The organism is Pseudoalteromonas sp. OF7H-1, assembly GCF_022347825.1.
GTDB lineage: Bacteria > Pseudomonadota > Gammaproteobacteria > Enterobacterales > Alteromonadaceae > Pseudoalteromonas > Pseudoalteromonas maricaloris.
This window is the reverse complement of the sequence record NZ_JAKRFX010000005.1, coordinates 1-57,671: the sequence shown is the minus strand read 5'-3', so window position 1 is coordinate 57,671 and position 57,671 is coordinate 1. Positions and strand designations below refer to the sequence as shown.

Sequence of the window (57,671 nt, the reverse complement as noted above, 5' to 3'; positions counted from 1 at the left end):
GATCGCACAAATCATCGAGTTCTACTAAATCGTGTGAACTCAAAATAAAGGTCGTTTCAGATTGAAGCCTTTTTACTAAGTTTCTGATCTCACGAGCATTCACGGGATCTAATCCTGCCGTGGCTTCGTCAAGCAGTACAATTTCAGGCTTTGAAAGTAGTGTTTGGGCAATACAGATACGTTTTCGCATGCCATGAGATAACTCATGAGGTTTGGCGTGATAACAGTCTTTGAGGTCGACAAGCTCAAGCACTCTGTGTGTTTCACTCTCGGCCGCTTTCGCATCTAAACCTTGAAGTTGTCCGTATAAACGTAGCTGATTACTGACAGAAAACCTTGGATCAAGCTGAGCATCCTGTGGAAGTGCCGCAAGTCGGCCAAAAAGCGCAGCGCTACCAGGCTTGCAGCCCAAAATTTGAACACTGCCAGCATCGGCATTTAGATATCCGCAAAGAGAGCTAAAAAGGGTGGTTTTACCCGCGCCATTTGGGCCGACAAGTGCAATGGGTGAACCTGCGTTTAGGGTAAACGATACGTTATCTAGTGCGCGCTTTCGTCCATATGCTTTCACTAAATTATTAACTTCAATAATGCAACTCATAGCGCGCGCCTTCTTAATAGTTCACAACTAATTGCAATTAACACGAGGCTATGCAGCACCGGTGTGGCAAAGCGAGTGAGGTTGATATTCTGTGCGATGGTTTCTGAGCCTTGGAATCCAGGAAAAAGATAAAAAAGGTACTCTGCGTAAGCGCTGTACTCAAGTGCAAAAGCGACTAAAGTGGCAAGCGTTAAGTAGGTTAAAATTGCGTAAATCATGCTCATTTTGCTCGAGTTAGCAAAGTGATTTGCAACAGACATCAGGGCAATAAATGGCGCAGTAATAAGCGTTAGCTCTAAAACAATTAATGTTGCTCGAGTAAGGCCTGTGAGCCATAAGCTTGGGTCGCGCACCACCATTAATATCCAAGCACCTACAGCAGAAATTGCTATGAGCAGCAACGTATTGAATACCTGCCCAACAAAGCGACCAACAACAATTTCCGCGCGAGATGTGCGCAGGGTTAGAAATCTCAGTGTGCCGCGAGTTCTATCTTCTACGGTTTGATCTGCACTTGAAAAGATCACAAAAAGAGGAAACAAGAAGATTGACCAAACTAAGTACAGTGCAAGTTCCATTTCAGGCCACTGGGCAATGCGATGCATACCAACGACGCCGGAAAAACTCTGGATCATATTTTTGAAGTTGGGGTCGCTGACAATGGATACCGCTTCTGCAATGGCGTAGCGCAAAATGGCATACCAAACCAAAACAAATGCGGCGATGGCTATCCATCCACGTTTCGTTGCAAACAAGCGTTGCAATTCAAAGATGGCTATTAGGCCAATTCTTTTTATATTCATAAGGATCCTTGCAAGTGACAACACAGACTTTCACTACTAGAGCGGTAGGTCTGACTTTGATTTGAGCGTATATGATCGGCGCTAAAAAAGGAAGTTACTGAACTGTAACAAAATTAAACCAATAAAAAACGGGCACAATTGAGTGTGCCCGTTTCTGAATCTCTATTTGCTAGCAATTACCAGCCGCAATTACGGCCTTTATTTTGCTCATCTAGGTATTTTTGCAATGGTGCAAAGTAGTCAAGTACTGCTGTTGCATCCATTTCATCTTTACCCGTTAGCGTTTTCAGTGCTTGTTGCCAAGGTTTGCTGCTGCCCATTTCAAGCATGGCATTTAAACGCTCACCAGCTGCTTTCGAGTTGTAAACAGAACAGCGGTGAATGGCTTCTTTGCTGCCAGCAATTTCACAAAGTGATTTGTGGAATTGGAACTGCAAAATATGCGCTAGGAAGTAACGTGTGTAAGGTACATTACCTGGTACGTGGTATTTTGCGCCTGGATCAAAGTCATTTTCTGTACGTGAAATTGGTGCTTTAACACCTTGATATTTCTCTCTTAATTCCCACCAAGCTTGGTTGTACTCTGCTGGAGAAATCTCACCAGAGAATACTTTCCAGCGCCATTGGTCGACAAGTAGACCAAATGGAATAAATGCAACTTTGTCGAGTGCCATCTTCATCAATAGACCGATATCTTTTGACTCATCCGGTACGTTATCCAACAAACCAATTTGCTTTAAGTAGCCAGGTGTTACAGATAGCGCGATGGTGTCGCCGATAGCTTCGTGGAAGCCATCGTTGGCACTTTCTTGGTAATACACAGGCTGTTGATTGTAAGCGCGCTGATAGAAGTTATGGCCTAGTTCATGGTGGATAACTGAGAACTCTTCACCGGTGCGTTGGATACACATTTTGATGCGTAGGTCGTCTTTGGCATCTAAGTTCCATGCTGATGCATGACATTGTACGTCGCGGTCTTGTGGTTTAATAAATAAAGAACGTTCGTAGAAAGTCTCAGGTAATGGGGCAAAACCCATAGAGGTGAAGAACTTTTCTGCACCTTTTACCATTTTGATTTCGTCGTAATTGTGTTTAGCCAGTAGCGCCGTTACATCATAACCCGGATCTGCGTTTTCTGGCGCGACTAGGTCATAGATATTGCCCCAGCTTTGTGCCCACATGTTGCCAAGCAAGTGTGCAGGAATAGGCTGGTCTTGAGGCACTTTATCTTCGCCGTATTTCTCGCCAAGCTTGGCTCTAACATGACAGTGCAGTGAATCATATAGCGGCTTTACTTGGTTCCAGGTGCGGTCAAGTTCTTTTGCAAAGTCGTCCGCTGGCATGTCGTATTTACTGCGCCACATTGCGCCTGTGTCTGCGTAGCCAAGCTCATTAGCACCTTCGTTGGTAAGTACCACTTGCTTTTCATAGAGTGGACGCATCGGCTTCGACACTTCTCGCCAACCTTGCCAGATGTCTAAAAGCTCTTCATAGTCGCGACTATTCGCCATCTTAGCCGTCATGTCGCCAAGGCTTAGGCAAGTGCCATCATCTTTACAGTATTTGCCCTTGCCGTACATACCATCAAGCTCTGCAGTGAGCTTTGCAAGTTCCGCTGTTTTGTCAGCATCTTTTGGTGCAGGTAATGTCAGGTTTAGCTTCAATTTATCAAGCTTACGGCGGGTATCTTCGCTTAACGCCAAGCCATCAAATTGTGCTGCTTGGTTAGCAAGCTCTACGAGCGCAGCGGTGTATTCCTCATTCACGTCCGCAGCAAGTGAAGCGGTGTCGTGAGTAATAAAGTTCGCATAAATCCAAGCTGAGCGGCTAGAGCGGAAGTTAAGGTCAACCAGCTGTTCTGACGCCTTGTCTAAAAATGCAACTGCATCGGCTTCTGATAACGCTTTATTTGTAGTTTCAGTGGATTTGCAGGCAGAGAGTGCAAAAGTACTGGCAACGATGAGTGCGCCAACACTTAACTTAAATCTTGGTTTCATAGGATTCACTTGTTGTTTTAATTAATACACGAGCCGACTTAACGCTAGCCGGCATTTTAGTATCTATAGCCAGCTACACTAATTGGGTTAATTGCTAAAAATCAGCAAGTAAATTAATCCAATTAGTATTAGTTGTATGAACAACTAATCGTAGTGAGCGCGGCTTTTTCGCGCAGCAAAGCATCATTTTTTGCTGTGGTGGCAAGAATAATAGCAGGACGACTTTAAAACGACAATTTTGCGATGGACAAACAATGAGATGCGAGCGCAGATAAAAGTTGAGTTAGTGTGATTATTAACCATAATTAAGGCAGTCAATTGTATCAAAAGGCCGTATTTGAAGCCTGCAAAAAGGAGTGCATATGACTTTAGTTTTATTGGTGATATTGGCAATTGTGGTGGTATTTTGTGTCCGTGATATCAGGGTTAAGTTGATCACTAAACCGCTCTTTAATTATTTCAAAACGTCATTACCTGAACTCTCCCAAACTGAGCGAGAAGCGATGGAAGCGGGGAGTATCTGGTGGGATGGCGCGTTGTTTTCAGGTAAACCGAATTGGCGAAAGTGGTTGAGCAATGATAAGCCAAAGCTGAGCGATGAAGAACAGGCATTTATAGACAACGAATTACATACGCTGCTAAAAATGCTTGATGAAGAAAAAATATCTGAGGCTCAAGACCTGCCTGAAGAGGTTTGGCAATTTTTAAAAGAAAAGGGCTTTTTTGCTTTTATTATTCCAAAGGCTTTTGGTGGTCGGGAATTTAGTGCTCAGGCGAACTCCACCATCGTTGCAAAAATAGCCAGCCGTAGTTTGTCTACGGCAGTGACCGTGATGGTGCCAAATAGTTTAGGCCCTGCGGAGCTGCTGCTTCATTACGGAACCAATGAACAGCAGAATACTTGGCTGCCAAAGCTTGCCTCGGGTGAGGCGCTACCTTGTTTTGCATTGACCTCGCCAGAGGCGGGATCGGATGCGGGTAGCATCCAAGACTTTGCGATTGTGTGTGAGCGTGAATTTGAGGGAGAAAAGCAAATTGGACTTGCGGTAACTTGGCAAAAACGATACATCACGCTGGCGCCCGTCGCTGATGTATTAGGACTTGCGTTTAAGGTTTACGACCCAGAGCAATTGCTTTCGAACAAAGTAGAGCTTGGGATCACTTGTGCACTTATTCCGACTGCACATGAAGGTGTGAAAACTGGAGATCGACATAACCCGCTGGGCCAAGCTTTTATGAATGGCACAACTAGTGGTGAAGATGTTTTTATTCCACTGGCTTGGGTGATAGGCGAACAGGCAGGTATCGGCAAAGGGTGGCGCATGCTGGTGTCGTGTTTAAGTGCTGGACGGGGGATATCTTTGCCTGCACTGAGCGCGGGAACCGCTCAATTAAGTGCCAGAACGACTTCGGCTTACGCTGGTGTCCGTCGTCAATTTGGTGTACCTATCTCTGCCTTTGAGGGAGTGCAAAGCGCGTTAGCCAGAATTTACGGCTATAGCTATCTTATTGAAGCGGTGAGACAAACCACTGCGTTGGCAATTGATTTAAAGCAAAGTCCTTCGGTAGTCACTGCGATTGCCAAGTATCACCTCACAGAGCATGCAAGGGTAGCATTAAATGATGCGATGGATATTCATGGCGGAAAAGCCATTCAAATGGGGGAAATGAATTATCTTGCTCACAATTATATGGGCATGCCGATTTCTATTACCGTTGAGGGCGCCAATATCTTAACGCGAAGCTTGATGATTTTTGGTCAAGGTGCGACGCGTTGCCATCCTTTCATATTGAAAGAAATGAGTATCGTACAGCAAGAAGATCAATTAATCGCATTGAAAGAGTTTGATGAAGTGCTTTGCAAACACTTGCAGCATACCTCTGTGAATGGGCTTAAGGCGTTTTTTAATGGCTTCACACTTGCACGTTTCGAACGGGCGCCAGTTAGTGGTGATGTGGCGGCGTATTACCGACGCCTAACATGGTTGAGCCAAGCGCTTTCTGTGTATAGTGATATCGCTATGTTAAAGCTAGGCGGTTCACTAAAACGTAGAGAAATGCTCTCTGCAAAATTAGGAGATGTCCTGAGCTTTCTTTATATCGCCTCGTGCGTATTAAAAAAATACGAAGATGATGGTCGTCAGCAAGGGGACTTACCGCTGGTAAAGTTTGCCTTAGATCACTGTCTTAACGAAGCAAGCAAGGCTATTTATGCATTTTGCGATAACTTTACCGCAGCACCTTTGGCATTTTTGTTAAAACGTTTGGTCTTTCCCCTTGGTAAGTGGCTCAAAGCGCCGAGCGATAAATTGGCGGTGCAGGTATGTAGCAACGTTTCTGATCACAACTCGACCCGTGAACGTATCTCGCATCTGTGCGCCGTGGTAAAACACTCTGCGATAGATACGGTTGAGCATGCTTATTTACTGGAAAAGGCACATGCTCCACTAATGGCAAAATATCGTAAGTGGTGTAAACAAAACAGCGTGAAACTGGTGGGTAAGACATTGAATGAAAAACTCAGTATCGCAATGGACGACAAGGTGATTGATGATAAGAGTTCTGAAACCATCTTTTGTATTGAAACGCTGGTTGCAAAAGCGATTGCTGTTGATGCAAAAGCGCCCAACTAGTTTGTAGTGACGGAGGATTTTGGCTAATTTGTTAAAAAAGCCCCGACAACGGGGCTTTCCTTTCTTACCCTTGAGTTAACGTGCAAAGGGGTCGGCTAGTACCTTGTCTACGTACCATTTGCCTTTTTTGCGCACCATACTGACACTACGCATGTCGTCTACTTGCTCACCGTGGAGCTGACCTGTAAAAATTAAATTAATTTTTGCGCTGTCGCCATACTGTTCGCGCAGACTTTGATTGGTCATATCAACTTCTATGGTGACTTCATCGTATTGCATATTCACTAAATTTCTGGCGAATTGCGACGCAGTACCGTAAGAGCGCATGATACGCGCGTGACGGGGAGTGGCGATTTTCATTGCAGCGTCTAGATCTTTTTTATTATAGAGTGCGTCAAAATACATTGTTGCGGCATATCCAGGAGTGTCCTTGTCACCACTGACATTATCCTCTGAGCCGCACGCTGAGAGTAAAATCATTGCGGCTAAGACAACGAAAGTTTGCTTAATAAGTGACTTTGTCATGCTAAAATACATCATATGCAGTCTAAAATTATTCACAATAAGTTAAGTTTGTCTGCTAACGGCCGATATGTAAAGCCAGTAAATGAAATAAATGTATTATGTGCTAAGGGTTTAAGATGTCTCGTTTAATATCACTAGCTTGGTTCGCTTTATTTTTAGTAGGGTGTGGATCGCAGCCTGAAATTAGTAAAGGGGTAACAAGCCAGTTGACGCAAAATGGCATAATACTTGGACACTTTTCTAAAGATGGAAAGTGGAGCGTAACATTAGACAGTAATGCTGAAATCCATATTTATGACAATGCCAATCAGTCTGTCATATTCTCAGTACCCAAAGACAAAATAAAAACACCAGTCAAAGAAGTTCTATTGTCAGATGATAAGGAAATGCTCATCGTGGCAGGTGAAAACCTTATCTCAATTTGGTCTGTTCCAAAGCAAAAGTTGATAACGAACGTACCTTTTGCAGGGGTGAGTCCACTTGCTTCAATCTCTGCTTTAGCGCTTTCCCATAACAACCAGCGTTTGCTTGTTGCGATGGATGATGGCTCACTCAATATGGCGGATCTATTCACTAAGTTAAACAATCGTTTTATGCCACATACTCGGCCGATAGAGCATTTGGCGTTTGACAATAGTGGCGACTATTTTGTTACAGGCGCGCAAGATGGGTTGGTTGCCCTTTGGCAATTTGCCTCACCAGAACCTTTATATGAGCATCAATTTAGTCATCGTGTTACCAGTTTAACAGTGAGTCATGATGGCAAGCACTTATTCGTCTCAGATGGGTTGAATGCGCAACATGTACTAGACTTTGAGTCTGGAAAACAGCTCAGTGAGCTAAAGTATATGGCCCGTTTTAAGATGTTTAGAAAGGCCAAATTTATTTCTGACTCAGGCTTACTTGCGACATCATCGTCAAAGTCTCACCTCTCCATCTGGCGCTATGAGAGCGGGGAAGAATTAGGTACTTGGTCTATTCATACTGAGAATGAGGGGGCAACGGTAGTCGATATGTATGTCCCAAACTCAGACACCTTAGTAACGCTAAATAGCGATGGTATGCTTGAGACGTGGGCGGTTAATGTACTTGCTAAAAAGTAAGGGAGTGAAATCACTCCCTTAAAACCTCAGATTAATTGCAGTTTGACAAGCAAAACTTGAAATTAGGCGCGTTGGAAGTCGTAAACGCTACCAAGATTGAGTAGTTGGGTGAGTTCATCTAGTGCAGCATAGGACTCTTGCAGTAGGCTCGGATCAGCTAAATCCTGCTCCGTGACTTTATCGCGATAATGTTTATTGACCCACGCGCTTAGTTGAATAAATTTGTCTTCGCTCATCATCACTTCTGGATTTACCGCTTTTAGCTCAGCTTCATTGAGTGCTACACGTAATCGCAAACATGCAGGTCCACCACCATTTTGCATACTTTGGCGTAAGTCAAAAAAGCGTACTTGCGAAATCGGATTTTTTGCACCGAGCATATATTCGATGTATGCGGCAACGTTATCATTCTTCGCACATTCCTCCGGTGCAACCAGCATCATCTCGCCTGATGGCAAGGTGATCAATTGTGAGTTAAATAGGTAACTTTTTACTGCGTCTTCAACACTCACTGCATGCGTCGGAACTTCTACAATATGTAAAGGCTTTTCGCCGATATACGCTTGTCTAATTTTGGTTAGACTGGAGGTTTGATCAATGAAGGCTTGATCATGGCAAAACAGCACATTCTCATTGCCCACCGCAATGACGTCATTATGGAACACGCCTTGATCAATCACATTTGGATTTTGCTGGATAAAAATTGCTTGCTTATCATCTAATTGATGTAGCCTTGCAATCGCTTGACTTGCTTCTAATGTTTGCCGAGCAGGATATTTAGTAGGACCCTTTATATCGCTGTTAAAGCCACTTGAACCGTACACAAATAATTGTAGACCTTTACTGCCATGGCTATCGGCGAGACGAGTGTGGTTTGCAGCACCTTCATCGCCAAAAAAAGGCTGCTCAGGCAAATGCTGGTGATGTGCAAAATATTGCGCATTAGCGAACATAGCACGAAGTAAATTCGTGGTGGTTTCTGGCTCTATTGAACGGTGAAATTTGCAGTTTAAATTGGCACTTGTGAAATGTACTTTGCCATCGCTGGAATCAATAGAAGGCGATACAGTCGCCGCATTTGCCGTCCACATTGCAGAGGCAGAGTAACAAGCTCGAAGCAATATCGGATCGTGTTTATATGCTTTTTCAAGTACTTGTGCATCAGTTCCCGAAAAGCCAACGCGACGCAGTGGGGCTAAACTCGGGCGTGCGTGAGGTGCGAATATTCCTTGTTTTAGGCCGATATCATGCATTGCTTTCATCTTTTCAAGACCTTGCAATGCCGCTTCTTTTGGATTAGAGACGCTGGTAGCGTTAGAAAGTGACGCGACATTACCATAAGATAATCCGGCATAATTATGTGTTGGCCCTACTAAGCCGTCGAAATTGACTTCATAAGTCATGAGTGCGGTTCCTGTTGCGAATAGTTATAGATAACTAGTATGAGGCGGTTTTGCTGGTTTTTAAAGTGACCTAGGTCAAATTATGTATGTAATTGAAAACAGTTCAATTGCTGTAATTTAAGCTAATATCCCTTAAACACATACCTTTAGGTTAAGACCAACATAAGGAGTTTGAAGAAATGGAAAAATATATTGTTAGTAAAGCTGAAATCGAAGCGTTAAAAGGGGAAAAAAGAGTTCATTTTCTGAACCCAAATGCGCAGAGGCTCAATAAATCACTCGGAGACTTAACTGGCATAACAGGGTTCGGTTTTCACATCGTAGAAATCCAGCCGGGGTTCGATTCGACTGAAACACATATGCATTATCACGAAGATGAATGTGTATATATTGCAAGGCACTGCTGAAGCGTACATTGGCGACGAGGTAATTGGTGTTGGTGAAGGCGATTTCATAGGATACAGAGCCTGCGGTAAGCCTCATAAGCTAGTAAACAATAGCGATGTTACATTACGTTGTATTGTAGTTGGTCAGCGCTTACCGCATGATGTTGGTGATTATACAAAGCAAGGTAAGCGGATCTACAGGCAAAAAGGTTTGCCGTGGAATGTGGTAGATATTAATGACATTATGGAACCGATGAAAAATAATCAGGATAATAATAATGAATAATCCAATAGAAAAGTTTACATCCTGGTGGCAGCAAGCTCTGAAAAACAATCCATTAAATCAGCCCAATGCGGTATGTGTCTCAACAATTGATGAGAATGGGTTTCCTACAGGTAGATTTGTTGATTTGAAAGCGGTTAATGAGGGTGGCTTTGTATTTTGTTCATATTTCGATTCTGCGAAAGGCAAGCATTTAGAAAATGTTCCTAACATCGCGATGACAGTTTGGTGGGATCATGTCGGGTATCAGGTCCGTATTGTTGGCATAGCAAAGAAGATTTCAGATAAAGATGCAGATACTTATTGGCAAGGGCGCTCTAGAGATGCTCAGCTAACCACAACGTCATTTAACCAAAGTGCAATTATACGAGATCAAAGCGATCTGACTGAAAAATTAAGAATTGCGGAATTAAGATATAGTACGAACCCAATTCCAAGGCCCGAAAATTGGGGTGGCTATTGCATCAACCCTATTTCCATAGAGTTCCTCACTTTTGCTGAGACTCGGCTACATCTTAGAGAGTCTTATGAGCGTAGTGGTGAACAGTGGAAAAAACAATTGCTGCAGCCTTAGTTAAACCTGCTTTCATTGCAAATTTATCCCTCGTTGCCCACAATAGGGTTAAATTCCTTTTTATATCAAGGCAAACCATGGAAGCTGAACATCAGGAAATTGCCAATTTTTTAGTAGCTTACCCGCCGTTTTCGGATTTGCCTCAAGAGGCACTACATAAACTCGCAAGTCAAGTCGAAGTAGGTTACTACCGAGCGGGCAGCGGCATTTTGGAATATGGAGAGCAGATCACTTACCTGTATGTGATCCGATCTGGTGCTGTCGAGCTCTATCGGCGCTCGGGTGAGTTATACAATCGTATTTCCACAGGTGGGATCTTTGGCCAGCGTGGTTTATTGATGAATCGCAAAGTTCGTTTTGGCGCTCAAAGCCTTGAAGATACGCTGGTGTACTGTATTCCTGTAGGCATTTTTGATGAGTATTGCGACGTTTATGAAGCGTTTGCTGATTATTTTGAAGCAGACGATAATGCTAGACTAAAAATCACGGTTTCTGAGCAAGCCGACAGCAACGATTTGACCACGGCTAAAGTGCGTAAACTATTGCTACGCGACGTGGTATACGTTGAACGCAGCGCCACGGTACAGCAGGCAGCTCAAGTGATGGCAAAAGAGCATGTATCATCACTACTTATCTATGACCCCGAGAAACCAGTTGTCGAAGATCCAGATGAAGATGATGGTCAGGTGGTTGGCCTTATTAGTGACAGAGATCTTCGCACAAAAGTAGTCGCTGAGGGGCTGAATTATCAAACTCCGGTCTCTGAGATTATGTCGACTGACCTTATTATTGTTGACTCCAATGCCTACGTCTTCGAAGCCATGATGCTGATGCTAAGAGACAATGTGCATCATTTGCCCGTTGTGCATAAGCGTAAACCGATAGGAGTGGTCGCGCTATCCGATATTTTGCGCTATGAGTCTCAAAGCAGCCTGTTGTTTGTTAGAGGGTTAATGGACCAGCAAAGTGTTGAAGACTTGAGTAGTTACGCCAAACAGCTTCCTGCAATTTTTACGCGTATGGTGAATGAAGACGCCAATTCACACATGATTGGTTCTGCGATGTCGATTATAGGCAAAACGTTTAAACACAAGTTACTCGAACTGGCGGAAGAAAAATTAGGTCCGCCACCAATCCCATACTGCTTTATTGCCCTTGGTTCAATGGCTCGGGACGAACAATTAATAGTGACCGATCAGGATAATGCACTGATCTTGGATGACAGTTATCAACCCGCTGAGCATGGCGCTTACTTCGAAAAGTTGGCGAAGTTTGTGTGTGATGGTCTAGCCAATTGCGGCTATAAATATTGCGATGGTGGGATCATGGCAAGCAACCCAGCTTGGCGTCTAACTTACAGTCAATGGTTAGCACAATTTGAAGACTGGATAGAAAACCCCAGTCCTGAGGCTTTACTTAATAGTTCGATTTTCTTTGATCTGGAAGGCGTATGGGGTGAAACAAAATGGGCTGAGAAACTCACTGCTTTTATCAGTAAAAAGGCCAAAAGCACCCCTAAATTTTTGGCTGCGATGGCACATAATGCGTTAAGAAGAACACCACCTTTGGGCTTTTTTAATGGTTTTGTCCTTGAGCAAGACGGTGAGCACAGGCGTTCGATGAACATTAAACGCCGTGGCACAGCACCACTTTCAGACTTGGTTCGAGTGCATGCCCTTGGTGTTGGTTCTAAAAAACAAAACTCCTTTGAACGATTAGAAGATATTGATGAGGCAAATATACTGCCAAAGGGCAAAGTGTTAGATCTGCAAGCTGCGCTTGAATACATTGCCATCATGCGTATTCGTCACCAAGCATGGCAAATTGAGCAGGGCGAAAAGCCTGATAACAGCTTGCCGCCTGAAACACTCTCTGATTTTGAACAGCGTAATCTTAAAGAAGCTTTTGGCGTGTTAGACAAAGCACAGAGCTTTTTAAAGTTTCGCTATCAAAACAAATCCATGATGAAGTAGCGGTGTAATATGCAAGGCGAGATTATGTCATGGCCAAATCGCTTTCAGCATTTGGTAGAAACGTCGAAAGACCCGAGAATTCAAGCATTTTATCAGCAAGGCGTGGTAGATCCGTACCAGCAATTGAGCCAGTGCGAGTTTGTTGCCCTTGATTTTGAAACTACAGGGCTCGACCCAAACACCGATGACATTGTGAGCGTTGGCGTCGTGCCATTTAATTTACGACGGATCCGTTTGGCTCAAGCGAAGCATTGGTTAGTGAAGCCAACCAGTCCGCTGGCTGAAGAGTCTGTGGTACTGCACCGGATCACACACTCACAAGTTGAAAGCGCGCCAGATCTGCAGGATATTCTTGAGGAAGTGTTTGCTTCACTACATGGTAAAGTCATTGTGGTGCACTATCAGTTTGTCGAAAAGTTATTTTTCAATTCTGCGCTAAAAGCGAGATTGGGGGAGGGTATTGAGTTTCCAGTGATTGATACGATGGAAATTGAAAAGTCAGCGATAAACAACGCCAGAAGTTGGCTTGATAAGCTCAAACGTAAACCTATTCCTTCGGTACGTTTAGCTGACTGCAGAAAGCGCTATGGGCTTCCCTATTATCAGCCACATCATGCCTTGTCCGATGCGTTAGCAACGGCGGAGCTATTCCAAGCTCAAGCTCAATATTGTTTAGACCCATCAGACATGGTGAAACGCTGGTGGAGCTAAACCCAAATAGCAAAAAGGCGGAGCATACAGCAAGCTCCGCCTGTAATGAGATTAACGACCGTTAGCTTTTAGGCTCAGTTCTAAGCCCGAGGATCAAACTTACACACATCAGTAGTAGTACAAAAGTAAACGGTAAACCTGTTGAAATAGCACCAGCTTGCAGTGCTTCAATTGCTTCTTTACCGCCGATCCACAGTAGTGCTGCCGCAATTGCACCTTCAATACTCGCCCAGAATATACGTTGTGGTACTGGGGCATCTATTTTACCACCAGCGGTAATACTATCGATAACCAAAGAACCAGAATCCGACGAGGTGATGAAGAAAACCAGTACAAGTACAATCGCCGTGAACGAGAGTAAATCGCTCATAGGTAGGTTTTCAAACATTTGGAACATAGCCAGTGGCACTTCATTCAAGCCATCAGTACCTAGAGCGCCAATGCCATTTTTTACCTGATCGATGGCAAGGCCACCATAGATTGACATCCAGATCACGGTTACCAATGTCGGGATTAATAATACTGCGGTGATAAACTCACGTATGGTGCGACCCTCAGAAACACGTGCGATAAACATACCGACAAACGGTGACCAAGAAATCCACCATGCCCAGTAAAATACGGTCCAACCTTGGAACCATGCTTCATCTTCACGACCATGCGGGTTACTCAGTGGAATGATGTTTTCAACATAGGCCATTAAAGTCGTCGGAATATTACCCATGGCAATCGCAAAACCTGCAATACCAACGAATACTAATAACACAAATGCAATTAACATATTAACGTTACTAAGTATCTTTACACCGCCATCAATACCGCGAACAACCGAAATAATCGCAAGGGCAGTAACGCCCACAATCACAGCAATTTCTAGACCGAGACCTGCCTCTATGCCAAATACATGTTGGATCCCAGCACCGGCTTGCTGTGCGCCCAGACCGAGTGATGTCGCAAGGCCAAACAAGGTAGCAAGAACGGCGAGAATATCGATGATATGGCCCGGCCAACCCCAAGCTCTGTCTCCTAAAATAGGATAAAAGATTGAGCGGATCGACAGTGGTAAGCCTTTATTGTAGGCAAAGAATGCTAAAGAAAGCGCGACAACGGCGTAAATAGCCCAAGGATGCAAACCCCAATGGTACATGGTCGCGCCCATTGCAAGTTCAGCCGCTTCAGGTGTGTTTGCAGCAACATTTAATGGTGTTTTATACCAGCCAGTGTAGTAGGCAACAGGCTCCGCTACACCCCAAAACATCAGACCAATACCCATACCTGCTGCAAATAGCATCGCCAGCCATGACGCCCGAGTATAGCTTGGTTTGGCGTTTTCACCACCTAAACGAATTTTACCGTAAGGCGATAAAACGAGCACCAAACAAAATAGCACAAAGAAATTACCAGACCACATAAATAGGGCATCAAAGTTACCTATGATATCCCACTTTATGCCGTCTAAAGTGGTTTTAGCTGTGTTTGCATCAACTAATAATACGGCGACTAAAAACGCCAGTATTAATCCAGCACTTACACCAAATACAGGGTTATGTACGTCAAATCCCCACTTTTGAACATTGTCTTGTCCAACGGTGTAGTCTGTATTATCGATGCTGTACTTATCGTGGTGATTGCCCATGATATCCTCTTGTTGTTCTCATCGTGATACGACACCAAGCTGATATACTGAATTAATCGCTAGACAATGGTTGATAACAATTCGACATAAACTAACTATGCAACAAAGCAAAATGTAATCTGGCTATTAATGCTAATCATTAGCGGCTTAGAATGACTTTATCTGCCATACAATATGCTAGCCATAAGCCACAAAAATTACTTAGTCTAGTTTAGATTATTTAGCGTATTCATTCGATTTATGCATTTCAATCACACCAGCCGAATGACTATCTAAATATATGATGGGTTTATGTTAGTTACAGCGACAGTATACTGCCTCAATACTTGTAATTAAGATAAACCAACCGAACCGTTATGCTACTAAGCTATGGTATCAATATATTGTGTCAACTTGATATTCAGTCGATGCTTCAAAGCAGCAACTTTTTAGTTTTAAGTTGTACTGGCAGGTGAAAATTCAATGCCAACCAAAACTATCTTTACTAGTTTAGGGGGTGAGATTGAAAAGTAAATGGCTACTGAATTTTTTATTTAAAAATCATCACATTCATCAACTAGACATAAAGAGTGATGTAGAGTAAAGAGTTTTCCTTTGATGGTGAAAAAAAACCCCTCTTGCGAGGGGTTTTGGGTAACTCAGCGCCTTTGGCACTGGGAATGAGGTCGGTACATTTGTAAGTTAGGGTGTGTCTTACGACGCCTCAAACTGCATTTCGGGGATCTCACCGTCGACGATAAGCTTGCCTGCAGTTTTGCTGATTATTTCATCAACACTAACACCCGGTGCGCGTTCTAGCAAATGGAATGCGCCGTCTTTTACTTCTAACACAGCTAAATCTGTTACGATTTTCTTTACACAATTTACGCCGGTCAGTGGCAATGTGCATGATTCAAGCAATTTAGAATCGCCGTGTTTGCTAGCATGGGTCATGGTCACTATGATGTTGCGTGCACCAGCAACTAAGTCCATTGCACCACCCATGCCTTTGATTAATTTTTTCGGGATCATCCAAGACGCGATATTGCCTTGTTGATCAACTTCAAAAGCACCTAGTACCGTCAAGTCTACATGACCACCACGGATCATGGCAAAGCTTTCCGCACTATTAAAAATTGCTGCACCTGTCGCTGCTGTCACGGTTTCTTTACCCGCGTTGATCATATCGGCATCAACTTGGTCTTCAGTTGGGTAGGGACCCATACCCAACAAGCCATTTTCCGATTGCAGCATCACTTCAATGCCTTGTGGTACGTAGTTAGCCACTAAGGTTGGAATACCTATGCCTAAGTTAACGTAGTAACCGTCTTCAAGCTCTTGCGCCACGCGCATCGCAATTTGTTCACGATTTAAACCCATGATTGCCTCCTATTTGCGCGTTGTGACACGTTCAATACGTTTTTCAAAGTCACCTTTGATCACGCGATTGACATAAATACCAGGGGTGTGGATTTGACTCGGCTCAAGTTCACCCGGTTCTACGATTTCTTCAACTTCCGCGACGGTGATTTTTCCGGCTGTCGCTGCCATTGGGTTAAAGTTCATTGCTGTGTGGCGGAACACCAAGTTGCCGTAGCGATCTGCTTTCCAAGCCTTAACAATAGCAAACTCACCGGTAATTGATTCTTCCAAAATATATGGTCGGCCATCAAATTCTTTTACTTCTTTACCTTCAGCAATGGGAGTACCGTACCCTGTTGCCGTGTAAAAAGCTGGGATCCCAGCGCCACCAGCGCGCATCTTCTCTGCAAGCGTACCTTGTGGTGTTAATTCAACGTCAATAATGCCATCGAGTAGTTGCTGTTCAAACAGCGCATTTTCACCAACATAAGAGGCAATGATCTTCTTAATTTGACGATCTTTAAGCAAAATACCTAAACCAAAGTCGTCGACCCCACAGTTGTTTGAAACCACGGTAAGTTCTTTTGTTTGCAGGCGCTTAATTTCTGCAATTAAGCCTTCTGGAATACCACACAAACCAAAGCCACCTGCGATGATGGTATCGCCGTCTTTAAGACCCGCCATCGCTTCGCTGTAGCTTGATACGACTTTATCGAAACCGGCCATAAGCCCACTCCTAATAATGTTATTGTTTTAAGATTGACAAGTTTGTTTGAGTGCTAACGACACTTTACTGCTTGGTGTCTTGCCTAGCGCATCACAAATTGTCCATCCTGCTTTTGCTAGCCTTTCTAAATCAATTCCACACTCAATGCCAAGTCCTTGCAGCAAGTAAACTACATCCTCAGTGGCAACATTTCCTGACGCGCCTTTGGCGTAAGGGCAACCACCAAGACCTGCAACGGCGCTATCAACAGTTGCGATCCCCATTTGCAGGGCCGTGTGAATATTCGTTAATGCTTGTCCGTAGGTATCATGGAAATGCACCGCAAGCTTGTCAGCAGGGATATGTTGCAGTAACAAGGTGAGCAGCTGCTGGACCTTTTTAGGCGTACCAACACCTATGGTGTCGCCTAGGCTGATTTCATAACAACCAAGTGACAACAATTGTTTACATACCGCTAAAACTTGCTCTGGTTGTACTTCACCTTGATATGGGCAACCAACCACGCAGCTAACATAACCTCTTACTTTTATGTTGTTTTTTTGTGCAAGTTCAACAACGGGACGAAAGCGTTCAATACTTTGTTCAATCGTGCAGTTGATGTTTTTTTGCGTAAATGCCTCACTGGCGGCAGTAAAAATGGCAAATTCGTCGACCTGATTTTCTAGTGCAAGCTCTGCGCCTTTAAGGTTTGGCGTTAGGGCGCTTATTTCAACGCCTTCACTACGCTCAAAGCCTTGGATCACCGCAGCAGAATCGGCCATTTGTGGCACCCATTTGGGCGACACAAACGCGCCTGCTTCTATGTGCTTGAGACCAGCGTCTTTTAATGCGTTAACCAGCGAGATTTTAGCTTCTGTGGCAACACTTACCTCATTTTGTAAGCCGTCACGTGCGCCGACTTCTACAATTTTAACGTTAGCCGGATACTGAGACATTAGTCTTGCTCCTCAACAATCGCCAGCATATCGCCATGACTGACCAACTCGCCTTCTGCAAAGCAGTATGAAGTCAGCGTGCCATCAAATGGTGCATTGAGCGTATATTCCATCTTCATGGCTTCGATTATCACGACTGCATCGCCTTTATTAACTTGGGTACCGACGGCTAACAAATGCTTAACCACGGTGCCGTTCAATGGCGCTGCCAGCGGTGCGGCTTCGTGCTCATGATCGCTAATGTAGTGCTTTGACTTGAGTTCAACGGTATGTTGATACGGGCCATACATAATAGTGATCGCGGTTTCGGTCACAATGGCACTGGCATGTACCCGTGCACCATCAATCACCACTGTCAGCTGGTGTCCATTTAATTCAGATTCAATTTGGTGGATTTGCTCGTTAAACGAGACCTTCCAAGCCCCCTGAGATTGATAAGCACAGGCGGCATGATCTGCAAATGGTAAATCCACTTTCGCGGTTTGGTTAAGCCTAAAGCCTAAGTTTCCCCACACCGTGTTTTTACATGGTTGTTGGTGGCTAAGATAGGCCGCACTTGCTAATAACACCATTTTATCCAGCGGCGTATTCGATAGAGTTAATACCTCAGTTTGCGTGTCAATAAAGTGGGTATCAGGCGCACCAGCTGTGAAAGTAGGGTGGCCTGCTAAGTGATGTAAAAATGCAATATTGGATTTTAAACCACACAGATGTACTTGCTCTAAACTCGATTTTAGCTTTAGTAACGCTTGTTCACGATTTTTGCCATGAACAATAAGCTTGGCGATCATAGGATCGTAAAATGGGCTGATCTCATCGCCTTGCTGCACGCCTGTGTCAATTCTTACGCCATCTTTGGCTTCTGGAAAGCTAAGGTGTGAAAGTACACCTGAAAACGGCATGAAGTTTTCTTCAGGGTCTTCTGCGTAAATACGTGCTTCAAAGCTATGACCAGATAACGAAATCTGCTGTTGAGTCAGCGGTAGCTGTTCACCCGCAGCAACCATCAGTTGCCACTCGACTAAATCGAGATCAGTTACCATTTCTGTCACTGGGTGCTCTACTTGCAGGCGGGTATTCATCTCCATAAAGAAGAACTCATCGCCACATAATAAGAACTCTACTGTACCTGCGCCGCGATAGTTAATCGCTTGCGCACAGCGTACTGCTGCTTCACCCATAGCTTTGCGCATCGCATCACTCAAATCTGGGGCGGGCGCTTCTTCAATCACCTTTTGGTGACGACGCTGTAGTGAACAGTCTCTATCACCGAGGTAAACACAGTTACCGTGACTATCGGCAAAAACTTGTACTTCTACGTGACGAGGCTTATCAACAAAACGCTCAAGCAGTACTAAGTCATTGCCAAAACTCGCTGCAGCTTCACGTTTAGCACCATGTAGTGCCGACAAAAACTCGCTGCTTTCTCGTACCACGCGCATCCCTTTACCACCACCGCCGTAAGCGGCTTTGATAAGTACCGGAAAGCCGATTTTTTCTGCTTCTGCTTGCAAGAAATCATCTTCTTGTTTGTCGCCATAATACCCCGGGACTAAGGGCACATTAGCGTCATGCATGATTTCCTTGGCACGGGTCTTAGAACCCATCGCTTCAATAGAGCTTGCCAGCGGACCAATAAACGCAATGTTTGCCGCTTCACATGCTTTAGCGAATACTTCATTTTCAGACAAAAAACCATAACCAGGGTGGATGCAATCGACGCCCGCCGCCTTGGCGACTTCAAGAATTCGGTCCGCAACCAAATAAGACTCTTTACTTGGTGCCGGACCGATATGATAGGCTTCGTCAGCTGTTTTCACATGCATCGCATTGGCATCTGCATCAGAATAAACTGCCACTGTGGTTAGGCCCAATTTCTTTGCGGTGCGCATCACGCGGCAGGCAATTTCACCACGGTTCGCGACTAGAATTTTAGTTAGCATGTTGACTCCTATTCGCTTGCGGCGGTTTGCCAGCGTGGTGCTCGTTTATCGAAAAAGGCGCTAAGACCTTCTTGGCCTTCGTCACTTACTCTAATTTCAGCGATACGCTTTGCGGTATGGGCGACCAACGCTTCATTTATCTCTTTACCAGCAACTTCGCTGATCAGTGCTTTGGCACTTTTCACAGCAGCAGGGCCATTGTTAAGCAAGGTATCGAGAAAGTCCGCTTCGCTTTTTGCTAAATCATCGCTCAATTCGTGAATTAAACCCATTTCTAGCGCCTTTTCACCATCGAAGACTTCGGCTGTTAAAAAATAGCGTCGCGCTTGGCGCTCCCCAATGGCTTTAATGACATAAGGACTAATCACAGCCGGAATAAGACCAAGCTTGACTTCACTTAAACAAAATTTAGAGTTGTGCTCTGCAATGGCGATATCACAACAGGCGATTAACCCAAGCGCACCGCCAAAAGCAGCACCTTGCACCAAACACAGCGTTGGGTGAGGGCAAGTGGCCAGCACTTGCATTAATTTAGCAAGTTCTAAAGAATCAGCGACGTTTTCGTCATAGTCGTTGTCTGCCATGGATTTCATCCACGCCAGATCAGCCCCCGCTGAAAAGTGTTTACCTTCGGTTTTTAATACCAGCGCTCTGACATCGAGATCGCTGGCATATTCGATATTCTTAATGAGTTCGGCAATCACCTCCGCATTGAAGGCATTATGTTTTTCTGGGCGACTTAGCTCTAAAATCGCCACTTTGCTTTTTGTTATATTTAAAGTGACAGGCATAAGTGCTCCTTACATTCTGAAGACGCCAAATTTAGACTCTTTTTGCGGCGCATTGCTCGCAGCCTCTAAGGCAAGACCAAGTACTGTGCGCGTATCCGCAGGGTCGATAACGCCATCGTCCCAAAGCCTTGCGCTGGCATAGAATGGGTGTCCTTGCTTTTCGTATTGCTCGATAATTGGCTTTTTAAATTCGCTCACTTCGGCATCGCTCATGCTAAGGCCTTTGCGCGCTAAACCATCTTGTTTAACCTGCGTTAATACGCCAGCAGCTTGTTCACCACCCATTACGGAGATCCGTGCGTTTGGCCACATCCACATCATGGTTGGCTCGTAGGCTCTACCACACATGCCATAGTTACCAGCACCATATGAGCCGCCAATCAATACTGTAAACTTAGGCACATCAGCACAGGAAACGGCTGTTACCATTTTTGCACCGTGCTTAGCGATACCTTCCGCTTCGTATTTTTGGCCAACCATAAATCCAGTAATATTCTGCAAAAATAGCAGCGGAATATTGCGCTGTGCACAGAGTTGAATAAAGTGTGCGCCTTTTTGCGCTGATTCAGAGAAGAGAATACCGTTGTTTGCTACGATCCCCACAGGGTGACCATAAATCTCAGCAAAACCAGTCACGAGCGTTTCGCCGAAGTAGCGTTTAAATTCATCAAACTGAGAATCGTCCACGATACGGGCAATGACTTCGCGTACATCAAATGGCTTTTTCAGATCCGTACCGACAATGCCATACACCTCACTGATGTCATAACGTGGTGGTTTGGCATCTTGAAGGAGTGGGCGAATAGGGCGCTGATGGTTAAGGCGTGACACGCACTGCCTTGCGATAGAAAGCGCATGCTCGTCATTTTCTGCATAGTGATCGGCTACACCTGAGACTTTACAGTGAACATCTGCGCCGCCTAAGTCTTCTGCACTCACTTCTTCACCCGTGGCCGCTTTAACAAGTGGTGGCCCTGCCAAGAAAATGGTGCCTTGTTCTTTGACGATAATACTTTCATCGGCCATTGCTGGTACATATGCGCCGCCAGCGGTACATAACCCCATGACCACTGCGATTTGTGGGATCCCCTTTGCAGACATACGGGCTTGATTGTAGAAAATCCGACCAAAATGCAATTTATCTGGGAATACTTCATCTTGTTCTGGCAAGTTCGCACCGCCAGAATCCACTAAATAAATACAAGGAAGATGGCAGCGCTCAGCGATTTCTTGCGCTCGTAGGTGTTTTTTTACAGTAATAGGGAAATAGGTTCCCCCTTTTACCGTCGCATCATTTGCCACAATCATGCATTCAACGCCTTTGACGCGTCCGATCCCGGCGACCACACCAGCACAAGGAATATCTTGCTCGTAAACGCCAAACGCGGCGAATTGGCCAATTTCTAAAAACGGCGAGCCCTCGTCAAGCAAGGTTTCAATTCGGTCACGGACAAATAATTTACCACGACTTTGGTGACGGGCAATAAGCGCTTCACCACCACCTTGGCTGAGTGTGGCGACTTTATCTTTAAGATCAGCAACCAGCGATGCCATTGCATCGCTGTTTGCCTTAAACTGGGGATCATGCGGATTAACCGCAGAGTTTAGTACCGTCATGTAGCACTCCTAGCGACTTTCGTTGAATAGCTCACGTCCGATAAGCATACGGCGGATCTCAGACGTACCAGCGCCAATTTCATACAGCTTGGCATCGCGAAGTAGTCGACCTGTAGGATATTCATTGATATAACCGTTTCCACCTAGTAGCTGAATGGCATCAAGTGCAAGTTTGGTTGCAAGTTCTGCGGCATATAAAATTGCACCAGCAGCATCTTTACGAGTGGTTTCGCCACGGTCACAGGCTTTCGCCACGGTATAAACGTATGAGCGTGCGGCGTTCATTTGCGTGTACATGTCAGCAACTTTGCCCTGCACCAGCTGGAATTCACCGATGGATTGGTTAAATTGTTTACGCTCGTGAATATAAGGTACTACCACATCCATACAAGCCTGCATAATACCAAGCGGGCCGCCTGCCAATACCACACGCTCGTAGTCTAGGCCACTCATGAGTACCTTAACGCCTTCGTTGTATTCGCCAAGGATGTTTTCTGCAGGTACTTCGCAGTTTTCGAATACCAGCTCACAGGTGTTTGAACCACGCATTCCAAGTTTGTCTAACTTTTGTGCCGTTGAAAAACCAGGGAAGCTTTTTTCGACGATAAAGGCCGTGATCCCGCGAGGGCCTGCATTGGTATCCGTTTTTGCGTAAATCACAAAAACGTCGGCATCTGGACCATTGGTGATCCACATTTTATTACCGTTTAGGATGAACTTGTCACCTTGCTTTTCAGCACGTAGTTTCATTGAAACCACGTCAGAGCCAGCATTGGGCTCACTCATTGCTAGTGCACCGATGTGTTCACCGCTGATAAGTTTTGGTAGATACTTTTCTTTTTGGGCTTGGTTACCGTTACGGTTAATTTGGTTTACACATAGGTTTGAGTGTGCGCCGTAGCTTAAGCCAATTGATGCACTCGCACGGCTTATCTCTTCCATTGCGATAACGTGTTCAAGATAACCCATGTTTGAGCCGCCAAATTCTTCAGCGACGGTGATCCCAAGTAGGCCCATTTCGCCAAACTTTGGCCACATTTCGTTCGGAAATGCATTTTCTTGATCTGTTTTTTCAGCAAGTGGGGCAATTTCACTGGTCGCAAAGCTATTCACATGATCACGGATCATGTCTGCTGTTTCGCCTAGTCCAAAGTTTAATTCTTTATATAAAGATACTGTGCTCATCGGTATTCATCCTGTTGTGAGAGTTTATTTTTCGAGCTCGTGTAGGGTGTCGCGACAACGGCGCTCAGCCGTCACCAGTTCCATTAAGACAACTTTAATGTCGTCCATCTGTTGGCTTAAGTCGGCTTTTTTCTCTTCAATGAGTTGCAACATGGTTTTAAGTTGCTTTTCGCTCGATTTGTCGGCGTCGTAAAGCTCAAATAGTCGGCCAGTTTCAGCAAGTGTAAAACCAAGACGTTTTCCGCGAAGGATCAGTTTTAATCGAACTTTGTCACGTTTTGAGTAAATACGCGTTTGTCCTTGGCGCCTAGGAGAAAGGAGTCCTTGGTCTTCGTAAAAACGAATACTGCGAGTAGTAATATCAAATTCTTTAGCTAACTCGCTGATTGAATAGGTAGGTTCATTAATTTCTTGCATTTTTATTTACACTTACAACGTCACTGATTAGACCAATATAAGTGAAGTTTACGTAAAGGTAAAGTAAGAATAGCAGATCCTTCTTTAGTCTTATAAAAGGAATAATCTGTCCGTTCGAATTGTCATCAAATCTTCATTACAGCTAGAGAAAATAAGCCTTGGAAACAAATTTGTGCAAGTTAGCTTTACACTTTCACTGATCTCGTTTGGCTTGATTTTAGATTTACGTTGGCGTAAACGTAAATATTATGTATGCTCGAATACAGAGTTAATTTTTAACAAGCCAAGATTGGCTTGTAAACAGGAGTTTTGCAATGAGTAACGAAGCTGTTGTCATCGTCGCTGCTAAGCGTACACCAATGGGTGGCTTTATGGGAAGCCTATCTGACGCAACCGCGACAGACTTAGGTGCGACTGCAATTAAAGCAGTAATGAATGAAACAGGTCTTAGTGATGCGAGTATAGACGAAGTGATCATGGGCTGTGTCTTACCCGCAGGCCTTGGTCAAGCGCCAGCGCGTCAAGCGATGCTACACGCGGGGCTTGCACGCTCGACGGGAGCGACGACAATTAACAAGGTGTGTGGCTCGGGTCTAAAAGCGGCGATGTTCGCGCATGATCTCATCCGCTCAGGTAGCATTAATTCTGCTATCGCTGGTGGCATGGAAAGCATGACTAACTCACCTTACTTTATTCCAAAAGCCCGTGGCGGAATGCGCATGGGTCATGGCGAAATCAAAGACCATATGATGGCTGATGGCTTAGAAGATGCTTATGACAATAAAGCGATGGGTTGTTTCGCACAAGCTACTGCTGATGAATATGGCATTACCCGTGAGCACATGGATGAATTTGCACTTGGCTCACTAAGTAAAGCAAACGCCGCAATCGAAAATGGCAGCTTTGGCAATGAAATTGCCCCTCATGTTATGAGTACGCGTAAGGGGGATGTTGAGGTTAATACTGACGAGCAACCTGGTAACGCGCGTCCAAACAAAATTCCATCACTTCGCCCAGCATTTAAAAAAGACGGCACTATCACTGCTGCTAACTCTTCGTCTATTTCTGACGGTGCAGCAGCGCTGATTTTAATGAGTGAATCAGAAGCGAAAAAGCACGGTTTGACACCACTTTGTAAGATTGTTGCCCATGCAACTCACTCACAAGCGCCTGCTGAATTTACCGTGGCACCAGTCGGTGCGATGAATAAGCTGCTTGAAAAAGCAGGTTGGTCGACAGCAGACGTTGACCTTTGGGAAATCAACGAAGCGTTTGCCATGGTGACTATGTTAGCTATCAACGAAATGCAGTTAGATAGCAACAAAGTCAACGTCAACGGTGGTGCTTGTGCACTAGGTCACCCAATCGGTGCAAGCGGTGCACGCATCTTAGTTACACTTATCCATGCACTAAAAAACCGCGGCTTATCAAAAGGCATAGCGTCACTATGTATCGGTGGTGGTGAAGCTGTAGCGCTCGCGGTAGAAGTGTAAGTTACTGCAATTTATTTCGTTCAAGGGGCGCTGCGTTTTCCATAATTCTAATCATTCACGCAGCGCATAAACTCGTTTTATGGGGAGGAGTGCTTCATGCACCAAGTACCTTTATACATCAACGGTGAATTTTCACAGTCTCAGTCTGACAAATGGTTAGACGTTGTTAATCCGGCTAATCAAGAAGTGTTAGCAAAAGTACCTTGTGCTACTAACGAAGAAGTACAAGCTGCAATTCATTCAGCTCAAGAAGCATTTAAAACGTGGCGTAATGTTCCGGTAACTGAGCGTGCGCGAATTATGATGCGTTATGCAGCGCTTCTTAAAGAGCATCAAGAAGAAATCGCAACCATCATTTGCCATGAACTAGGCAAAACGTTTGAAGATGCGAAAGGTGATGTATGGCGTGGTATTGAAGTGGTTGAGCAAGCATGTAATGCCCCTTCAATGATGATGGGCGAGACGGTAGAAAACGTTGCCCGAAATATCGACACCTATTCATATACCCAACCGCTAGGCGTTTGTGCGGGTATTACGCCATTTAACTTCCCAGCGATGATCCCGCTGTGGATGTTCCCAATGGCAATTGTATGCGGTAACACCTTTGTACTTAAGCCATCAGAGCAAGATCCACTAACGCCAATGCGCTTGGTTGAATTGTTTGAAGAAGCTGGTGCGCCAAAAGGCGTACTACAGGTAGTACACGGTAGTAAGGATCAGGTTGACCAAATCCTTGAAGCGCCGGAAATTCGCGCGATTTCTTTCGTGGGTTCTTGTGGTGTTGGTCAGTACATTTACAGCAAAGGTACGCAAAATCTCAAACGCGTTCAAGCGTGTGTCGGTGCGAAAAACCACATGGTTATCATGCCAGATGCGAAAAAAGAACAAGTGATCAATAACCTGGTTGGCTCTTCGGTCGGCGCGGGTGGTCAGCGCTGTATGGGGATCTCAGTTGCTGTGTTTGTTGGGCAATCACAACAGTGGGTAGAGGAACTAAGAGACGCAATGGCGAAGGTTCGTCCTGGCGTTTGGGATGATCCTGAAGCTGCTTATGGTCCGCAAACGACGCCGCAGGCTAAAGCGCGCATTCTATCGCTGATTGACAGTGGTAAGCAGCAAGGCGCAACGTGTTTGCTAGACGGTTCTGATTTTACAGTTGAGGGTTATGAAAATGGTAATTGGGTAGGTCCAACCCTGTTTTCAAATGTCACAACTGAAATGGATATCTACAAAGAAGAAATCTTTGGCCCAGTCCTTTGTTGTGTATTTGTCGATAGTTTAGATGAAGCAATTACGCTTATTAATAACAACCCATACGGTAACGGTACCTCATTATTCACTGCAAGCGGTGGCGCAGCACGTAAGTTCCAGCGTGAAATTGAAGTGGGTCAGGTAGGCATTAATATTCCTATTCCTGTGCCATTGCCGTTCTTCTCATTTACCGGTTGGAAGAATTCATTCTACGGTGACCAACACACCTATGGTAAGCAAGGCGTGCGTTTCTATACAGAAACCAAAACAATTACCTCACGTTGGTTTGACGATGAGGCTGTCAGTGGTCCAAATATGAGTATCAACCTTAGATAACTCATATTGCATAGCGTGCTCTGCAGGGGGAGCACGCTATTTTTTACCAAAACGATAAGAATTACCGACACATATTCAGGGTGTCAGAACAGCAAGAGAGGTCTAGCGTGGACTTTAACCTAAACGAAGATCAACAAGCATTTGCCGATATGGCGCACCAATTTGCAATGAGCGAGCTTGCTCCACATGCTGCAAAATGGGATCAAGAGCACATTTTTCCAAAAGACGTAATTCAAAAAGCAGGTGAGCTTGGTTTTTGCGGTCTATATACGCCAGAAGAGGCAGGTGGTCTGGGTTTATCTCGCCTTGATTCAAGTATTATTTTTGAACAACTTTCTATGGGTTGTACAGCAACCACCGCCATGTTGACTATTCATAACATGGCAACGTGGATGATAGCGAGCTTTGCAACGGAAGAAACCAAAGCAAAATATATGGATCAGTTAGTAACAGGTGAGCTTCTGGCTTCTTATTGCCTAACAGAGCCAGGTTCTGGCTCTGATGCCGCATCGCTGAAAACAAAAGCAATAAAAGAAGGCGACGAGTACGTTTTGTCTGGCTCTAAGATGTTTATCTCAGGTGCAGGTGAAACAGACGTATTGGTGGTAATGGCAAGAACCGGTGAGGCTGGTCCAAAAGGTATTTCGGCCTTTGTTGTACCTGCCGATGCTGATGGCGTTATTTATGGCAAAGCAGAAGAAAAAATGGGTTGGAACGCTCAACCTACGCGCCTTATCACGCTTGAAAATGTCCGTATCCCAGCTGCCAACCTACTAGGCCAAGAAGGCGAAGGCTTCAAATTTGCGATGCAAGGCCTTGATGGTGGTCGTATTAACATTGCAACTTGCTCGATTGGTACAGCCCAGCAGGCGCTCAATACCGCCAAGCAGTATATGCAAGAGCGTTCTCAGTTTGGTAAACCGTTAGCAGCGTTCCAAGCACTGCAATTTAAAATTGCAGATATGAATACAGAACTTGTGGCTGCGCGCCAAATGGTTCGACTTGCGGCATTTAAACTGGATAGCAACGACCCAGAAAAGACCACTTATTGCGCAATGGCGAAGCGTTTTGCCACTGATGTAGGCACTAAAGTGTGTGATGATGCACTGCAAATTCATGGTGGTTACGGGTATATCAAAGAATATCCACTTGAACGTCATTTACGTGACGTACGTGTTCATCAGATCCTTGAAGGTACAAACGAAATCATGCGTGTAATTATTGCACGTCGGATCTTAGCTGAAGGCGCGGCAAGCGTCCTATAAGGAGAGTATCATGACTGCACAATTAAAACTCGAAAAACAAGGCCATACTGCCGTTGTTACTATGTCAAATCCACCCGCGAATACGTGGACAAAAGACACATTAACTGCACTTAAAAATCTAGTAATCGAATTGAATGCAGATAAAGAAATCTATTCGTTAGTGATCACTGGCGAAGGTGAAAAGTTCTTTTCAGCAGGTGCAGATCTAAACGTATTTGCTGACGGCGACAAAGGAGTAGCTGCGGATATGTCTCGAGTATTTGGCGAAGCGTTTGAAACACTCTGCGACTTTAGAGGCGTATCTATTGCTGCTATCAACGGTTTTGCAATGGGGGGCGGTTTAGAAGTAGCACTAGCATGCGATATCCGCATTGCCGAAGCTCAAGCACAAATGGCACTTCCTGAGGCGAAAGTAGGGTTGTTACCTTGTGCTGGCGGCACACAAAACTTGTCGTGGCTTGTAGGCGAAGGCTGGGCAAAACGTATGATTTTATGCGGTGAGCGCTTAAAAGCTGATAAAGCACAGCAAATTGGCTTAGTTGAAGAAGTGGTCGAGCAGGGTAAAGCACTGGAAGCTGCGCTTGAACTTGCTAAGAAAGTAGAAGATCAAAGTCCAGTTGCGGTCACGGCTTGTAAGGCTCTAATTCAAAAAGGCCGCACTGGCACTATCAATAGCGCATTGCCACTTGAACGCGAACTTTTCGTAACACTATTCGATACGCAAGATCAAAAAGAAGGCGTAAACGCGTTTTTAGAGAAGCGTAAAGCGAATTGGGTAAATGGCTAATGATTGAATTTGAGCTAATAAATCACGAAGAGGCGCCGGTTATATTCGAACAGGCAACGTGCCATAACGGGATGAAAATAGCGCTGGCGACATTAAATGTACCAAAAGCGTTAAATGCCTTAAACCTTGATATGATCCGTTTGCTCGCGCCACAACTAGACGCTTGGGCAAACGACCCACAAATAGCAATGGTTATGCTAAAAGGTGCTGGAGAGAAGGCGTTTTGTGCCGGCGGCGATGTCGTGAGTTTATATCGCGAAATGTCGTCTGATACGAGTAACGCATTAATCGAAACCTTTTTCAGTGAAGAGTACCGGTTAGATTATCAAATCCATAACTATGATAAGCCAATCCTACTATGGGGTAATGGCATCATCATGGGTGGTGGATTGGGCTTAACGGCTGGCGCAAGCCATAAAGTGATGACCGAAACGTCGCGCATCGCGATGCCGGAAATCACCATTGGTTTATACCCTGATGTGGGTGGGAGCTATTTCCTCAATAAGATGCCAAAGGGCGTTGGACTATTCTTGGGTCTCACTGCTGCAAACATTAACGCTGCGGATGCTAAGCTGGTTGGGCTCGCCGATCACTTTATGGACTCAGAAAAACTGAGCTTACTGTTACAAAACCTAGTTGAAGTGAACTGGGGCAAAACCAATGTATTAAATCATGAAAAGCTTACTCAGTTGCTGTTGTCACTAGATGAAGCCTCTCATGCACCGCCAAAAAGCGAAATTAAACCACTTATCAAGGTGTTCGAAGCGCTTGATGAGAAAGGTACTTTATCAGAGCAGGTTGAGTTTATTTTGGCGTTGGATAGCACTGACAACAAATGGCTAAGCAAGGCACAGGCTGCATTAAAGCATGGTTCACCATTAAGTGCTGCATTGGTTAAAGCACAGCTCACTAGAAGTGCAGGCAAAACACTAAGAGACTGTTTTAAGCAGGAATTAGGAATGTCGGTAACGGCTGGCGAGTTTGGTGAGTTTCAAGAAGGTGTTCGTGCGTTGCTTATTGATAAAGATGGTAAGCCAAATTGGCGATTTAAATCTGTCGCCGAAGTTACAGACGACGCGGTAGAACGCTTTTTTGCACCTCGCTGGGATGAAAACGATCACCCATTGCGTGACTTATAAGGAATGACTTAAATGGCACAAGTAGGATTTATCGGCTTAGGTAATATGGGTGGTCCAATGGCCATTAACCTATTAAAGGCTGGCCACCAAGTATGTGTATTCGATTTGAACCCAGAGGCCGTTGCGACGCTTGAAGCAAGTGGCGCGACGAAAGCGACGGTTGTGAGCGATGTATGTCGCGAAGCCGATTATGTGATCAGTATGCTGCCTGCCGGCAAACATGTTCGAGCAGTGTATACCGGCGATGACGGATTAATTAATTACCTTAGTAAAAATACACAAGTAATTGATTGCTCGACCATTGATGCTGAATCTGCTCAGTTTGTTGGCAACAAGTTGGCAGAATCGGGTATTTCATTTGTCGATGCGCCCGTGTCTGGCGGTGTGGCAGGTGCAGCTGCCGGTACCTTAACTTTTATTGTCGGCGGTAATAAAGCAGACTTTGAACGTGCGCATGTGGTACTGACCAATATGGGTAAGAATATCTTCCATGCTGGAGATATTGGTGCCGGACAAGTCGCTAAGATATGTAACAATATGCTGTTATCAATACTTATGGCGGGCACAAGTGAAGCGCTGCAAATGGGTGTAGATCATGGCTTAGATCCTAAAGTATTGAGCGAAATTATGCTAAACAGCTCTGGTCGTAACTGGACGCTAGAGCTATACAACCCATGTCCTGATGTACTAGAAAATGTGCCTTCTTCGAACGGTTATAAGCCGGGCTTTATGGTTGATTTAATGGCTAAAGATCTTGGCCTTGCGATGCAATCTGCGCAGCAAACGAATTCTGCGACGCCCATGGGGGCGCTGGCGAAGAATCTGTATAACTTGATGCAAAATCAAGGCAAAGGCAGTGAAGACTTTAGTGCGATTTTTAAGCTTTATTCAGAGAAATAGGACACTATGGATATTAATAATAAAACAGTCGTGATCACTGGTGGTGCGCAAGGCTTAGGTCTTGCCATGGCGACTGAAATGGCAAAGCATGGGGCAAAACTCGCCCTGATTGATATGCAAGAAGACGTTTTAGCAGAAGCGAAGCACGAACTTGCTCAATTCGGCACACAAGTTAACACGTATGTCGCTAATGTTAGTCAAGAATCAGACGTGGAAAGTGTGTTTAATGCCATCGTAAATGACTTCGGCGATATTTCGGTATTAATTAATAATGCGGGGATTTTGCGTGATGGTTTGCTGCTCAAAGCAAAAGACGGGCAAGTCATCGATAAAATGTCGCTTTCGCAATTTCAATCCGTTATTGATGTCAATCTTACAGGTGTTTTCCTGTGCGGCCGCGAAGCTGCTGTCAAAATGGTAGAAGCGGGTAACGGTGGCGTGATCATTAATATGTCTAGCGTTGCGCGCGCTGGTAATATGGGACAAACCAATTATTCAGCGGCAAAGTCTGGTGTCGTTGCGATGACTACCAGTTGGGCTAAAGAATTAGGTCGTTTTGGTATTCGCGTGGGCGCAATTGCACCAGGTGTGATCCGTACAAAAATGACCGATGCAATGAAGCCTGAAGCCAAAGAGCGGCTAGTGAAAATGAAGCCTGTAGGACGTCTTGGCGAAGCGCAAGAAATTGCCCACACAGCAAAATATATCATTGAAAACGATTTCTTTACGGGACGTGTCGTTGAGATTGACGGCGGCATTCGCCTGTAATGAAAAAATAGGCTTGGTTTTACAACGTGTAGTCCAAGTTCCTACTTGAGTGTGTGAAGCGGCAATGCAAATTGCCGCTTTTTTATTTAAAAGACCCTAAATGCTTGAGGAGAAGTGCTTGAAGTTATCTGGAATACATCACGTTGCTGTTATTTGTTCTGACTACCAAAGATCAAAAGTGTTTTATACCGAAGTACTTGGGTTGCGCGTACTCCGTGAGAACTATCGAAAAGATAGAGCGTCCTATAAATTAGATCTTGCGCTGCCAGATGGCAGTCAGATTGAGTTGTTTTCGTTTCCAAACCCTCCAAAACGACCATCACACCCAGAAGCGCAAGGACTGAGGCATTTAGCATTTAGTGTATCGGATATTGATGCTTGCATTGCACACCTTGTGCAGTATCAAGTGGCTGTAGAGCCTGTTCGAATAGATGAATATACAGGCAAACGGTTTACCTTTTTCAGCGATCCTGATGGTATGCCGCTGGAGATTTATGAGCAATATTAAGATGATAACAACTTTAAAAGGGCTAAATTATGTATGAGATGTTAGTGGCGATGGAAATTCATAACAGCGAGCGATATGCCAAATATCGTGAAGCGATGAAGCCAATCTTAAGACAATATGGTGGTGGATTTAGTAACGATTTTCATATTGCAGAAACCTTGCTAACAGAGGGACAGTGCCAAGCTAATCGACTTTTTACCATATATTTTCCTGATCAAGCTTCAATGGAGTCCTTCTTCAGTGATGCTGAATATGTAGAGATAAAGGCGCGATACTTTGAAGATAGCGTCAGTGGGTTTGATATTTTGGCGAGCTACATTAGGTAAGGCTAAAACAAGGAGCAAAATTGGGTAAAGTTTATTCTATGTGGGTCGATAACGTTTAATAACTCCGCGGTAAATTGAATTTGTAACAAGGATATAGGTTATGAATATAAAGCCACAATTTCACACCAACCATGTCAGTGTTGGTGCTCCATCTTCGTCGAAAGAAATGCAAGACGCACTCAAAACGCTCGCAAAAGATAGACCTGATGAAGAGGTATCCCAATTTCCAGATGTGAATAGTGAGTTCACAATTGATTTTTCCTACACCGAATCACCTGTCTCATATGATAGAGACTTTATGCGTAATTTTGAATTCAGAATGTTAGGCATGAAAAGTTACGGTATTCACCGAGAGCACATAGGGACGGATGAAAATGGTCGTATCTATAAAGATACTTACGGTGATTTTGAAGGCCGAGAAAAAATTGATGAATTTTTAGCAATCTTCGACCATTTGAATGAAGAACAACAGACTAAATTTGCACACTTCAAGCCCACAGAATCGCTTCTAGACGTGGCTAACAGATTAACGGATGAAGAGCTTGGTCAGCTCACCGATTTTATCGTTCAGTCACTTAGTGTTAACAGCTTTGGTCAAAGGGGTGAAGACTACTCAGAAAAGTTGATTGATAAACTGAGCAGTATGTCTGATGAGTTATTAAAAGACACCGTAAAAACCATGTCTAGCTTAATGGAACAGGCTGAAAACAAAGTTTTTTCAGATCCAGCGTTGCCAGCTTATTTATTGGATGAAGACGGTAGAACAGACATGGACTTAACTGTGCGAGAGGCAGATCTTTTCGACCAGTTTAATGCGTATGGTGACATGAACAACCAATTATTAAATGACTATGCAAAATTTGTCATTGATAACAAATTCTCAGACGGTGATCTTTTAGATCTGAACGCGCATTTAGCAAATTCTGATTTTGATACGAGTCGTGGCATGCTAGATATGGCAACCTTGGTTAAGGCAAATGACCGAACTACTTTTATAGAAATGTTAAACGAAGTGGATACGCGGGAGCCGAATAACCTGTTCGCAAGATTGAGCAAACTCAATTACGAAAATGAGAATACAGAATACTTTAGAACTGACAATCGAGAATACGTTAAATTTAAAGGTGCACCAGCTGACGATAACGAAAAAAGTAGGTTATACAATCAGCTGATAAAAGCCTATGAAAATCAGGGACTCGGTTGGATGAATGACGTAATGGAGCAGTCAGAAGGTATACCTGTGCGAGCTGAGCTCAATATGTGGCTATCTATTTTAGAAGATGTTGAAGAAAACCCCGATGCGTTTAAACGCTCAGACTCTGTTGAAACTTGGATGGAGCGCAATTTATCTGGAATTGTAAATGACTACTATCAAGGCATAAAAGAAAAGGTATTTGCGCATAATGAGGAACTAGATAACTTTCTCAATATGTCTATGCTTGAAAGAATTGAACTCGATACAATTAAACTTGACGAACAAACTTCTACAGCTGAATAGAGAAAGATCTATTACATCCCAAATATTGTTCTACACTTAATTAAGAACGAAACAAGCTAGTTAATTCAAAGGCTTGTTTCGAGGTGAGTCTTGACTATATAACGCAGCAACTTTGTTAAGGGAGAGTTTAATGCGCGGCGTGATATTTAGAGGTTTAGAAGAATTAGTTGTAGAAGCGATTGGCATGCAAGCTTGGGATGAGTTACTCGAAGCACATGCACCTGAGGGAAGGGTTTATGTTTCCCCTACATCCTACCCAGATGCAGAGTTATTTGCGTTAGCACAAGGCGTTGCTGACAAATTGAATAAGCCATTGACAGATGTATTGGCCATTTTCGGACAGTCGTTATTTGGATTTTTGGCGGAAAAGCACAAAGGAATCTCGTCAAAATTTGCGTCGTTTGAAGAATTGGTTTTATCTATCGATAGCGTGATACACATGGAGGTAAAAAAGCTTTACGATGAGCCGAATCTCCCCTCAATTGCGGCGATAGTGAAAGATGACAAAACTATCGTATTAGAGTATTGCTCGAATCGTAAATTGTGTTTTTGTGCGGAAGGGCTACTTTATGGTGCCGCCCAATTTTACAGTCGCAAACTAAAAATTGAACATCCACAGTGCATGCACAGCGGCGCTAAACATTGCGTACTCATTCTGCATTTGGATTAATTCGATGTCTGAATATAACGACTATAAAAAGGCGTATCTAAGAGAGCGTCGTGCACGTGATGAAGTCGAGTCATTACTTGAAGAAAAAACGCGTGCGTTATATTTGGCTAACCAAACACTTGAACGTCAATTAGCGCAGCTTAAGAATCAACAAGCTGTATTAATAAACAACGAACGTATGGCGACGTTAGGGACACTATCTGCAGGCGTTGCACATGAATTAAATAACCCGCTGGCATATGTGGCGGGGAACCTTGAGTCACTTAATTACTATATCTCGCCAATCTTGCAGTTGCTTGAGACAGTAAAATTACTTGAGCAAAATGAATTGAGAGGAGAGCAATTAGAAACTCGCCTTATTGATATATATTTAAGGCAACGTATTGACGAAATTACGAATGATTTGCCGGATCTCGTTCACGATACGCTGCACGGCTGCGAGCGAATTAAAACCATAGTAAATGATTTAATGAATTTCTCTCGCTCCAATAACGATAGTTTCGGTAGGGCGTCTCTAAAGTCTATTGTTGAAGACACACTTCGTTTACTTCATGGTCAGCTCAAGGGATACGAGCTAACCGTCGCGGTCGAAGATGTGCCAAATATCTATTGCAAGGAGGGGGCGCTAAAACAGGCGATCATCAATCTGTTGGTGAATGCTAAATATGCGGTAGACATGAGCCATAAGTCGCATAAATCAATAGAAGTGTTACTCGCACCGGGTAACGATCAAGATATTATCTTAAGCGTTAGCGACAACGGAGTTGGAATAGATGCTGATGTGCTTCCTAGATTGTTCGATCCTTTCTTTACGACTAAGCCTGTCGGCGAAGGTACGGGCATGGGACTTGCTGTTACTCATGCGATTGTAAAAGAGCACAAAGGGAAAATTGATGTTCAAAGTCAAGAAGGAGTGGGTAGTCAGTTTACTATTTCCTTTCCTTTGGAGCAGTGAGAAGCTTGCACCTGTCCCCACTTTGTAATACGTTAATCGACTAAATTAGACATATTATCAGTGATTTTCATCTGAGGTTTTGAGCCTCATCTTTTAATTGGATACTTAAACGTAATAGGGAAATTATGACGATTGAAATGAAAGTACCCGTGTTGCCTGAGTTAATAGATACTGCAAAAATTGCAACACTCTATGTAGCTGAAGGACATCAAGTTGCAAAAGATCAAGTCTTATGTGATATCGAAACGAGTAAGGTCGTATTGGAGCTACGAGCGCCAGAAGCCAGCCGTATCGGTAAAATCGTGGTGAGCGAAGGCGATGTTTTGAAAGCTGATGCGCTTATTATGTCAATCACTCCGGATCCAGAATTAAACCACTTAGTTGCACTTGAATCGAAGAGAGTTCATCAGCTGCTCAGTAATGAAGACATCACTACTGACCACGAGTTGAAAGGAAAAGGCAATATTGACGTGCAGATCGATGTATTACCCGATTTTGTCGAGAGTGCAACGGTTATTGAAATCTATGTTAAAGAAGGAGATATGGTTGCTTGTGGCGATAGGCTTTGTGATGTTTATACTGACAAGGCCATCCTTGAAGTTTGTGCTCCCAATGATGGCGTAGTGTGCGATTTTATCAAAAAGCTTGAGCAAGCAGTCGTTGCAGGTGAAACGATCGTCACTTTGTATCACCCCGAGTATATTGCGCCTGAGACTACACTTCCTGAATCGGAAGAAGATAATACTGATACCTTAATAGCTCAAGTATTGTTAGATCCAGCTTTGGATAATGAACCTTCTACGCAGGTCGAGCTTAATAGGCCTTCTCATCAGGCTACATGTGATAGTTTAGAAGCGCATAAAGACATAGCGGCAGTCGAAGCAACCGATAGCACGGTTATTGACGCACAGCTTAAAAATGAATCTCCCCCTTTTAGTACTCAAACTGGCGATAGCTATGTTGATTTTACAAATGACCATGTTGGTCCAGCTTCAACGGTTTTACGATCAGAGTCTGCAGTGATATCGAAGAGAGTTCAACTCATGCTCAGTAATGAAGACATCACTACTGAGCATGAGTTGAAAGGGAAAGGCAATATTGACGTGCAGATTGATGCATTACCCGACTTTGTAGATAGTGCGACAATTATTGAAATCTATGTTAAAGAAGGAGATATGGTTGCTTGTGGCGATAGGCTTTGCGATGTTTATACTGACAAGGCCATCCTTGAAGTTTGTGCTCCCAATGATGGCGTAGTGTGCGATTTTATCAAAAAGCTTGAGCAAGCAGTCGTTGCAGGTGAAACGATCGTCACTTTGTATCACCCCGAGTATATTGCGCCTGAGACTACACTTCCTGAATCGGAAGAAGATAATACTGATACCTTAATAGCTCAAGTATTGTTAGATCCAGCTTTGGATAATGAACCTTCTACGCAGGTCGAGCTTAATAGGCCTTTTCATCAGGCTACATGTGATAGTTTAGAAGCGCATAAATACATAGCGGCAGTCGAAGCAACCGATAGCACGGTTATTGACGCACAGCTTAAAAATGAATCTCCCCCTTTTAGTTCTCAAACTGGCGATAGCTATGTTGATTTAACAAATGACCATGTTAGCCCAGCTTCAACGGTTTTACGATCGGAGTCTGCAGTGATTGCCCATGTAAGAGAAGATTGTAGCAAAGACACTCAAGAAGGAGGTGCAAGCTCTGGCAAAGTGTTTACGTTTGCCGCCAGTGTAATCGTTATTGCGCTGGCAGGTTATTTTTTGCTGGTATAGCTTCGCGCTTGTAGCAGCTGCAAAGAAGTTAGCCAGCTATTTTACTCAAAAAGGAGATTTTTAATGAGTTATAATGTCATTGCATATCAAGTTGATGCAGAAAAAGTAAAAGCGGTGTGGGGAAGTAAAGATCAGCAATTTTTGGATAGGTTTTTATCCAAATATCGAGATGAAATTGCAGGGCAAGAAGAAGAGCTGGATGTTAAGGGATATGCCGCTTGCATGGCGAATATTATAAATGGAACGAGTATAGATGAGGACGACGAAGACAACTTTATTTACGGTTATTTATATGAAATGCTGTGCCAAGAATTTGGTGAGATGGTTCGCCATGATGACTTTCTAGACATAATGGAAGATGTGACGCCATCTAATCATAAAGCATTTATTCCTATCCCCAATAATGATGATTGGCCTGAATTCTACAGTGTCCCTTTTGAAGAATTAGAGTCGGGTCGACAGGTTTTTCTTGGTAGTGACGAACCATATACGAAGGAAACTTCCTACATAGAAACGGTAAACTTCATTTTCGATACAGCAGTTCAAAACCACAAAGCTTTGGTTTTCTTTGGTTATTGATTTGAGGTCTCAATCTACCGATTAAAATTTCTGACAATAAATACGGCGCTGTTTGGAGGTGGTCATTTAAATGTGACACAAAAGGTCGCACCACCCATATAATTTTGACATGTAACATCTAATGTGGCGTGATGTAAATCGACTACCTCTTTTACAATAGCGAGACCAAGACCACTGCCAGTCATTGATGACTGCTCTTTGCGCCAAAAACGCTCGAAGATTTTTTCATAATTTTGGATATCGATCCCAGGGCCGCTATCCATAACTTCGATACATTTTCCAGAGGCCTTTACTTTAATCTGAGCTTGCTCAGTACTGTGGCGTAGGGCATTTTCGATGAGATTCTTTATCATGATATGAATGGAGGACTGATCGCCTGTAATTACTTCTTCAGTATCATCAATTTCCAGTTCTAGCCGTTTATCCATGGTGACAGATAATGGCGCCAGCATCATACAGGCTTCTTTCGCTAACGGTACAATACTGAGCGAATGCTTTTCGTAAGCGTTAAGGCTCTGCGCACGAGACAGGTCTAACAATTGCTGTACAACACGTGTCATATAACTTACATCCGCCAAAATACCAGAGTGGGTGTGTTTATCTAACTGGGCGAGTTCAACACGGGTATTGAGAATTGCAAGCGGGGTTTTTAACTCATGGGCTGCGTTAGCAACAAATCGTTTTTGTTCATCAAAACCTGTTTCGACTCTTGCCATCGCTTGATTCAACGAATGCACAATGGGAACGATTTCAACAGGGAGACCTTGCTCACTTAGCCTAAAATTGAGTTGTTCAGGCCTTATCCTTTGAAGTTGTTCCGCAACGCTTTTCACGGGCCGAACAATAGAGCGAATAGACAGATATCCAACAACCATAAACACTAAAAATGCCGCGCTGATGATAAAAATAGAGACTTGGCTCAGTACGGGCATGACAGCTTCATTGGCAAGCTCGCCAATAAGATCATTTCTGCCCAAATCGATGAACACTGGGACGGTGTCAATGTTGGTTTCGATGCGATAACGATCAATACCATTAAGGTGAGAATATCCAAGGGGGATATCTTTAGTATCAATCAATGCTTGCAACGCCGAGGAACTACTCTCATTGGTCGTAGACTGCAGCAAAACAGTACCAGTTTGTGCGTGTGTGACGCGAAACACGAGGTTATTGTACAAAGCATCATAGCCCCATTTCTCAGCCACGCTGTCAGATTGATATATTAACTTATTCGTATTATCAAAGTAGAGTTGCTCTTGAATGTCTTCACTCATACCAACCATGCTTTGCTCAACAGCAAGATTGGCATAATTTGTGGAGAATAAATATAAACTAACACCAATCAAGCTGAATACTGCAGATCCAATAATAAAAAAATGCAGAAATATCTTTTTCGCGAGAGAAAGTTGCTTCATGTCAAAATATATCCTATACCGCGCAGTGTATTGATAGTTGTTTGTGCATTGGACGATTCTAGTTTTTTGCGGATCCTGTGCACTGCAACTTGGATTGCATTATCCGTTACTTCGAAACCCATGGCATAGATAGCATCGTAAAGCGCATCTTTGCCCACGGTTAAACCTGCATTTCTGATCATATATTCTAAAATGGCAACTTCCGTTTTCCCCATCGCTAAATTTTCACAGCCAACGGTGACACGACGTGCCTTTGTATCAACAGCAAGATTGTTATGTGTTAATAGATTTCCGGTGTAGGTACTCGGGCGACGCAGCAATGCTCGAAGTCTTGCCTTAAGCTCGTCAATCGCGAAGGGTTTATTCAGGTAGTCATCCGCACCCAAATCAAGTCCTTTGATGCGATCATCGACACTGCCACGCGCGGTGAGGATCAAAATTGGTAATGCATTTTGTTGTTTTCGAATTGAGCGAATAACCTCTAAACCATCTTTATCTGGCAAGCCTAAATCTAGTATGAGGGCATCATACTGCCAGCTTTGCATTAACTGTTCATTTTGTGCAGCAGTTGCAGCAATATCAGCGGCGTGACCATCTTGAGTAATTGCTTGCTGTATAAATGTCGCAAGCTGCTGATTATCTTCAGTGATTAGCACTCTCATTGAATTAATATTTCCTTATTTTCTGTTTCTAGTTGTGGTTTTTGAAAACGTTTACTTGATAGTAAAAACTTCAGTATAAGCGGCAATATCAGCATCGTAAGCAAAGTTGAAGTCAGCAAACCTCCAATTACTGCAAAGGCTAATGGTGGCCACAAAGGGCTTGCACTGGAAGTTAGCGGCAACATGCCAACTATGGTTGTTAATGTAGTTACTATAACAGGACGAAGACGCGTTTGTACCGATAAACAAATTGCCTGCGATAGCTCTGTGCCTTGATTTAAATGTTCAAGAGTATGCTCAATCAGCAAAATTGCGCTGTTCACTACAATACCCATAAGCGCGAGCACACCTAATATTGACATAAAGCCAAAGGGTACTCCGACGATAGATAACATAGCCGGCGCTCCTACAACGCCGAGGGGAATAGTTAGCATCACCAATATTGCTAAACGATATGAATTAAACTGCAACATTAATGCCCCAAATAACAATGCGATTCCAAAAGGAAGTGTTTGTAGTAAAGCGCCATTAGCCTGTTCTGATTCTTCCAATTCCCCGCCAAACATTAACGTCACTTGATGTTGCTGCGCGATTTTTAGCAAGGTCGGATGTAACGCTTCGAGGATTTCTTCTTCGTCACTTCCCATAGCGACATCTGCTTTTATAGACATTACAAACTTGCCATCGCGCCTTTCAATAAATGGTGGTGTGCCAATAACCTCGGCATTCAAGACCGCAAATAGGGGGATGCTTAATTGGTTGGGTAGCATGATTTGAGTATTTAAAATATCAGTACTACTTTGATTAGAAGTAGTGTCAACAATCATCAAATCTATCGGTTCGAAATTATAATCAAGAGTTGTTACTTTTAGTCCAGAGCTACGCCATGCGATATATTCGGCAATATCGCTGCGTGCTAAACCCAAGGCTGATAAGGTAAGTTGCTGAGCTTCTAAGTTAATGGTAGGAGCGCCCAAACTATAATTACGATATGGGGAAGTGATTTTAGGGTGCTGTCTGAGGTGCATAAGCATAGCTTCAGCGCTTGCGAATAGAGCCTTGCGGTCATTGCCACTCAACCTCAACTCAATCGGGCTTTCAATAGGAGGTCCTTGCCCGAGCTCACGGGCGTTGATTAAGATTTCAGGAAATTGCTTGTTTAAATTACTATCGATGAAGCGCGAAAATTCAGGCGGGTTAACATCATCCTGCAACGTTAGTACAACTCGAGCAATATGGGATTCATTTGGTTTTTGCGCAAGGTTATAGTAGAACCTTGGACCTGAAAAGCCGCTAAATACCATCGCTTCGCTGACTTCAGGATACTGAAGGGCATACTCGGCGATTTGATTTGCTGTCTTGGTTGTAGCTTCTATGTGGCTAGCTAACGGCAATTGGACGTCAATATAAATCTGATTGCGGTTAGCATTTGGGAAGAACTTGCCGTTGGCATTGGGTAGCGACAGTAAAGTGCATAGCATGACAGTAGCGGCCACAATCGTGTATACGGGATGTTGTAATGTTTTATGAGCTAGCTGATAGCCAAATGTTGAAAGTTTCTGAGTAACGGTTTCCTGCCACCTTTCTAGCCAAGGGATGGAAATAGGGAAATAAACAAAAAGTACAGGAAGCAGTAGTAAAGCTGCAATATAGCTCAATGAGATGCAGATGATAACGAGCACTGGAATAGTAGCAATGAAATCAGCGACACTGCCTTTTGCCAACAGCATGGGAACGAAGGCTGCGATAGTAGTCATTGTTGCCGCCGCAAGCGGTTTTTTCAATTCGTTCACAGAGTGCGTCAAGGCAGATCTCATCGTAAACCCTTTGCTGCGAAAATAACTCAGGCGCTCAGCTACGATAATGCAATTATCAACCATCAAGCCCAGTGAGAGTACCAAGCCAGCAATGGTCATTTGGTGAATAACGCCATCGAAAGTAATAAATAACGCAAGTGACGAAAACACGATAGCGGGTACGGTTAAACTAATAACAATCGCACTTTGTACCGAGAGAAATAGTAATAAAACAACGCAAATAGCGATACAGCTTTGAATTAGAGAATTTACTAATCCTTCACGGCGTTTTTGAGACCAGTCGGGCTGGAAAATCTCAAGTTTAATGGGAGCATCTGTAAATCGTGCATTAATGTCGGCAATAGCTTGTTTGATAGTATCCCCTGCGTTAGCGATATTATGCTGGTTGGGCGGTAGAGATAATGCAATACCGATGACTCGCTGACCATTTTTCCAAAATTGCTCGCTTGAAGTTGGGGCAGTCCGGTAGCCAATATCAGCGAGAGTGCTGAGTGGGATTTTTGACCCGTCAGGTGTTGTTATTTGTACGTCTTTTAACTGAGCGTCGTTACGCAGGTGATTGACAGGCAATAGCGATAGCGCACTTAGATTTTGCGACAATACGCCAAGGCTATCTTGCTGATTGGCATCCCGTAGCTGTTTTGCAATCTCTGCTGGCGAGAGGCCAAAAGCGAGCATTCGCTCTTGAGAATAGGAAATAGCCAATTCAAGCCCGGGGTCGCCTACTAGCGAGGCACTTCTCACAACGTCGAGATACTCAAGCTCATCACGTACTTCGAGGGCGAGCTTTCTATCTGCTGTTAATCCTTTTCCCGTGCGCACGGTTAAGACTATCCCTTGAGTATCTTGTGCTCGATCTACTACATAGAATTGGCTATCAGCTAAGCTTGCACCCAGTGGTGCTACTTCATCTTTGATGCGTTGCCAAACTAAAGCGGTATTATACACTTGCTCTTTAAGCTCAATATCGATAACAGCACTTCCTGTTCTTATCCGTGCGTGTATGGTATTAATCTCATCAATTTTTGCTAAACGTCGCTCAAGTGGCTTAACAACGACATCATTGAGTTGAGTGACACTAGCACTTGGATTTACAATTTGAATAAAGCCATTTCGATAGGGGAAGCTGGGGTCCTCCTGACTTTTTGCTTTAAACCAGCCTACAATACCTGTGAATACAAGCAGCAGAGTTAGCCCGAGTACTAGACGTGGAGTGAGATAATTAGATGGGAGAAGCTTATCCATAAACTTCCTCCTGTAACCTATTGATAGGTCTGCCAGTAATGCTTGTAAATAAGCGCTGCTGAAGTCGGTTAAATACAAAGTGCGAGAATAGGACTAATAAGCTTCTACTTTTGTTCATGAGACTCACCTTCCAGTAGCGCTAAGTTAAAATTTAACTTGGCCTCCGATGTGATGAGTACGTTTTTACCCATCAGTTTTGGTGCTGTGACTATGACTTGGTTATCATCATTGTCAAAAATAGTCACATCGCGTCTTTGGACCTTGGGTTCAGTAACCAGCACATAGGCTTTCCCCAAGGCATCATAGTGGATTGCGTTGCTTGGCACTTTATAGAGTGGTGTATTGGTGATAGGGAGCTCAAGACGACTATGCAGGCCAACTAGTTCAGAGTCACTCACTTCCAAATCGACGATAAGTTTAAAAAGCTTACCAACGGCATTAGAGGGTAAACCTTTCTCTATAATTTTACCGCTTAGACTTTTGCTTAGCGAAGGAATGGCTATGTGAACGGTTTGGTTAAGTTGTAAAGCAATAAATTCTTGTTCAGGGAGCTGAAATTCAGCCTTTAGCGTAGATAATGTCTGGAGTTGGAAAATTGGCTGTCCCGCAGAGACAACATCACCTGAACGAGCGTAAATATTGGTGACGATACCTTCCTTTCGAGCGAATATTTTGTTCTCATTCAGTGCATTCTTTGCCTCTTCAACCTGAGCTTGTGCTGCTTGGACTTGCTGAGTTGCAATATTAAACGCAAGCCTTGCGGACTCAAATGCAGAATTTGCTATAAGCTTCTCCGTAAAGAGCTTTTTAGCTCGGTCGAAATCAATCTGTGTCTTTTGCTCAGTACGTTTAGAACTGGCTAGTAACGCTTGCTTTTCACGCAGCTGTGCGCTAAGTCTTGGAGAATAGAGGGACGCTAGCACGTCTCCTTTTTTAACTAATTGACCTGAGTAGGCATATAAAGACTCAATTCTCCCTTGTGACAGTGAAGCAACATAGACAACATTACTACCTGTGATACGACTATAAAAATGCTTCGTCGGAATAGTTGTAGCTAACTCTACAGGTACTGAAATAAGCGTCGTTGAGCGTTTTTCTGCAGTAGTCTCTAGGTTTGAAGGATCACCGCAGCCCTGAAGCGTTAAGGTGATCGTCATTATTGCTAATCTAAAAAACATACACATACCCAAGCAAAACTTGTACGTTGCCAGAGGCATCGATAAGGGGAGAATCTTTTATTTCATCACCGTAACTGGTGTAACTAACATCAGCTTTAAGCATATGATGTTTACCAAAAAACCAATCGCTTTGAATACCGACTTCGAGTGCAGTGCTGGATTCACCAAGGTAATTGGGTCGAGAACTTAATGCTTCGTTTACTCTGACACCATAGTAATAATCAACAAGGTCTTCACTTTGAAAGTTCGCAGCGATATACGGGTATACTCTGCCGTCAGCAAATCTAAATGGTACACCATAGCTTACGCTGGCTTCATAGCCTTCGTGTGTACTACTCACGTCATGCATAAATTCGAATCCAAATTCACCAAAGCTAGTATCATATTCTGCTTCAAATCCAGCATCGAAACTCATATCTCTGTCTTCCATGCCAGTAAAGAACTTGCTATCAGCTGCCTCGAATCCATCTAACCGTAATTGAGCACCCACACTGATTTCAAATTGTTCGGCTTGATATAGTTTATAGGTTGCTCTTGGCCCTAGTAGGTTGAAGTCGCCATATTGTATGGCGATGGCCGGTACAAACTCTGTTTCATTTCCAATATCTATATAACCTTGGTCCTGAGCAATAATAGCGCCGCCGATCCCCCATTTTAGCGCTTCTGATTGGGGCTGCTGTTCAGCAAACGCTGACGAACAACAAAAGAATGAAAGAGAAGTAGTGATCGTTAATAGTAATCTAGCCATAGTCAGTATTCCTTGAGTTTAAGTAATCATGTTGATGTGGCTAGAATAGAAAAAGAAACTTTCTCGAAACTTACAGCTCAGTAATTAATCATATAAACTCAAAATTCCTTTGTTCGTATTGCCGTTATGACTGCAAAAGCTTAGTATCAGGTAACTTCGCAAGCATTTGAGTGCTTGGTGTATAAGAATCAAAACCGATTTGCTGGATAATTTGCTATGAAACGCACTGCGTAAATAACGATAAAGTAAAATGCTATTCGGTAATCTAAAAAGAATAAAAGGGCGAACAATGAGTGAAGAACAAAACCAACCGCAGCAAGAGGCGTTAACACCAGAACAACAGCAGCAAAGATCAATACAATGGCAGCGTAGCTGCGTACAAGCTGCACAAAAACATCTCGCGGATAAAGGGGTGTTACCGCAGAGTATTATTGAAAAAGAATGTCGCTATATTGAACCATTGGTTGCGCTTTGGAAAATCAAAGGTCAAAACGGCAAAAAGTATTGGGTGATCACAGGTAATCTACCAACGGATCATATTGAGGCATCAGCAGCCGCTACAGCTCGTGAAGCACTGCGCTATTTTTCATTCCATTGGCAGATGAAAGCGGAAGAAATTATGTCTGCAAAGCCAGTAGAAAAAACACAAGCCCAGTTTGCTAATCTACTAGTAAACCGAGCTCACGGTCTATATGACCTTTTCGCTAAAGATGAACTTTGGGCTAATGAAGCATCGTAAACGGATCCATCTTGAGTGATTGGATAGGGCATTTCAAGCGCTGTCTTGGAATGCCTGCTTCCATAAATACGTGACCATGTGTAGAAAACCCTGATTGTAAAAATTCGGGCACTTCATCCAAAATGCATTGGATAAAAACATCTTCAAAGCCTTTGTCTTTTGCCAAGTCAACAAGTCCCCCAATCAATGAGGCATAAGCTTCTCGATTACGGTGAGATTTGAATATCGCGATACGGCTTAACAAGCCGTCTTCACACAGTCGTCCTGTGCCAACTGGCCCATCGAATTCGTCAATAATAATTAAGTGTTCAGCAGTGATATCCTGCTGATCAAACTCAACTTCTTTAGGAATGTGAAGTTCATACACAAATACGCGCTCGCGTATCGCTTTGAGCTCCAATTTTTTGGTTTGCCAAGTTACTCTACTGATCCTATAACTCATACTGCCCCCATCTACAGATTGCACCTGCATTCCCTGTTTAGTGACAAGCTAGAGCTTGCGAAAACCTTGAAGATCAAGGCTTTCGCGGCATATTGTTGTTTTTGTGAACGCGGCTATCTTGTTCTAACAGGCTCTACTCCCAGCCCTCATCGAAGTCAGCATCGGCTGGATCACTGTCTTCAACGAAGTAGGTCCCATCATTAATCAGTTTAGTTAACGTTTGTTTAAATTCCAAACTATTTAATGCAGGAATTATTGCATTAAACTCAAACTCAACATGATCGCTTAGCTGCTTTACGGCATCTAAACAATGATGGTCTAATTCATAGTTTTCACCATTAACACTGAACAAAATATGATCGTCACAGATTTGGTAAATCGCACGTACTCCACCAGCGCGATAAACCAATGGGTTATCTTTGGCGATCTCGAGAAGCTCCTGAGGATCAATTACGGGGTCTAATGGCGCGAGATCCATCTCATGTTTTGGTTCGCTGAGTGTTTTTCCAAGCCATTGACTGTATAGTGCTTTATCTTCAAGTAAAGCATTGAGCAGAGACTTTATCTGTTGTTGGTCGTCGCAGGTCACTTCGCCAATAGACGCTCTGCGTTGTAATTCTGGATCGCTAAAACGGCGTTTTCCAGCTTCCATATCAATTACGTGATCAGCAAAGCTTGAAAGCAAGTCTTTTTGATCAGGCGCTCTAAAGCCAACTGAGTAGTTTAAAGCATCCTCAACTGCATAACCTTCGTGAGGACAAGCTGGTGGAATATATAAGATATCACCCGGTTCAAGAACTGCATCAATGACCGCTTCGAATTGCTCTACTTGTAATAGACTCTTGTTGCGCGCAAATTGCTTTAGGCTGTTGTCGCGTTCGCCGACTCGCCAATGACGTTTACCTTGTCCTTGAATTATAAAAACATCATATTGATCTAAGTGCGGACCAACGCCACCACCAGGCGTCGAAAAGCTGATCATCAGATCGTCTATACGCCAATTTGGTATAAATCTAAACGCTTCTATTAATTGTGCGGCTTGTGGGTGCCAGTGATCAACGGCTTGGACCAACAGGGTGCTGTTGCTATCGGTGAGTAAATCAAATTGTTTAAAAGGGCCGTGATGGGCTTCCCAGTTATCATTGTGATTAGTAACAATTCGAGATTCTATGCATTCTTCAGTTGCAAGGCCGGCAAGTTCTTCTGGCTCAATTGGGTCTTCAAAGTCTCGGAATCCTTGCTTGATGAGTAGTGGCTTCTTTTGCCAATACTGGGCAAGAAATTGTTCGAAGGTAAGGTCATTTATTTGCAGTTGATACATAGGGAGATTCCAGTAATAAAAAAGCGAAAGAGTGCACTCTTTCGCTTATTCTATACCAAGTAGTAAGAAGCTGGTGTCGCTTTATACTTAGTTTAGTTCGTCAATGAACGCTTCAGCACGACCGATATAGTTTGCTGGCGTCATTTCTTTCATTTGTGCTTTTACTTCATTTGGCAAGTCTAGGTTATCGATGAAGTCAGCCATGATTTCTTTGTTTACGCGTTTACCACGAGTAAGATCTTTTAGCTTTTCATATGGTTTTTCGATACCGTACTTACGCATTACCGTTTGGATTGGCTCTGCTAGTAGTTCCCAGTTATCATCAAGCTCAGCAAGTAAACGCTCAGCATTAACTTCTAACTTGCTAACGCCTTTTAGCGTTGCTTGATACGCGATAAGCGCATAACCCATACCAACACCTAAGTTACGTAAAACTGTTGAGTCAGTTAGGTCACGTTGCCAGCGTGAAACAGGTAGCTTTTGTGCAAGATGCGCAAAGATAGCGTTAGCAATGCCAAGGTTACCTTCAGAGTTTTCAAAGTCGATAGGGTTAACTTTATGAGGCATTGTTGAAGAACCAATCTCACCAGCAATGGTTTTTTGCTTGAAGTGGTTTAGCGCGATATAACCCCAAACGTCACGGTCAAAGTCAATTAAGATAGTATTGAAGCGTGCAATCGCATCGAATAGCTCAGCGATATAGTCATGCGGTTCGATTTGCGTTGTGAACGGGTTCCAAGTCAAACCTAGGCTTGATACAAAACGTTCACTGTGTGCATGCCAATCGTAATCTGGGTAAGCGCTTAGGTGAGCATTGTAGTTACCAACGGCACCATTGATTTTACCCAGCATTTGTACGTTAGCAATTTGCTGGCGTTGACGTTGCAGACGAACATACACGTTTGCAAACTCTTTACCCATAGTTGATGGTGAAGCAGGTTGGCCGTGTGTACGAGTCATCATTGGAATTGACTTATACTCAACCGCTTTGTCTTTGATTGCGCTCAGTAGCTCATCACAGTATGGCAGTAATACCGTGTCACGCGCTTCTGTTAGCATTAGGCCATGAGAAAGGTTGTTGATGTCCTCAGAGGTACATGCAAAATGAATAAATTCATTGACGGCATTTAGCTCGGCATTGTCAGCTACTTTTTCTTTAAGAAGGTATTCTACAGCTTTAACGTCGTGGTTAGTGGTGCGCTCAATCTCTTTTACGCGTGCTGCGTCTGCTTCGCTGAAGTTTTCAACGATGCTATCAAGAAGTGCGTTGGCTTCATCGCTGAAAGCAGGTACTTCTTTAATGGCGTCGCTGCTCGCTAGCGCTTGTAGCCAACGAACTTCTACGATGACGCGGTATTTGATCAAGCCAAATTCACTGAAGATGCTTCTCAGTTCTTTGGTCTTGCTACCATAGCGACCATCCACAGGAGAGATAGCGGTTAACGCTGAAAGCTCCATAATAACTCCTAACTATTTGTTTTTGAACGATACTTGGATAGTGGTATTTGAACCACTACGAATTTTATACCAACTTGATTAATTAAGTGGTCTACTTTGAGGCGATAAAATCTAGTCGATAACACCGCTTCCGCATCCTGCTCACGCCAAGCTACCTACATCCATATAGGCAAGGCAAAATTTTGCTATTTAGTGTTCTAAATAAAAAATTTTTAACGCTGTTAGCGTCAGATTTGCTCCCTTCAAATTGAGCAAGTATTAAGACAAATTGGTATTACATATAACTTTTTGCAGCAGTAATGATTTTCTTTTTCGCAAAAAAGAAATGGCGACGTTTACCGCCGAGTTGGCGCCACAGTACTGCACTACGGATCCCCGCGAGTAATAGTGCCCGAATTTTTTGTTGTGTTGCTGTTTGTTTTAATAACTCAGGCTTACCGAATACTTGGATCTTAGGACCAAGAGGGCTTATCACTTGACCGTAAATGTCGGCAAGTGCGGCAACAACTTGACTTTCACAGATATCAAAGTGTAATAACTGGCGCTCAACTTGCTGAATTTTTTGTGCTAACAAATCAAGAGATTTGCTATCGTTACTTAGCACTCGCTCTAATTGCATCATCGCGCCAACATATTTAACCATTTCAACGTCTTTTTCGCCGCCAGCCGAAAGCTGTTCAATTAGTGTTCGACAGCCTGTTTTGATGGCAAATTTGTCTGGGTAAACGTCCTCTGGGCGTTCAGGAGAAGTGTTAATAATGCTTTTTAAAAAGCCCTCAACTTCGTTTTCATTGAAGGTGCCGTAACGCGCACATTTTTGTACCAGTTTACTGATCTGACACATTGCCGCCAGAGGCATTACGTATTGGTTTTGCATTATTTAATCACCGACTCAATAATACCGCCGCCAAGGCACACGTCATTTGCGTAGAATACCGCAGATTGTCCAGGAGTTACGGCTTTTTGTGGCTCATCGAATAGCACACGTGCCATACCATCTTGGCCAACTAATAACGTACAAGGGATGTCGGTTTGGCGATAACGTGTTTTTACCGTGCAGCGAGTTGTACCTTGCGGACCTACGCGGTCGACCCAATGTAGTTGATTTGCGTTTAAACCGTTGCTGAACAGGCGAGGGTGGTTTTTACCTTGACCAACAACCAGTACATTACGTTCGATATCTTTATCGACCACATACCAAGGTTCGCCGTTGCCTTCTTTTGAACCACCAATTAATAGGCCCTTACGTTGACCTAGCGTGTGGTACATCAAGCCTTCATGCTCACCAACATGATTACCTTCACAATCTTCAATCACACCAGGCTGCGCGGGCAAAAATTTGGCAAGGAAGTCTTTAAATTTGCGCTCGCCGATAAAGCAGATCCCGGTTGAATCTTTTTTATCGTGCGTGATTAAGCCTTGATCTTCTGCAATTTTACGCACTTCTGGCTTTTCAATTTCACCCACAGGGAAGAGTGTTTGCGCAATATGTTCATGGCTTAATGTGTAAAGGAAGTAGCTTTGATCTTTGTTCTCGTCATCTCCACGAAGCATAACGAATTTACCGTCACGCTCCGCGCGACGAACATAGTGGCCAGTTGCGATATAGTCCGCGCCCAACGCTTCTGCTGCAAACTGTAAAAATGCTTTAAATTTGATTTCTTTGTTGCACATGATGTCTGGGTTTGGTGTACGGCCAGCCTTGTATTCTTCAAGGAAGTGTTCAAACACATTGTCCCAGTATTCAGCAGCAAAGTTCACTGTGTGTAGCTCAATACCTAACTTATCACACACTGCCTGAGCATCTTTTAGATCTTCAGCTGCTGCACAATACTCATCATTGTCATCTTCTTCCCAGTTCTTCATAAACAGGCCTTCAACTTGATAGCCTTGTTGTTTTAAAAGGTAGGCAGATACAGAAGAATCTACACCGCCGGACATTCCGACAATGACTTTAATGTGACTATTATCGCTCATAATTTCGCTATTAATCTTAATGCTCAGATAGAAAGCGCTTATTATACTCAAATCTCTTTAAATTGCACGTCCGTGAGGCGTTCAAGCGCAGGAGAAAAGTCCTAGTAGGAAATGCTAAAGCACTCGATATTCACCGTTTTTAAGATCGCCCAGACTATATTTGCCTATTTGTGCGCGAATAAGTCTAAGCGTGGGATGACCAATATGCGCCGTCATACGACGAACTTGTCTATTACGTCCTTCTTTGATGGAAATAGAAAGCCAGGTTGTCTGGATATTTTTGCGTTCTCTAATCGGCGGGTTACGTGGCCAAACATTGGGCTCAGTTATTACTTCTACTTTGGCAGGTAAAGTTGGACCATCTTTTAGTTCTACACCGTTTCTAAGCGCATTTAGGCTTTCGCTACTTGGCTCTCCTTCGACCTGAACCCAGTAGGTTTTATAGGTCGATTTTTTAGGAGAAGTCAGGGTGTTTTGTAATTTACCGCAGTTGGTCAGTAGCAATAGTCCCTCACTATCTCTATCCAAGCGACCTGCTGCATACACATCTTTGATATCAATAAAGTCAGCCAATGTTTGACGATTTTGATCATCAGTAAACTGACACAAAACATCAAAAGGTTTATTAAATAGAACGACTTTTACTTGCTCTGGCGGTAAGGCGGGTTTTGACTGCCGATTAGTTATTGGTTTTTTCCGCGTTGTGGTGTGTCTAGAGAATGCGGGCTTGTTAGCATGTGATTTTCTTTTGTTATTTGTGCTGGCTCTACTACTTGTGTTCATCGCCACATTCCTAAGGTTCACGAAAAATGGCATTTTAGCGTAATTGCTCGCGAGTGTCGCCTGAAAGCAAAAAAGCGACCCTTGGGCCGCTTTTTGACTGTTATCTGAAGATTACAGTGACGCTAATACGTCGTTAAATACCGCAGAAGGACGCATAGCTGCGAACGCTTTGTCATCTTCCGGCTGGTAATAACCACCAACATCCATTGCTTGACCTTGTGCTTCATTCAGTGCTGCAACAATATCAGCCTCTTTTGCTGTTAGTTCCGCAGCAACATTTTCAAACTTAGCTTTAAGCTCTGCATCTTTGTTTTGTGCAGCAAGCTCTTGAGCCCAGTACATTGCGAGGTAGAAATGGCTACCACGGTTATCAAGCTCTTTCACTTTACGTGAAGGTGACTTGTTTTCATCTAAGAATTTAGCCGTTGCTGCATCTAATGTATCTGCAAGTACTTGTGCCTTAGCATTACCCGTTGTTTGGCTCAAATGCTCAAAAGAAGCAGCAAGTGCAAGGAATTCGCCTAGCGAGTCCCAACGCAAGTGGTTTTCTTTTTCGAACTGTTGTACGTGTTTTGGCGCAGAACCACCCGCACCAGTTTCAAATAAACCACCGCCATTCATTAGTGGAACGATAGATAGCATTTTTGCACTGGTACCAAGCTCTAAAATTGGGAATAGGTCAGTTAGATAGTCACGTAACACGTTACCCGTTACTGAAATAGTATCTTCGCCTTTTTTCATGCGCTCTAGTGAGTATAGCGTTGCATCTACTGGTGCTTTGATTAGGATTTCAAGGCCATCAGTGTCATGCTCAGGCAAACATGCGTTTACCTTTTTGATAAGTTCAGCGTCATGAGCACGGACTTCGTCTAACCAGAAAACGGCAGGTGTATTCGTTGCGCGAGCACGGTTAACCGCTAGTTTTACCCAGTCTTTGATCGGTGCATCTTTCACCTGACACATACGCCAGATGTCGCCTTCAGCAACGGTATGCTCAAGTAAAGTGTTGCCCGCAGCATCAACAACGCGGATTGTGCCAGCTGATGGCGCTTCAAACGTTTTGTCGTGTGAACCGTACTCTTCCGCTTTTTGTGCCATTAGACCGACGTTAGGAATTGTACCCATAGTACGTGGGTCAAATGCACCATTTTCTTTACAGAAATCGATAGTTGCGCCGTACACACCTGAGTAACAACGATCAGGGATCACAAAAGCAGTATCTTGTTGTTTACCTTCAGCATTCCACATCTGACCGCTTGAACGAATTGCTGCAGGCATTGATGCATCGATGATCACGTCACTAGGTACATGCAGGTTTGTAATACCACGGTCTGAGTCTACCATCGCGATATCAGGTGCTGTCTCGTAAACTGCTGCAAGGTCAGCTTCGATTTCTTTGCGCTTCGCGTCGTCCAACGACTCAATTTTTGAGTACACGTCGCCAACACCGTTGCTTGCATCAACACCGATTTCAGCAAATGTCGCCGCATGCTTTTCGAATACGTCTTTGTAGAATACTTTTACAGCATGACCAAAGATGATTGGATCTGACACCTTCATCATGGTTGCTTTCATGTGTAGCGAGAATAAAACGCCTTTATCTTTTGCTTCTTGTACTTGCGCTGCTAAGAATTCACGTAGTGCCTGTACACTCATACGAGAGGCGTCAATGATTTCACCCGCAAGTAGTGGTGTGCTTTGTTTAAGTACGGTGATGTCACCATTGCTCGCCACGTGTTCAATACGAACATCAGTCGCTTCAGTAACCGTTACCGACTGTTCAGAACCGAAGAAGTCACCGTCAGCCATTGATGCAACATAAGACTGTGAATCTTTAGACCAAGCACCCATTGAATGCGGGTTTTTACGAGCGTAGCCTTTGACTGAAGTTGGGGCACGGCGGTCTGAGTTACCTTCACGAAGTACAGGGTTTACTGCACTGCCTTTGATTTTGTCATAACGTGCTTTAACATCTGCTTCTTCGTCTGTTTTGGCTTCAGAAGGATACTCTGGGAGCGCGTAACCTTTAGCTTGCAATTCTTTAATCGCTGCACGAAGTTGTGGAATTGAAGCACTGATATTAGGTAACTTGATGATGTTAGCTTCAGGCGTTTTAGCAAGTGCACCTAGCTCAGCGAGTGCATCACCAATACGTTGTTCTTCTTTTAAGTACTCAGGGAAAGTCGCAATGATACGTCCTGCAAGTGAAATATCGCGAGTTTCAACTTCGATATTTGCAGGCTTAGTGAATGCTTGGATGATTGGCAATAGCGAGTAAGTTGCGAGAGCCGGGGCTTCATCTGTTTTGGTATAGATAATTTTCGATGTCATCATCATTCCTAGATAGTTGTGGGCTGTTACGCCGTTCAACAATTGCTAATAGGACTAAGCAACGCAATTTTCACACTCAACAACGTGTTGTTGTAGCCGGTTTAAACTGGACCAGTTCACTAAGCGATTAGTGAAAGATGCAAAAAACCTCGACAATCCTCGTTAGGATCTATGTCTAGGTAGCGCAGCATTAGCAAGTTTGTTAGGTATTTATACTTTTGGCTTATCACAATAACTGGTATTCATTCAGCATTGAAATGCATCAAAGTAGCAATATCTAACCAACCTGAAATTGACTTTGCAAGCGTGCTTTAGTCTAACAGTGTTTGCATATGGGGGCTAATTATTAAATTTAAAGTGCAAAAGTGAAAAGTTATAACAAACTTGATAAAGGAAAGGCTGAAAATTTCTTTTAGATTTGGTGGAGCGATTCAAAGAGAGGAATAAGCGAGCACTCATGTAACCCGCTTTAGCCAAAAACTACTTAACACTTATACAACATCTTCCGTAATTGGAGCGATGTTGGTTGCGTGTAGACCCTTAGGTCCTTGTTGTAGCTCGAATGATACATCCTGACCAGCTTTAAGCGTCTTGTATCCATCCATTACAATCGTTGAGTAATGAGCAAAGATATCTTCGTCACTGCCGTCTTCTACGATGAAACCAAACCCTTTGGCGTTATTGAACCATTTGACTTTTCCGCAAGCCATACTTCTACATCCTTCTATAAGTTGACTAAATTAAAGTTAATCTACTCTTTTAATTTTGCTAAACTGCCCATAGATTAGACAGTCATGTAAGACTGTAGTTTATATGAGCAAGCAGTCAAGTTTTTTGCTCTTTTTTTTAACATTTTATTTATTTCTCAAATCTATTTGCTTGAGTATATAAGACAAGACTATATTTATTATGAGTGGGACAAAAGATTCTGGTGTATTGGACGCCGTTCGCGAGGAACAGAAGCAGCAGCTTCAACCGCCGCGAAAATATAAAGTGATTTTGAATAATGATGATTACACGCCCATGGATTTTGTTGTCGAGGTATTGACGACATTCTTCAATATGGATAGCGAGAGAGCAACTGAGGTGATGCTTGAAGTGCATCACAAGGGAAAAGCGGTATGTGGAGTATACCCTGCTGACATAGCCCATACTAAGGCTGAGCAGGTAAACCGATATGCTCGTGACAACGAGCACCCGCTGCTCTGTAGTTGTGAGCAGGAATGACCTATAAATTTCTTGTTGGGGGTTGCCAATGCTAAACAAAGACTTAGAACTTACTCTTAATGCCGCGTTTCGCGAGGCTCGTTCTCGCCGTCACGAATTTATGACGGTTGAGCATTTATTACTTGCATTGATCGATAACCCTTCTGCTAGTGAGGCGCTTGATGCTTGTGGTGTCGATATGGATACCTTGAAGCGCGAGTTATCAGAGTTTATTGATGAAACTACGCCTGTTATTCCTGATTTAGAGGAAGACAGAGAAACACAACCAACACTTGGTTTTCAACGTGTGCTACAACGCGCTGTATTCCATGTTCAATCCTCTGGTCGCTCAGAAGTGACTGGAGTAAATGTACTTGTTGCTATTTTTTCTGAGCAAGAAAGCCAAGCTGTTTATTTACTGAAAAAGGCTGACGTGAGCCGCTTGGATATCGTTAATTTCATTAGTCATGGTATCTCTAAGATTGAAGATGATCACGAGCAAGAAGATCATGAAGAAATGCAAGACGATAGCGGTGAAATGCAACAGGAAGAGAAAACCAAGCTGGAAAATTTCACTTCTAATCTAAATATTCAAGCGGAATCTGGCCGCATTGATCCGCTGGTTGGTCGTGATGAGGAAGTTGAGCGTACGGTTCAGGTACTGTGCCGTCGTAAGAAAAATAACCCATTACTCGTTGGTGAAGCGGGGGTTGGTAAAACCGCGATTGCTGAAGGTTTAGCGTATCGAATAGTTAATAATCAGGTACCCGATGTAATTGCCGATGCAGTGGTTTACTCACTGGATATGGGGGCATTACTTGCGGGTACAAAATATCGCGGTGACTTTGAGAAGCGCTTTAAAGCGCTACTAAAAGAACTTCAATCGAAACCTCATGCGATATTATTTATTGATGAAATCCATACCATTATCGGCGCTGGCGCTGCTTCAGGTGGTGTGATGGATGCGTCTAATCTAATTAAGCCACTATTATCGAGTGGACAGCTTCGCTGTATGGGCTCAACAACATATTCTGAATTCAAGAATATTTTTGAGAAAGACAGAGCGTTAGTGCGCCGCTTCCAAAAAATTGATGTGGTTGAACCAAGCGTCGAAGATACCACTAAGATTTTACATGGTTTGAAAGAGCGTTATGAAGAGCACCACGGTATTCGTTACACGCAAAAAGCGTTAAAAGCGGCAGCTGAGCTGAGCGCTAAATATATCAATGAGCGCCATTTGCCTGACAAAGCAATCGATGTCATTGATGAAGCGGGCGCCAGTCAGAGGCTACAGCCAACTTCAAGACGTAAGAAAACGATTAATGTGTCGGACATTGAAGCGATTGTGTCTAAAATGGCGCGTATTCCACAGCAAAGCGTGTCATCTAGTGATAAAGAAACGCTCAAGAATCTTGATCGTAACTTGAAGATGCTGGTGTTTGGCCAAGATGAGTCGATTGACGCGTTAACATCAGCAATTCGCTTATCACGTTCCGGTCTTGCTAATGAAGACAAGCCTGTAGGTTCATTCTTGTTTGCAGGTCCTACAGGGGTCGGTAAAACCGAAGTAACCAAGCAACTTGCTAAGTGTATGGGCATAGAATTTATTCGCTTCGACATGTCTGAGTATTCTGAGCGCCATGCCGTTAGCCGCCTGATAGGTGCGCCTCCTGGGTATGTTGGCTTTGAGCAGGGAGGTCTGTTGACCGAGGCTGCAATCAAGCATCCTCATGCAGTGGTGTTGCTCGATGAAATAGAGAAAGCGCACCCAGACATCTACAACATTCTATTGCAGGTTATGGATCATGGTACACTAACAGACAACAATGGTCGTAAGGCAGACTTTAGAAACATTGTGTTGGTGATGACAACAAATGCGGGTGTGCAAGAGACTGTTCGTCAATCGATTGGATTCCAGCAGCAAGACTACTCTCATGATGCCATGGTAGAAATCAATAAGGTGTTCACACCAGAGTTTAGAAACCGCTTGGATAACATCATTTGGTTCAACCACCTAGAGAAAGAAGTTATCTTGCAAGTTGTTGATAAATTCATTGTTGAATTGCAAGCGCAGCTTGATAAGAAATCGGTTAATCTGGAACTTACGGCGCAAGCACGAGATTGGCTGGCAGATCTGGGTTACGACAAGGCAATGGGGGCTCGTCCAATGGCGAGGGTTATTCAGGACAACCTGAAAAAGCCACTTGCCAATGAAATCTTGTTTGGTCATTTGTCTGATGGTGGGACAGTGAAAGTTACAGTGAAAGACAACAAGTTATCCTTTGATTACCAAACGGAAGCGGTGTCAGCATAAAACCTCTGAAGTATTTATAAAAGGCCCAGCGTTGCTGGGCTTTTTGTTATCACTCAGTTTGATGCGGTATTATCGTCTCTCAAACTCAGTGCTAGTCGTTCGTGTATACTAATTGCTTGAATGAACTTGGTATACCTAAGTAACATCTATATGTTGAAGTCGCTTGGGTATCAACGAGTTTACGGCATCAACTTA

Annotated in this window: 51 protein-coding genes (1 of these 51 running past the window's edge); 24 read left to right on the top strand and 27 right to left on the bottom strand. The window is 43.7% G+C overall.

What is annotated here, in order from left to right; all coding sequences use genetic code 11:
- The 3 genes from MHN30_RS08035 to MHN30_RS08025 all read right to left on the bottom strand — a co-directional run.
- On the bottom strand, nt 1-601 hold the 5' portion of the coding sequence (locus MHN30_RS08035) for an ABC transporter ATP-binding protein (protein WP_130164229.1). It extends 293 nt beyond the left edge of the window; 601 of the gene's 894 nt are visible here — the first part of the coding sequence; its start codon is at nt 599-601; the stop codon falls past the left edge of the window.
- The gene (locus tag MHN30_RS08030) at nt 598-1,404 is read right to left on the bottom strand and encodes an ABC transporter permease subunit (RefSeq protein WP_039497625.1); all 807 of its coding nucleotides are present in this window, start codon (nt 1,402-1,404) and stop codon (nt 598-600) included. Before MHN30_RS08030 ends, MHN30_RS08035 begins: the two co-directional genes overlap by 4 nt.
- A gap of 176 nt (nt 1,405-1,580) precedes the next feature.
- Nucleotides 1,581-3,401 carry a M2 family metallopeptidase gene (locus MHN30_RS08025; protein ID WP_039497626.1) on the bottom strand — a complete coding sequence of 607 codons (1,821 nt, stop codon included), beginning with the start codon at nt 3,399-3,401 and terminating at the stop codon, nt 1,581-1,583.
- Nucleotides 3,402-3,763: 362 nt separating this feature from the next.
- Here MHN30_RS08025 and MHN30_RS08020 point away from each other — a divergent pair, with 362 nt between their 5' ends.
- Nucleotides 3,764-6,034 carry an acyl-CoA dehydrogenase gene (locus MHN30_RS08020; RefSeq protein WP_239359207.1) on the top strand — a complete coding sequence of 757 codons (2,271 nt, stop codon included), beginning with the start codon at nt 3,764-3,766 and terminating at the stop codon, nt 6,032-6,034.
- A gap of 75 nt (nt 6,035-6,109) precedes the next feature.
- On the opposite strand, the gene MHN30_RS08015 is transcribed toward MHN30_RS08020, so the two are convergent.
- Nucleotides 6,110-6,559, bottom strand: coding sequence for a hypothetical protein (locus MHN30_RS08015; protein ID WP_010378604.1), 450 nt, complete (start codon nt 6,557-6,559; stop codon nt 6,110-6,112).
- A gap of 116 nt (nt 6,560-6,675) precedes the next feature.
- Here MHN30_RS08015 and MHN30_RS08010 point away from each other — a divergent pair, with 116 nt between their 5' ends.
- The gene (locus MHN30_RS08010; protein ID WP_239359205.1) at nt 6,676-7,662 is read left to right on the top strand and encodes a hypothetical protein; all 987 of its coding nucleotides are present in this window, start codon (nt 6,676-6,678) and stop codon (nt 7,660-7,662) included.
- Nucleotides 7,663-7,724: 62 nt separating this feature from the next.
- On the opposite strand, the gene astB is transcribed toward MHN30_RS08010, so the two are convergent.
- Nucleotides 7,725-9,065, bottom strand: coding sequence for an N-succinylarginine dihydrolase (gene astB / locus MHN30_RS08005; protein WP_039497635.1), 1,341 nt, complete (start codon nt 9,063-9,065; stop codon nt 7,725-7,727).
- A 179-nt stretch (nt 9,066-9,244) separates the two neighbouring features.
- On the opposite strand from astB, the gene MHN30_RS08000 reads away from it, so the two are divergent.
- The 5 genes from MHN30_RS08000 (at nt 9,245) to MHN30_RS07980 (ending at nt 12,992) form a co-directional block, all read left to right on the top strand.
- Entirely contained in the window at nt 9,245-9,472 is a 228-nt protein-coding gene (locus MHN30_RS08000) for a hypothetical protein (RefSeq protein ID WP_239359203.1), read from the top strand.
- On the top strand, nt 9,447-9,737 hold the full coding sequence (locus MHN30_RS07995; RefSeq protein ID WP_239359201.1) for a cupin domain-containing protein: 291 nt from the start codon (nt 9,447-9,449) through the stop codon (nt 9,735-9,737). Before MHN30_RS08000 ends, MHN30_RS07995 begins: the two co-directional genes overlap by 26 nt.
- Nucleotides 9,730-10,308, top strand: a complete 579-nt coding sequence (locus MHN30_RS07990) for a pyridoxal 5'-phosphate synthase (RefSeq protein ID WP_239359199.1) — start codon at nt 9,730-9,732, stop codon at nt 10,306-10,308. The genes MHN30_RS07995 and MHN30_RS07990 overlap by 8 nt, the downstream gene beginning before the upstream one ends.
- A 77-nt stretch (nt 10,309-10,385) precedes the next feature.
- Nucleotides 10,386-12,281: a DUF294 nucleotidyltransferase-like domain-containing protein gene (locus MHN30_RS07985; protein ID WP_239359197.1), complete on the top strand. Its 1,896-nt coding sequence runs from the start codon at nt 10,386-10,388 to the stop codon at nt 12,279-12,281.
- 9 nt (nt 12,282-12,290) lie between these two features.
- A complete protein-coding gene (locus MHN30_RS07980; RefSeq protein WP_275446587.1) occupies nt 12,291-12,992 on the top strand; it encodes a 3'-5' exonuclease in 702 nt (233 codons plus the stop codon).
- A gap of 61 nt (nt 12,993-13,053) precedes the next feature.
- On the opposite strand, the gene MHN30_RS07975 is transcribed toward MHN30_RS07980, so the two are convergent.
- The 9 genes from MHN30_RS07975 to MHN30_RS07935 all read right to left on the bottom strand — a co-directional run bounded on the left by MHN30_RS07975 (nt 13,054) and on the right by MHN30_RS07935 (nt 23,584).
- On the bottom strand, nt 13,054-14,628 hold the full coding sequence (locus tag MHN30_RS07975) for a BCCT family transporter (RefSeq protein WP_239359195.1): 1,575 nt from the start codon (nt 14,626-14,628) through the stop codon (nt 13,054-13,056).
- A gap of 693 nt (nt 14,629-15,321) precedes the next feature.
- Nucleotides 15,322-15,987, bottom strand: coding sequence for a CoA transferase subunit B (locus MHN30_RS07970; protein ID WP_010604942.1), 666 nt, complete (start codon nt 15,985-15,987; stop codon nt 15,322-15,324).
- 9 nt (nt 15,988-15,996) lie between these two features.
- The gene (locus tag MHN30_RS07965; protein WP_045988113.1) at nt 15,997-16,695 is read right to left on the bottom strand and encodes a CoA transferase subunit A; all 699 of its coding nucleotides are present in this window, start codon (nt 16,693-16,695) and stop codon (nt 15,997-15,999) included.
- Between the two features lie 27 nt (nt 16,696-16,722).
- On the bottom strand, nt 16,723-17,631 hold the full coding sequence (locus MHN30_RS07960) for a hydroxymethylglutaryl-CoA lyase (RefSeq protein WP_174168762.1): 909 nt from the start codon (nt 17,629-17,631) through the stop codon (nt 16,723-16,725).
- Complete coding sequence (locus MHN30_RS07955; RefSeq protein WP_239359194.1) at nt 17,631-19,574, bottom strand: acetyl/propionyl/methylcrotonyl-CoA carboxylase subunit alpha; 1,944 nt, start codon at nt 19,572-19,574, stop codon at nt 17,631-17,633. The genes MHN30_RS07960 and MHN30_RS07955 overlap by 1 nt, the downstream gene beginning before the upstream one ends.
- Nucleotides 19,575-19,582: 8 nt before the next feature.
- A complete protein-coding gene (locus MHN30_RS07950) occupies nt 19,583-20,365 on the bottom strand; it encodes an enoyl-CoA hydratase-related protein (protein WP_239359193.1) in 783 nt (260 codons plus the stop codon).
- A gap of 9 nt (nt 20,366-20,374) precedes the next feature.
- On the bottom strand, nt 20,375-21,982 hold the full coding sequence (locus MHN30_RS07945) for a carboxyl transferase domain-containing protein (protein ID WP_239359192.1): 1,608 nt from the start codon (nt 21,980-21,982) through the stop codon (nt 20,375-20,377).
- A 9-nt stretch (nt 21,983-21,991) separates the two neighbouring features.
- Nucleotides 21,992-23,167: an isovaleryl-CoA dehydrogenase gene (locus MHN30_RS07940; RefSeq protein WP_010378622.1), complete on the bottom strand. Its 1,176-nt coding sequence runs from the start codon at nt 23,165-23,167 to the stop codon at nt 21,992-21,994.
- Nucleotides 23,168-23,191: 24 nt separating this feature from the next.
- On the bottom strand, nt 23,192-23,584 hold the full coding sequence (locus MHN30_RS07935) for a MerR family DNA-binding transcriptional regulator (protein ID WP_010378624.1): 393 nt from the start codon (nt 23,582-23,584) through the stop codon (nt 23,192-23,194).
- A gap of 314 nt (nt 23,585-23,898) precedes the next feature.
- Between MHN30_RS07935 and MHN30_RS07930 the strand changes: the two genes are divergently transcribed.
- The 14 genes from MHN30_RS07930 (at nt 23,899) to MHN30_RS07865 (ending at nt 37,840) form a co-directional block, all read left to right on the top strand.
- Nucleotides 23,899-25,077, top strand: coding sequence for an acetyl-CoA C-acyltransferase (locus tag MHN30_RS07930; protein WP_239359191.1), 1,179 nt, complete (start codon nt 23,899-23,901; stop codon nt 25,075-25,077).
- A 96-nt stretch (nt 25,078-25,173) separates the two neighbouring features.
- Nucleotides 25,174-26,664: a CoA-acylating methylmalonate-semialdehyde dehydrogenase gene (locus MHN30_RS07925; RefSeq protein ID WP_045988107.1), complete on the top strand. Its 1,491-nt coding sequence runs from the start codon at nt 25,174-25,176 to the stop codon at nt 26,662-26,664.
- Nucleotides 26,665-26,771: 107 nt separating this feature from the next.
- On the top strand, nt 26,772-27,929 hold the full coding sequence (locus tag MHN30_RS07920) for an acyl-CoA dehydrogenase family protein (protein WP_010604935.1): 1,158 nt from the start codon (nt 26,772-26,774) through the stop codon (nt 27,927-27,929).
- 10 nt (nt 27,930-27,939) lie between these two features.
- Nucleotides 27,940-28,716: an enoyl-CoA hydratase gene (locus MHN30_RS07915; RefSeq protein ID WP_239359190.1), complete on the top strand. Its 777-nt coding sequence runs from the start codon at nt 27,940-27,942 to the stop codon at nt 28,714-28,716.
- Nucleotides 28,716-29,855: an enoyl-CoA hydratase/isomerase family protein gene (locus MHN30_RS07910; RefSeq protein WP_239359189.1), complete on the top strand. Its 1,140-nt coding sequence runs from the start codon at nt 28,716-28,718 to the stop codon at nt 29,853-29,855. The genes MHN30_RS07915 and MHN30_RS07910 overlap by 1 nt, the downstream gene beginning before the upstream one ends.
- Nucleotides 29,856-29,867: 12 nt before the next feature.
- Nucleotides 29,868-30,755 (top strand): 3-hydroxyisobutyrate dehydrogenase, encoded by an 888-nt coding sequence (gene mmsB / locus MHN30_RS07905; RefSeq protein ID WP_010604932.1) that lies wholly within the window; start codon nt 29,868-29,870, stop codon nt 30,753-30,755.
- Nucleotides 30,756-30,761: 6 nt separating this feature from the next.
- The gene (locus MHN30_RS07900; protein WP_222240634.1) at nt 30,762-31,523 is read left to right on the top strand and encodes an SDR family oxidoreductase; all 762 of its coding nucleotides are present in this window, start codon (nt 30,762-30,764) and stop codon (nt 31,521-31,523) included.
- Nucleotides 31,524-31,641: 118 nt separating this feature from the next.
- Complete coding sequence (locus MHN30_RS07895) at nt 31,642-32,031, top strand: VOC family protein (protein ID WP_343224333.1); 390 nt, start codon at nt 31,642-31,644, stop codon at nt 32,029-32,031.
- Between the two features lie 29 nt (nt 32,032-32,060).
- Nucleotides 32,061-32,357, top strand: coding sequence for a DUF1330 domain-containing protein (locus MHN30_RS07890; RefSeq protein WP_239359187.1), 297 nt, complete (start codon nt 32,061-32,063; stop codon nt 32,355-32,357).
- 100 nt (nt 32,358-32,457) lie between these two features.
- Nucleotides 32,458-33,855 carry a hypothetical protein gene (locus tag MHN30_RS07885; RefSeq protein ID WP_239359185.1) on the top strand — a complete coding sequence of 466 codons (1,398 nt, stop codon included), beginning with the start codon at nt 32,458-32,460 and terminating at the stop codon, nt 33,853-33,855.
- A 130-nt stretch (nt 33,856-33,985) separates the two neighbouring features.
- On the top strand, nt 33,986-34,525 hold the full coding sequence (locus MHN30_RS07880) for a heme NO-binding domain-containing protein (RefSeq protein ID WP_039497675.1): 540 nt from the start codon (nt 33,986-33,988) through the stop codon (nt 34,523-34,525).
- Nucleotides 34,526-34,529: 4 nt separating this feature from the next.
- Complete coding sequence (locus MHN30_RS07875; RefSeq protein ID WP_239359183.1) at nt 34,530-35,480, top strand: ATP-binding protein; 951 nt, start codon at nt 34,530-34,532, stop codon at nt 35,478-35,480.
- A 125-nt stretch (nt 35,481-35,605) separates the two neighbouring features.
- Nucleotides 35,606-37,261 (top strand): biotin/lipoyl-containing protein, encoded by a 1,656-nt coding sequence (locus MHN30_RS07870; protein ID WP_239359181.1) that lies wholly within the window; start codon nt 35,606-35,608, stop codon nt 37,259-37,261.
- Nucleotides 37,262-37,324: 63 nt separating this feature from the next.
- Complete coding sequence (locus tag MHN30_RS07865) at nt 37,325-37,840, top strand: hypothetical protein (protein ID WP_130164214.1); 516 nt, start codon at nt 37,325-37,327, stop codon at nt 37,838-37,840.
- 62 nt (nt 37,841-37,902) lie between these two features.
- Here the strand turns inward: MHN30_RS07865 and MHN30_RS07860 are convergent, their stop codons facing one another.
- From MHN30_RS07860 to MHN30_RS07840, 5 genes are all read right to left on the bottom strand, one after another.
- Nucleotides 37,903-39,255, bottom strand: coding sequence for an ATP-binding protein (locus tag MHN30_RS07860; RefSeq protein WP_239359179.1), 1,353 nt, complete (start codon nt 39,253-39,255; stop codon nt 37,903-37,905).
- Nucleotides 39,252-39,917 carry a response regulator transcription factor gene (locus tag MHN30_RS07855; RefSeq protein ID WP_099029239.1) on the bottom strand — a complete coding sequence of 222 codons (666 nt, stop codon included), beginning with the start codon at nt 39,915-39,917 and terminating at the stop codon, nt 39,252-39,254. Before MHN30_RS07855 ends, MHN30_RS07860 begins: the two co-directional genes overlap by 4 nt.
- Nucleotides 39,914-42,979: an efflux RND transporter permease subunit gene (locus tag MHN30_RS07850; RefSeq protein WP_239359177.1), complete on the bottom strand. Its 3,066-nt coding sequence runs from the start codon at nt 42,977-42,979 to the stop codon at nt 39,914-39,916. Before MHN30_RS07850 ends, MHN30_RS07855 begins: the two co-directional genes overlap by 4 nt.
- Nucleotides 42,980-43,083: 104 nt before the next feature.
- On the bottom strand, nt 43,084-44,157 hold the full coding sequence (locus MHN30_RS07845) for an efflux RND transporter periplasmic adaptor subunit (RefSeq protein WP_165384102.1): 1,074 nt from the start codon (nt 44,155-44,157) through the stop codon (nt 43,084-43,086).
- Nucleotides 44,147-44,905: a MipA/OmpV family protein gene (locus tag MHN30_RS07840; RefSeq protein WP_239359175.1), complete on the bottom strand. Its 759-nt coding sequence runs from the start codon at nt 44,903-44,905 to the stop codon at nt 44,147-44,149. Before MHN30_RS07840 ends, MHN30_RS07845 begins: the two co-directional genes overlap by 11 nt.
- 289 nt (nt 44,906-45,194) lie before the next feature.
- Here MHN30_RS07840 and MHN30_RS07835 point away from each other — a divergent pair, with 289 nt between their 5' ends.
- Nucleotides 45,195-45,644 carry a DUF4826 family protein gene (locus MHN30_RS07835; protein ID WP_017219474.1) on the top strand — a complete coding sequence of 150 codons (450 nt, stop codon included), beginning with the start codon at nt 45,195-45,197 and terminating at the stop codon, nt 45,642-45,644.
- Here the strand turns inward: MHN30_RS07835 and MHN30_RS07830 are convergent.
- The 8 genes from MHN30_RS07830 to cspD all read right to left on the bottom strand — a co-directional run bounded on the left by MHN30_RS07830 (nt 45,628) and on the right by cspD (nt 54,666).
- A complete protein-coding gene (locus tag MHN30_RS07830) occupies nt 45,628-46,086 on the bottom strand; it encodes a GNAT family N-acetyltransferase (protein WP_130164209.1) in 459 nt (152 codons plus the stop codon). The genes MHN30_RS07835 and MHN30_RS07830 overlap by 17 nt on opposite strands.
- 133 nt (nt 46,087-46,219) lie before the next feature.
- Nucleotides 46,220-47,407 (bottom strand): cupin domain-containing protein, encoded by a 1,188-nt coding sequence (locus MHN30_RS07825; RefSeq protein ID WP_239359173.1) that lies wholly within the window; start codon nt 47,405-47,407, stop codon nt 46,220-46,222.
- A gap of 87 nt (nt 47,408-47,494) precedes the next feature.
- Nucleotides 47,495-48,865 carry an adenylosuccinate lyase gene (gene purB / locus MHN30_RS07820; RefSeq protein WP_039497692.1) on the bottom strand — a complete coding sequence of 457 codons (1,371 nt, stop codon included), beginning with the start codon at nt 48,863-48,865 and terminating at the stop codon, nt 47,495-47,497.
- Between the two features lie 274 nt (nt 48,866-49,139).
- Entirely contained in the window at nt 49,140-49,742 is a 603-nt protein-coding gene (gene hflD / locus MHN30_RS07815; protein WP_010604919.1) for a high frequency lysogenization protein HflD, read from the bottom strand.
- The gene (gene mnmA / locus MHN30_RS07810) at nt 49,742-50,842 is read right to left on the bottom strand and encodes a tRNA 2-thiouridine(34) synthase MnmA (protein WP_010379287.1); all 1,101 of its coding nucleotides are present in this window, start codon (nt 50,840-50,842) and stop codon (nt 49,742-49,744) included. Before mnmA ends, hflD begins: the two co-directional genes overlap by 1 nt.
- A 114-nt stretch (nt 50,843-50,956) precedes the next feature.
- A complete protein-coding gene (locus MHN30_RS07805) occupies nt 50,957-51,625 on the bottom strand; it encodes a pseudouridine synthase (protein ID WP_239359171.1) in 669 nt (222 codons plus the stop codon).
- 111 nt (nt 51,626-51,736) lie between these two features.
- A complete protein-coding gene (locus MHN30_RS07800) occupies nt 51,737-53,956 on the bottom strand; it encodes an NADP-dependent isocitrate dehydrogenase (RefSeq protein ID WP_239359169.1) in 2,220 nt (739 codons plus the stop codon).
- A 491-nt stretch (nt 53,957-54,447) separates the two neighbouring features.
- A complete protein-coding gene (gene cspD, locus MHN30_RS07795) occupies nt 54,448-54,666 on the bottom strand; it encodes a cold shock domain-containing protein CspD (protein WP_010379294.1) in 219 nt (72 codons plus the stop codon).
- A 199-nt stretch (nt 54,667-54,865) separates the two neighbouring features.
- Between cspD and clpS the strand changes: the two genes are divergently transcribed.
- Both clpS and clpA read left to right on the top strand, forming a co-directional pair.
- Complete coding sequence (gene clpS / locus MHN30_RS07790) at nt 54,866-55,183, top strand: ATP-dependent Clp protease adapter ClpS (protein WP_010379297.1); 318 nt, start codon at nt 54,866-54,868, stop codon at nt 55,181-55,183.
- A gap of 28 nt (nt 55,184-55,211) precedes the next feature.
- On the top strand, nt 55,212-57,476 hold the full coding sequence (gene clpA / locus MHN30_RS07785; protein WP_017219467.1) for an ATP-dependent Clp protease ATP-binding subunit ClpA: 2,265 nt from the start codon (nt 55,212-55,214) through the stop codon (nt 57,474-57,476).
- The last annotated feature ends 195 nt before the right edge of the window (nt 57,477-57,671 follow it).

Bases quoted from the DNA above. Each gene is read 5' to 3' on its own strand.
- MHN30_RS08030 (WP_039497625.1), bottom strand. From the start codon at position 1,404: ATGAATATAAAAAGAATTGGCCTAATAGCCATCTTTGAATTGCAACGC.
- MHN30_RS07965 (WP_045988113.1), bottom strand. From the start codon at position 16,695: ATGGCCGGTTTCGATAAAGTCGTATCAAGCTACAGCGAAGCGATGGCG.
- MHN30_RS07835 (WP_017219474.1), top strand. From the start codon at position 45,195: ATGAGTGAAGAACAAAACCAACCGCAGCAAGAGGCGTTAACACCAGAA.
- MHN30_RS07950 (WP_239359193.1), bottom strand. From the start codon at position 20,365: ATGCCTGTCACTTTAAATATAACAAAAAGCAAAGTGGCGATTTTAGAG.
- MHN30_RS07925 (WP_045988107.1), top strand. From the start codon at position 25,174: ATGCACCAAGTACCTTTATACATCAACGGTGAATTTTCACAGTCTCAG.
- MHN30_RS07890 (WP_239359187.1), top strand. From the start codon at position 32,061: ATGTATGAGATGTTAGTGGCGATGGAAATTCATAACAGCGAGCGATAT.
- MHN30_RS07970 (WP_010604942.1), bottom strand. From the start codon at position 15,987: ATGGGTTTAAATCGTGAACAAATTGCGATGCGCGTGGCGCAAGAGCTT.
- MHN30_RS07915 (WP_239359190.1), top strand. From the start codon at position 27,940: ATGACTGCACAATTAAAACTCGAAAAACAAGGCCATACTGCCGTTGTT.
- MHN30_RS07980 (WP_275446587.1), top strand. From the start codon at position 12,291: ATGCAAGGCGAGATTATGTCATGGCCAAATCGCTTTCAGCATTTGGTA.
- MHN30_RS07850 (WP_239359177.1), bottom strand. From the start codon at position 42,979: ATGGATAAGCTTCTCCCATCTAATTATCTCACTCCACGTCTAGTACTC.
- MHN30_RS07840 (WP_239359175.1), bottom strand. From the start codon at position 44,905: ATGGCTAGATTACTATTAACGATCACTACTTCTCTTTCATTCTTTTGT.
- MHN30_RS07855 (WP_099029239.1), bottom strand. From the start codon at position 39,917: ATGAGAGTGCTAATCACTGAAGATAATCAGCAGCTTGCGACATTTATA.
- astB (WP_039497635.1), bottom strand. From the start codon at position 9,065: ATGACTTATGAAGTCAATTTCGACGGCTTAGTAGGGCCAACACATAAT.
- MHN30_RS08000 (WP_239359203.1), top strand. From the start codon at position 9,245: ATGGAAAAATATATTGTTAGTAAAGCTGAAATCGAAGCGTTAAAAGGG.
- MHN30_RS07870 (WP_239359181.1), top strand. From the start codon at position 35,606: ATGACGATTGAAATGAAAGTACCCGTGTTGCCTGAGTTAATAGATACT.
- MHN30_RS07825 (WP_239359173.1), bottom strand. From the start codon at position 47,407: ATGTATCAACTGCAAATAAATGACCTTACCTTCGAACAATTTCTTGCC.
- MHN30_RS07975 (WP_239359195.1), bottom strand. From the start codon at position 14,628: ATGGGCAATCACCACGATAAGTACAGCATCGATAATACAGACTACACC.
- hflD (WP_010604919.1), bottom strand. From the start codon at position 49,742: ATGCAAAACCAATACGTAATGCCTCTGGCGGCAATGTGTCAGATCAGT.
- MHN30_RS07910 (WP_239359189.1), top strand. From the start codon at position 28,716: ATGATTGAATTTGAGCTAATAAATCACGAAGAGGCGCCGGTTATATTC.
- MHN30_RS08015 (WP_010378604.1), bottom strand. From the start codon at position 6,559: ATGACAAAGTCACTTATTAAGCAAACTTTCGTTGTCTTAGCCGCAATG.
- MHN30_RS07830 (WP_130164209.1), bottom strand. From the start codon at position 46,086: ATGAGTTATAGGATCAGTAGAGTAACTTGGCAAACCAAAAAATTGGAG.
- MHN30_RS07885 (WP_239359185.1), top strand. From the start codon at position 32,458: ATGAATATAAAGCCACAATTTCACACCAACCATGTCAGTGTTGGTGCT.
- MHN30_RS08010 (WP_239359205.1), top strand. From the start codon at position 6,676: ATGTCTCGTTTAATATCACTAGCTTGGTTCGCTTTATTTTTAGTAGGG.
- MHN30_RS08025 (WP_039497626.1), bottom strand. From the start codon at position 3,401: ATGAAACCAAGATTTAAGTTAAGTGTTGGCGCACTCATCGTTGCCAGT.
- MHN30_RS07955 (WP_239359194.1), bottom strand. From the start codon at position 19,574: ATGCTAACTAAAATTCTAGTCGCGAACCGTGGTGAAATTGCCTGCCGC.
- mnmA (WP_010379287.1), bottom strand. From the start codon at position 50,842: ATGAGCGATAATAGTCACATTAAAGTCATTGTCGGAATGTCCGGCGGT.
- MHN30_RS07985 (WP_239359197.1), top strand. From the start codon at position 10,386: ATGGAAGCTGAACATCAGGAAATTGCCAATTTTTTAGTAGCTTACCCG.
- clpA (WP_017219467.1), top strand. From the start codon at position 55,212: ATGCTAAACAAAGACTTAGAACTTACTCTTAATGCCGCGTTTCGCGAG.
- MHN30_RS07945 (WP_239359192.1), bottom strand. From the start codon at position 21,982: ATGACGGTACTAAACTCTGCGGTTAATCCGCATGATCCCCAGTTTAAG.
- MHN30_RS07860 (WP_239359179.1), bottom strand. From the start codon at position 39,255: ATGAAGCAACTTTCTCTCGCGAAAAAGATATTTCTGCATTTTTTTATT.
- MHN30_RS07990 (WP_239359199.1), top strand. From the start codon at position 9,730: ATGAATAATCCAATAGAAAAGTTTACATCCTGGTGGCAGCAAGCTCTG.
- MHN30_RS07880 (WP_039497675.1), top strand. From the start codon at position 33,986: ATGCGCGGCGTGATATTTAGAGGTTTAGAAGAATTAGTTGTAGAAGCG.
- clpS (WP_010379297.1), top strand. From the start codon at position 54,866: ATGAGTGGGACAAAAGATTCTGGTGTATTGGACGCCGTTCGCGAGGAA.
- MHN30_RS07960 (WP_174168762.1), bottom strand. From the start codon at position 17,631: ATGTCTCAGTATCCGGCTAACGTTAAAATTGTAGAAGTCGGCGCACGT.
- mmsB (WP_010604932.1), top strand. From the start codon at position 29,868: ATGGCACAAGTAGGATTTATCGGCTTAGGTAATATGGGTGGTCCAATG.
- MHN30_RS07865 (WP_130164214.1), top strand. From the start codon at position 37,325: ATGAGTTATAATGTCATTGCATATCAAGTTGATGCAGAAAAAGTAAAA.
- MHN30_RS07930 (WP_239359191.1), top strand. From the start codon at position 23,899: ATGAGTAACGAAGCTGTTGTCATCGTCGCTGCTAAGCGTACACCAATG.
- MHN30_RS07935 (WP_010378624.1), bottom strand. From the start codon at position 23,584: ATGCAAGAAATTAATGAACCTACCTATTCAATCAGCGAGTTAGCTAAA.
- MHN30_RS07875 (WP_239359183.1), top strand. From the start codon at position 34,530: ATGTCTGAATATAACGACTATAAAAAGGCGTATCTAAGAGAGCGTCGT.
- MHN30_RS07940 (WP_010378622.1), bottom strand. From the start codon at position 23,167: ATGAGCACAGTATCTTTATATAAAGAATTAAACTTTGGACTAGGCGAA.
- MHN30_RS07805 (WP_239359171.1), bottom strand. From the start codon at position 51,625: ATGAACACAAGTAGTAGAGCCAGCACAAATAACAAAAGAAAATCACAT.
- MHN30_RS07800 (WP_239359169.1), bottom strand. From the start codon at position 53,956: ATGACATCGAAAATTATCTATACCAAAACAGATGAAGCCCCGGCTCTC.
- cspD (WP_010379294.1), bottom strand. From the start codon at position 54,666: ATGGCTTGCGGAAAAGTCAAATGGTTCAATAACGCCAAAGGGTTTGGT.
- MHN30_RS07900 (WP_222240634.1), top strand. From the start codon at position 30,762: ATGGATATTAATAATAAAACAGTCGTGATCACTGGTGGTGCGCAAGGC.
- MHN30_RS08020 (WP_239359207.1), top strand. From the start codon at position 3,764: ATGACTTTAGTTTTATTGGTGATATTGGCAATTGTGGTGGTATTTTGT.
- MHN30_RS07845 (WP_165384102.1), bottom strand. From the start codon at position 44,157: ATGTTTTTTAGATTAGCAATAATGACGATCACCTTAACGCTTCAGGGC.
- purB (WP_039497692.1), bottom strand. From the start codon at position 48,865: ATGGAGCTTTCAGCGTTAACCGCTATCTCTCCTGTGGATGGTCGCTAT.